A 57,671-nucleotide genomic window follows, 5' to 3' on the forward strand; every position below is an offset into this window, starting at 1 on the left:
ATCCAACCCGTAAACGAGCATGTTTTTCCAGTACGGATCAATCTCAAACGTGTGAATAGCCCCGCTCTCGTCGGTAACTGTTTGCTCTTGCAGGTTGACGTGTAATTGAAACGAGTGGCTTTGCCCTTTTTCCAGCCATGATTGCACGAGTGTCTCCGGCATGCGCAAGGGCAATAACCCGTTTTTAAAACTGTTGTTATAAAAAATGTCACCGAAACTGGGCGCGATGACCACCTGGAACCCGTAATCTTTCAAGGCCCAGGCTGCGTGCTCACGGGAAGAACCGCAGCCAAAGTTGTGGTCGCTGATTAAGATCGAGGCCCCCTTCATATGCGGTTGATTCAAGGGAAAATCGGGGTTTTCCCGATTATCATCCAGAAATCGCCAGTTAAAGAAAAGAAATTGCCCGAATCCGGTGCGTTCGACCCTTTTTAAAAATTGCTTCGGAATGATTTGATCGGTATCGACATTGACATAAGGGAGCGCGGCGACACTGCCCTGATGTTCGCGAAAAGCTTCCATAATCTCCCCTCCTAGGCGTGTTCTTGAGCCTCAACTTCCCGGACGTCTACGAATCGTCCGTGCACGGCAGCGGCAGCGGCCATAATCGGGCTCATCAAATGCGTGCGTGCGCCTTTGCCTTGCCTTCCTTCGAAATTTCGGTTCGAGGTGGACGCACACCGTTCTCCTTCCGGCACCTGATCGGGGTTCATACCCAGACACATGCTGCAACCGGCTGCCCGCCAATCGAAGCCGGCATCGATAAACACCTCGGCCAGACCTTCGTCTTCAGCTTGCCGCTTCACTTGCATCGAGCCCGGAACGACGAGGGCACGAACACCGGGAGCGACTTTTTTTCCTTTTAAATATTTGGCAGCTTCACGCAAGTCACTGATGCGCGCGTTCGTGCACGATCCGAGAAATACGTGCTCAATGCTGATATCGGTCATTTTCGTCCCCGGGGTTAAGGCCATATAGTCAAGAGACTGCTGTATACCTCTTTGTTCCGCTCCCGTTTTCCCGTCCTCGGGAGAGGGAACTTCACCGTCAATAGCAACCCCTTGCCCCGGATTGGTTCCCCAGGTGATCATCGGCTTTACGTCTGAAGCGTCTAAAACGAGGGTGCTGTCAAACGTAGCATCAGCGTCCGTGGCCAGTTCTTTCCACGCTTCCACCTGCTCCTGATAGGCTTCACCCTGCTCGACATTGGGGCGACCTTCCAAGTAGTCAAACGTCACCTGGTCCGGGCTGATCAAGCCGGCACGGGCACCGCCTTCAATCGACATGTTACAAATCGTCATCCGCTCTTCCATCGTTAAGCCGCGAATCGCTTCGCCGCGGTATTCAACGACATGACCGGAGCCGAAGTTCACACCGTATTTGGCGATGAGGGCGAGAATAATATCTTTCGCACTCACGCCAGGCGATAGCCGCCCGTCGATGCGCACTTCCATCGTTTGCGGGCGATTTTGCCATAAACTTTGCGCGGCCAGCACATGTTCCACTTCACTCGTGCCGATGCCAAACGCCAGGGCTCCGAAAGCGCCGTGGGTGGACGTGTGGCTGTCTCCGCACACGATCGTCTTCCCGGGCTGCGTAAGGCCAAGCTCGGGGCCGATGATATGGACGATGCCGTTATTCGGGCTGTCAAGGCCCGCGAGTTCCACGCCAAAATCCTTGCAATTATCGACGAGTACATCCATCTGTTTTTTGGCGATGATATCCGTGATCGATTCCCGGTCTTTGGTGGGCACATTATGATCCATCGTTGCGTACGTCAAATCCGGCCGCCGCACGTTCCGTCCCGCCAGCCTTAAGCCTTCAAAGGCCTGGGGGGACGTCACTTCGTGTACCAAGTGCAGGTCGATATACATTAAATCCGGTTTGCCCTCTTCCTGGTAAACCATATGACGATCCCAAATTTTTTCAATGATCGTTTTCCCCATCGCACTTCCCTCCTTATTCGAGTGCTTTCACGACGGCTTCTGTCATCTCCGTTGTCGTCACCGCTTGTGTCGACTCTGTGATATCCGCCGTGCGATAACCAGCTTCCAACACTTTTTCCAGCGCGTTCTCGATACGAGTGGCTTCTTCTTCCATTTGCAACCCGTACTTTAGCATCATTGCCGCTGAAGCAATCGCCGCTAACGGGTTCGCACGATTTTTGCCGGCGATATCCGGGGCTGAGCCGTGTACCGGCTCATAAAGACCGATGCCGGTCGCGCCGAGGCTTGCAGATGGCAATAGTCCAAGGGAACCTGTTAACATGGACGCTTCATCGCTAAGAATATCCCCGAACGTATTCTCCGTCACGATTACGTCAAAGGCCGTCGGTTGCGCGATCAGTTGCATCGCTGCGTTATCGACGAGCATATGCTCAAGCGTGATATCCGGATACGTTTCTGCGCATTCCGTGACCGTTTCTCTCCATAGTCGGCTCGATTCCAGCACGTTGGCCTTATCAACAGACAAAACCTTGCCCTCTCGTACACGCGCCGCTTCGAAGGCCCGCTCGGCAATGCGCTTGATTTCCGATTGTTTATAGGCAAGCGTATCAATGGCCTGCTCCTCTCCGTCGATCGTTTCGCGTTTTTTCGGCTCTCCGAAATAAAGTCCGCCCGTGAGCTCTCTTACGATCATAAAATCAACACCCGCCACGATGTCTGTTTTTAACGGAGAGGCGTCAATCAGCGCTTCATAAGCTTTAACAGGTCGCAAATTGGCATATAAATCAAGCATTTTCCTGATACCCAACAAGCCCTGTTCCGGTCGTTGGTCTCCCGGAAGATGGTCCCATTCCGGACCACCCACGGCACCGAGGAGGATCCCGTCACTTTCAGCACTGATCTCTCTTGTTTCCAAGGGGAGGGGGTCACCTTTTTCATCGATGGCACTGCCCCCGATCAAACCTTCCCTGAAAACAAATTCATGGTCATATAAACGCCCGATACTTTCCAGTACTTGTATAGCTGCCCTTGTCACCTCGGGGCCTATGCCATCCCCGGGGAGCACGGCAATTGTTTTTTTCGTCATAAAATCCGTCCTTTACGAATGCAGCGAAGGTTCCGGTTGCTCTGACGGCGCTTCGGCGAGAATGCGATTAACGGCGTTCACATACGCGTGAGCGGATGCTTCCAGTACATCGTGAGCGGTTCCCCGACCAATGGACGTTTGCCCCGCATATGTCACATGGACGACGACTTCCGCAAGGGCATCTTCGCCGCTGCTGACCGATTGAATCCGATAGTCATCCAGCTGGATCGGGGACCCTACGATGCGCTCAAGTGTATTGTATACGGCTTCCACACTGCCTGATCCGGTTGCAGCTTCCCGTGTTTCCTGCCCATCCGGCATTTTCATCGTAATCGTCGCTGTCGGAATGTTATGCGTCCCTACGTTCACCTGGAGGGCGAGCATTTCATACGCTTTTGTCTCTTCTTCGAATTTATCGGCGACAAGCAGTGCGAAAATATCATCATCCGAGATGTCTTTCTTTTTGTTCGCCAGCTGCTTGAATGATTTAAAAACGCGTTTCAACTCATCTTCCGGCGGGTCAAAGCCGAGCTCCAGCACTTTGTTCTTGAACGCGTGTTTGCCGGATAGTTTTCCAAGCACGAGCTTATTCGTATCGACTCCTACGAGTTCCGGTGTGATGATTTCGTAGGTCGTGCTTTCCTTGAGCACGCCATCCTGGTGAATGCCGGCTTCATGAGCGAATGCGTTGCTGCCGACGATCGCTTTGTTTCCGGGGACAACATTACCGGTTAATTTGCTTACAAGGCTGCTCGTGCGTTTGATTTCCTGAAGACTGAGACTCTGCTTGGCCTCGTAGTGATCCTGGCGAATGTGAAGGGCGACGGCGATTTCTTCGAGAGATGCGTTTCCGGCCCGTTCGCCGATACCATTAATGGTGCACTCCACTTGATCGGCGCCTCCCTCAACGGCAGCCAGAGAGTTGGCGACGGCCATGCCCAAATCATCATGACAGTGTGTGGATAGTGTGATGTCCTCAGCACCTTTCACATTTTCCTTGACATACTTGAACATGGCTCTAATTTCCTGAGGTGTCGTGTAGCCAACGGTGTCCGGCAAGTTAATGACGTCCACACCGGCTTTGATGACTTCTTCCATGATTTTCGTCAAAAAGGCCCAATCCGTGCGGCAGGCATCTTCCGCTGACCATTGCACGACGGAAAACCGTTCCTTCGCATAACGCACAGCTTCAACAGAGTCCCGGATCACTTCTTCGGGCGTCATCATTAATTTGTGGTCCATATGAACCGCAGAGGTAGCGATAAAAAGATGAATACGCGGGATGGGTGAGTCTTTTAATGCTTCCCATGCGGTATCGATATCGCTTTTCGCGAGTCTGGAAAGCCCGGTCACCGAACTGTTCTTGACGGCATTTGCGATTTGCTGGACCGAGTGGAAATCGCCATCATTGGAAGCGGGGAAGCCCGCCTCGATGATGTCCACGCCGAGACGGTCCAGTTGTTTGGCGATCTTGAGCTTTTCGTCCCGATTGAGGTTAAGCCCCGGTTGCTGTTCTCCGTCTCGCAACGTCGTGTCAAAAAAATCAATTCTCCGCACGTGAAACCACTCCTTTTTGATCGCCTTTGACGAAAGGCATCATCTCACGAAGCTTCTGACCGACGGCCGTAATTTCGTGTTCAAGCTCGCGCTGATTAATGGCATTGAATTCCGGACGGTTAGCCTGATTTTCCAAAATCCAGCCTTTCGCGAATTTACCCGACTGAATATCGTTCAGGATCTCGCGCATTTCCTCTTTCGTATCTTCGGTAATGATCCTTTTGCCTGACTGGAAATCGCCCCATTGCGCGGTGTCGGAGATTGAATAACGCATATACTCCAGTCCACCTTCGTACATGAGGTCAACGATCAACTTCATCTCGTGCAGACATTCAAAGTAAGCGATCTCCGGTTGATAGCCGGCTTCAACGAGTGTTTCAAATCCTGCTTTGACAAGTTCAGTCGTTCCTCCGCAAAGGACCGCCTGCTCCCCGAAAAGATCCGTTTCCGTTTCTTCCCGGAAGGTCGTCGCGATAATGCCCGCGCGACCGGCACCAATTTGTTTCGCGTAAGCAAGGGCGAGATCTTTCGCTTCTCCATGCGGATCTTGCTCGATCGCGTAAAGAGCCGGAACGCCCGCGCCGGATTCAAACGTGCGCCGAACGATATGGCCGGGGCCTTTCGGAGCAATCATGAAAACATTCACGTCGGACGGCGGCTGAATTTGGCTAAAGTGAATGTTAAAGCCATGGGCGAAAACCAATGACTTTCCGGCTGTCAGCTCAGGCTTGATTTGTTTTTCATAGATATCCGGCTGCGTTTCATCCGGGAGGGCGAGCATGAGAATGTCAGCCTTTTCCGTGGCTTCATTGACTTCGTAAACGCTAAATCCTTCCTGTTCGGCTTTCTCCCACGACTTTCCTCTTCGCAAGCCGACGATCACGTCCACGCCGCTTTCTTTTAAGTTAAGGGCATGGGCGTGCCCCTGGGAGCCAAAACCGATAATCGCGACTGTTTTTCCCTGTAGAACACCTTCATTGACATCGTTGTTGTAATAGACTGTTGCCATTTTTACATCGCTCCTTATTCTTGTATTATTGGATAAATGAATACTGCACATCTTGCGAGTGTTGTTTGGAACTTCTTTTTAAAGCGGTCGTGCCCGTTCGCGCCAATTCTTTCAACCCGTACGGTTTAATCAAATCGATGAAAGCTTCCACTTTTTGGTGATCACCGGTCACCTGCAGGGTCATGCTTTCGCGGCCGACATCGATGATGGTGGCCCGGAACGGGCTGGCAAGCGTTTCGATTTCCCCGCGCGTCTGCGGGGTTGCGACGACTTTAATCAATGCCAATTCCCGCGCTACAATCGTTTCATCCGATACGTCCCGGACCTTCAGGACATCGACTTGTTTGTTCAGCTGTTTGATCACTTGATCAAGGCCCCGGTGACTATCGACGTTGAGGACGAAGGTCATTCTGGAAACATCCGGGTTTTCCGTTACCCCAACGGTGATGCTTTCAATATTGAATTGCCGTCGTGAGAACAATCCGGTAATGCGGTTTAATACCCCTGACGAGTTATTGACGGTAGCCGAAATGGTGCGTTTCATGGCCGGATCCCCTCCATTTCATGATGTCCCTTGCCCGGAGCAATCATCGGATAACAATTCTCATCCGCGGTGACACGGAAATCGAATAGTACCGGGCCATCTTCGCGGAGGCCTTGTTTAAAGACTTCACGGGCGTCAGATGGTGTCTCAATTTTGTACCCCTTGATGTTATACGCTTCTGCCAATTTCAGAAAGTCCGGCTGAATCGGGAATAAAGAATGCGAATAACGTTCCTCATAGAAAAGCTCCTGCCATTGCCGCACCATTCCGAGCGACGCATTGTTGACGATCACAATTTTCACGGGAAGGTTCAATTCCTGTAAAATCGACATTTCCTGCAGCGTCATCTGAAAACCTGCATCGCCGATGACAGCAATCACATCGCGATTCGGTTCAGCGAACTGGGCGCCGATGGCTGCGGGAAAGCCAAAACCCATCGTGCCCAAGCCACCGGAAGTCACCCAGCGATGCGGATTCGCAAACCGATAATATTGCGCCGCCCACATTTGATGCTGGCCGACGTCGGTGGTGACGACAGCCTCCCCGTTCGTTTCCTCATACATCAATTCCATGAGCGCCTGGGGTTTCAACGTTTTCTCGTCCCCGTGATACCAGAGGGGATAATTTTTGCTGTACGCCTTAAGATGATCGTGCCAGTCATCATATTGACCGGGTTCGTTGTTAAAACTGAGCAAACTTTTTAACGCTTCTTTGGCATCTCCCACGACCGGAATCGCGGTCTCCACGTTCTTGCCGATCTCCGCCGGGTCGATATCAACATGAGCGATTTCGGCATCAGGGGCGAAATGTTGCAGGCTCCCGGTTAAGCGATCATCAAAACGCGCGCCGATGTTGATGAGCAAGTCGCATTCATGAAGCGCCATGTTGGCCGCGTATAAACCGTGCATGCCGGCCATGCCCAAAAACAATGAATGATCCCCGGGAAAGGAGCCTAATCCCAATAACGTATTGGTCACCGGCAGCTGCTGCTGCTCGGCAAATTCGCGCAGTTCCTCGGCTCCATCCGCGTGCAGGACGCCGGAACCGGCCAGGATCACCGGTTTTTTCGCTCGTTGTACTGCCTGGCTCAACTTTTTGATTTGCAGACGATTAGGCTGTACCGTAGGTTGATAGCCGGGCATATGGACACTCTCCGGATATTTAAATTCTCCTTCAGCCGTTGAAACATCTTTGGGCAGATCGATAAGAACCGGCCCCGGCCTGCCTGTCGTGGCGATATGGAAAGCTTCTTTCATCACGCGCGGGATGTCGTCAACATGCCGCAACTGGAAATTATGCTTCGTGATCGGCATCGTTACACCGACAACGTCCGCTTCCTGAAAAGCGTCTGTGCCGATGACGTTCGTAGCTACTTGACCCGAGATCACGATGAGCGGCAAGGAATCGATCATGGCATCCGCAATACCTGTAACCACGTTTGTCGCCCCCGGGCCCGAAGTGACGATACAGACACCCGGATTTCCCGACACACGCGCGTATCCTTCCGCGGCATGGATCGCCCCTTGCTCATGACGGGCCAGGATATGATGGATGCCCATTTTGTAGATTTCATCATACGTCGGCAGGATCGCCCCGCCCGGATAGCCAAAGATCATTTCCACTTTCTCTTCAGCGAGGGCGCGCAAGACAATCTGACTGCCGTTCATCCTTTTGGCGTCCGCGTGTTCTTTTGCCTTTTTCTCTGTTTGCACCTTAACGTTTGTGCCCATCTCCGTTCCTCCTTCATCGCGTTGGTTCTCCATCATCGGCGCTCGACTCCTTTATTGAAATAAAAAAACCTTTTCACCTCCATTGACCGAGTAGGTCAAAGGGGCGAAAAGGTTTCCGCGGTACCACCCTTTTTTCCGCGCAGTTTTCACTGGCAGACACTTGGCGCGAAGATCGCGCCTTTTTGGGTAACGACCTGGGTATAGTGAAGGCCCGGGCCGGCTGGAACTAGTAATCAATCCGTTCATCCCAGCACTCAGAGGGGAGTTCATCAGAAAGGGCACTACCGCTTCTCAGCTTTGGCGGCTCTCTGTAAAATGCCGGTTTTCTGACTACTTATCCTCATCAGCGTGTTCGCTTATGCTGTTTTTTCCGTTTACGTTTATCTTCTATTCTAACGTGTTATTTATGAATTGCAATAGGGGATTATGATTTTTTAGCCCACTTCGGCTTCCTGAATATATACTTGCATGCCATCCGTTTTTACTTTCTCCCGGAAACGCTCAGTGATATACTCCGTTTCCACTCCCGGTTTTCCATCATTGATGACGCGCCCGTCGACTTTCACGACCGCAATGACTTCAGCCGCCGTTCCCGTCAGAAAAACTTCATCGGCAACGTAAACATCATGACGGGTGAAGGGCTCCTCTTTGATCGTATAGCCTTCTTCTTCAGCTATCTCGATAATGGCTTTGCGTGTAATGCCTTCCAGCGCACCAACATAACCAGGCGGCGTATAGAGCACTTTATCCTTGACGAGGAAAATGTTGTCTCCCGAACCTTCCGCCACATAGCCTTCGTTGTTCATCATGAGTGCTTCGGATACATTCGCGAGATTGGCCTCGATTTTGACGAGAATATTGTTGAGATAATTGAGCGACTTCACCTTCGGGCTCAATACATCCGGCCGATTTCGTCTCGTCGCGACACTGACGATTTCAAGGCCGGTTTCATAAAGTTCCCGCGGGAAAAGCGCCAATTTTTCTGCGATCACGATGACCTGGGCCGTGCCGCAGCTTGCCGGGTCCAACCCCAGATTGCCGACACCCCTGGAGACGACGAGGCGTACATAAGCATCGCGCAGATCATTTTTGCGGACGGTTTCGGCGATGATTTCTCTCATTTCATCGAATTCATAAGGCATCTCGAGCATGATCGATTTCGCGGACTCATACAAACGGACGAGATGTTCATCTAATTTGTACACATTCCCATCGTAAGCGCGAATGCCTTCAAAAACGCCGTCGCCATACAGAAACCCGTGATCGTAAACGGAGATTTTCGCCTCTTCTTTGCGAACAAATTCCCCGTTCATAAAAATCCATTGCTCATCTGTCATTCCATTCTCACCCCGCCTCCTGACTGACCTTCGCTTTTTTTGCAGGTAAGAAAGTATAAACCACTTTCTTATCATGCATAAGTGCAACTAAGGCTTATCGCCTTAAAGGCTTGGCGCGATAAGCCAAGTTTTCTTTACTGTTGTTCGTGTGCAGTGGGCAACTGTATCTCCACAAGCGACAAAAATTATGTATTATTTATCTTACGCCGATTATGTATTAAGGTCAACCGTTTTTTTAAGATTGTATAACTTTTTTATTCGCATTTTAAAATAAGTCTCGGTAAATGACTAAACAAACCCGCGCTGATATGATAAGATGTTACAATATTAGGAGAGTACAGAGCCGTGGCAAATGACTATGTTAAAAGAATACTTTACAGAAGGGAGCATACAGGGGTTGACTTTAGAAACGACAAACCATCATACAGAGGAAACGGCCAAACAACATGTTAAAAATGTTTATGAGAAGGTTTGCGCCCGTGATCCTCACGAAGAAGAATTCCATCAAGCTGTCAAAGAAATTTTGGACTCGTTGGTTCCGGTGCTTGCCGCTCACCCTGAGTATATGAAGCAGGGGATTGTTGAGCGAGTCGTCGAACCGGAGCGTCTGATTTCATTTCGGGTGCCCTGGATAGACGACGACGGTGAGGTTCAAGTGAACCGGGGGTACCGTGTCCAGTTTAATAGTGCTATTGGTCCTTATAAAGGCGGTCTACGCTTTCACCCTTCTGTAAACTCGGGTATCATTAAATTTCTGGGGTTTGAACAAATTTTCAAAAATTCTCTCACCGGCCAACCGATCGGAGGCGGCAAAGGGGGAGCCGATTTTGATCCGAAGGGCAAGTCCGATGTGGAAATTATGCGCTTCTCGCAAAGCTTTATGAACGAACTGAACCAGCATATCGGACCTGACGTTGATGTCCCTGCCGGAGATATCGGCGTAGGCCCCCGTGAGATCGGTTATATGTTTGGTCAATACAAGAAAATGCAAGGCGGTTTTGAAGCGGGGACACTTACAGGAAAAGGGATGGAGTACGGAGGCAGCCTCGTCCGTAAAGAAGCTACAGGCTACGGGACGGTCTACTTCGTCGAAGAAATGCTTAAGGCGCAAGGCCTCAGCTTTAAAGATTGCACTGTGACCGTATCCGGGTCGGGAAACGTGTCCATTTACGCGATCGAAAAAGCGACGGCACTAGGAGCAAAAGTCGTCACATGCAGTGATTCAAATGGGTATATATATGATGAGAATGGCATTGACGTCGAAACCGTCAAACGTATCAAAGAAGTGGAAAGAGGACAGATTGAAGCGTATGTGGAGGAGCATCCACACGCAACATTCATCGATTCCCAGGAAGACATTTGGTCGGTGTCATGCGATATCGCCTTGCCATGTGCCACACAGCATGAAATTGATGAAACGGCCGCCGATCAATTAGTGAAAAATGGGGTTAAGGCCGTCGGTGAAGGGGCAAATATGCCGACGACGCTGGAAGCGGTCGACATCTTTTTGGACAATGAGGTGCAATTTGCTCCAGGGAAAGCCGCCAACGCCGGTGGTGTAGCTGTTTCTTCCCTTGAAATGGCGCAAAATAATATGGGACTAACGTGGTCATATGAAGAAGTTGAAGAACGGCTCCACGAGATTATGAAAACCATCTATGCCAATTGTGCAGATGCCGCAAAAACATATGGATATGCCGGCAATCTCGTGATCGGCGCCAACATTTCCGGCTTCATGAAAGTCGCCGATGCCATGATCGCGCAGGGTGTGGTTTAACGCAGACATTTAAACATTGAATTATGGCCGATGCGACGATCGCATCGGCCATTTTGCATGAAAAATAAAGAAATTATTTTTCCAAAAGCTTTAGAGATTCGCGATTGAATGCAGGAAGATCATCAGGTGTTCTGCTTGTTACGAGGTTCTCATCTACGATAACCTCTTCATCTTTTACAGTTGCTCCGGGCAAATCCACTGGATGATGGATGGAAACTTTGAGTTGCCTGACTTTTGACGAAATCGAGAGAAAGAGAGAAAAAGCCATTGACTCCTCTTTCACAATTCGCTACTATAGATGTTGTGTCATGATGTCCCAGTAGCTCAGCTGGATAGAGCAACAGCCTTCTAAGCTGTAGGCCGCAGGTTCGAGTCCTGCCTGGGACGCCATATATACATAAACGCTGGTGTACGAAGCTGCGAGACTTCATGCGCGCCTTTCTACGAGACGGCTTACCTCTGTGGAAAGGCGCGCATTTTTGTTGCGTCTTTCTTTCTCATTTTCGCTTGCTAAAATGAGAGTGACTTCATCTCCTCGCCGCTTTCTTTTTCGTAAAAACGTACGGCCTGGACCTCGCCATTTTCGACCGTTATGATGGCATAGGTCGCTTCCCGCGGTTTTTTTGGCAAAGTCAAGCTGCCGGGATTAACATAGATGATTCCGTCTTTTTCGTAAGCCCCTGCGAAATGGGAATGGCCGTGTAAAACGAGCTGGACGCCTTTGTCTACGGCTGTTTGTTGTAATAATTGATTGCTGTTTTTGACTTGATACAAATGCCCGTGGGTCATCCAGATGTTTATGCCAGCGATTTTCGGCTCTTCGTGTTCGGGGAAAGTCCCTCTTAAATCGGTATTGCCACTGACAACATATACGGATTGCAATAACGGATCATCGCTTGCCAGCTCCGAATCTCCACAGTGAAAAATCGCCTGAACGTCTTGTTCATGGCGCTCCCGAAGCATTTTCAATCCATCACGATCTCCATGTGTATCACTTACGACTAGCCATTGCATCAATTCATTCACGCTCCTCTAGTCAAATCCCAATTCTAGTTTCATTTTGTGCAAAGCTTCACTTCGATGGCTGATTTTATTTTTTTGCGCCGATGAAAGTTCGGCCAGCGTTTTCTCCAAATGGGGGATATACATGAGTGGATCATAGCCGAAACCATTCGTTCCTCTTGGCTTCGATGCGATTTTCCCTTCACATCTCCCTGTCACCTGTATAGACGTTCCTTTCGCGTCCATATACACGAGTGCGCAAATAAATCGGGCCGTTCGTTCCTGCCAAGGCACCCTCTCGAGCATTTGCAACAGCTTATCATTATTTTGCTGATCATCTTTGTCCTCGCCTGCGAATCGGGCTGAATATATTCCGGGTGCGCCATCGAGGGCATCGACGGCTAAACCGGAATCATCGGCGAGGGCGGGAAGGCCTGTGTATTCGGCGACAAATTCCGCCTTTATGCGGGCATTTTCAGCAAATGTCTCCCCTGTTTCCGCGATCGCCGGGCAGTCAGGATAATCGCGCAAGGAACGAACGGTTACCGTTCCTGCCAATAATGTTTCCAGTTCTTTTCTTTTGCCTTCGTTTGTCGTCGCGAGTACGATGATGTTCATGCGTGCTCGCCTCCCCCTGCCGATTTGGGGAGTGTACCCCCGCTTGTTTCCAGTACGTTTTTCTGAATCCCGATGAGTTGCTGAATGCCTTTTTCTGCCAAAATAAGCATCTCATCCAGTTGTCCCCGTGAAAACGTCGCTTCTTCACCGGTCCCCTGAATTTCCACGAATTGTCCGGCGTTCGTCATGACTACATTCAAGTCAACAGCCGCTGCCGCATCCTCCTCGTAACATAAATCAAGCATGACGCCTCCCTCGTTATCGATCCCAACGGATACAGCCGCCAAATAATCAACGATCGGAAAGGTCGGGAGGTCGACTTTCTGAGCCAACCGCGAAAATGCCATCGTACTGGCCACAAACGCCCCGGTGATGGCCGCCGTCCGTGTCCCCCCGTCAGCCTGGATCACGTCACAATCGACCCAAATCGTACGCTCTCCGAATGAATGCAAATCGATCACGGCCCGCAACGCGCGGCCGATCAACCGTTGAATTTCCATCGTTCGCCCGGACACTTTTCCTTTTGATGATTCCCGTATATTACGCTCCGCAGTCGCGCGCGGCAGCATCGCGTATTCCGCTGTCACCCATCCTTTGCCCTGGCCGCGTAGAAACGGGGGCACACGCTCCTCGATGCTTGCGGAACATATCACCTTTGTATCTCCGACCTGGATTAAGACCGAACCTTCGGGGTGCTTTAAATAATCCGTTTCGATCACTGTTTCGCGAAGCTCTTCTTTCTTGTCTCTGTCATCCGCGCGCATATGTATTTCCTCCTCGGCTGTTTAGATGTATATCAGAAAAAAGGCAGCATCGCAAACGTGCCACCTTTTCCCTCAAAGTATAGCATTTTTAAAGTCGCCTTGCATTGTGACTAAAACTTCCCTTGATTTAACATCGGAGGGCGTGAAACCGGTTCGGAAAAAGACTCCCCATCCACTTGTTCCAGTTCGGATTCGCCCTGCACATGATAATCGACCTCTTCAACGCCATCGATCTCCGTCAAGGAAAGCGTGAGCATCGTCAGTGCCTCTTCGGCTACGGCCGTTCCGTCATTTTCCGCCAACAAGGCTTCGTTGAAGTTAACCGTTAAAACCCCGTCTTCCAACTCGGGTTCGTCGAGCAACTCCACGTTTTGTCGCAATGCCGAGACTAAGTTTGTATCCATATTCGGGCCATCCAATAACGCTTCCACGACGGCCACCGCTTCATTTTCCTCGCCGTCGATCCGTCTCGTGACAGGAACATAATATTCATCATCTTCCTTAACACTGACAAAATAAATCGTTGCCCCTTCGCTGGAAGTCATATCCGCGGGTCCCTGGCCTTCAAGGTTAATGCCGAGCGCTTCAGCTGTCCCGTCCCCGACAGGCGTATCCGCTTGCGGGAGCGTTTCCTGTGTATGGCCATTGATCTGAATTTCTACTTGTTCAATCTCATCGAACTGCGTTAAGGTCCACGTAACCGCTTGTAATATTGAGTCTTCCTGTTCTGCAGGGTAGTCTTCAAACTCAGGAGAAAAGTCGACGACAGCCGTTCCGTCACTCGTTATATCGATGCCCTGAACTTCCGTGTCCGGCGGAAGCACCGCCTGCAAACCACTTGGCAATTGATTGGTTATAGGACCATCTACGACGAGGTGTTCCAGCGATTGTTTGAGGACTTCAGACTCATTTGAAAACTGAAACGTTCGGGGGACAACAAGACCTTCGTCGTCAAGCAAATAAAGCTCGCGCTCGATGCCTTCCCCTTCCTCTTCCCCTATGCCTTCTTCGGTTTCATCGCCGTCCTCCGGAGCTTCTTCTGTTTCGGCCGTTTCTTCGCCTCCACTCGTTGCCTCCTCTTGCTCCGGTTCATCATCACCTGAACTGCAGCCCACAGCGACCAGCAAGGTCAACACTAATACAGAAGACCCCTTCCATATTTTTCTCACACTCTTCCCTCCCTAGAAAGCTTATCTATAGAGAGTATACGAGCCTCTACCCTAAAATAGACCAGCCTTCTGCGAAGAAGAATGATGATCATTGTTCTTTTTCCATCTCTTCATGCAAAGTGGCAAGCATTTGTTGTAACTGATCGGTGTGTTTTTCGGAGAAATTGTCTAAAATGTCATTTAAATATTCCTGGCGCTTTTGAATGACTTCACGAATGATATCCTCACCGCGGCTTAATATATGAACACTCACAACTCTTCGGTCCCGTTGATCTTTCACCCGTTCCACGAGCCCATTTTTCTCCAGTCGGTCCACGAGATCCGTCGTTGTGCTGAAGGCCAGATACATGGTCGATGAAAGCTCACCGATGGTCAGGTCACCTTTTTCCTGTAAATATTGCAGGGCAATAAATTGCGGCAGAGTAATGGGAAAATGGTTTAAGATCTCACGGCCCTGCTGCTTTATTGTATATGATATTCGCCGAAGTGATTTTTCGATATCCTCCACCCGCGTCAGTTCCGTCATGTCATCTCCCCTTAATACCGTGCGACTTTGCTTTTATTTTCACCGTTTTTCCGTGGAATTGCAAGACAAAAAGGCGGGCCGTGTCCATGGGATCGCCAGCGCACCTGAAAAAATGTTACCTACTAATATGGGGGTCGAAGTAGCGTCCAGCGTCCGTGAAAATGGGGATATCTGCTAAATCAAGGGACACGAGAGCGGGCCATGCCCCTTATAATGGGCGTATCTACCAACTCGAGGGACGCGCGAGTAACCAGCGCCCTGTAAAAGGTAATAACTTCCATTTAGCAGGACGCGAGATGGATATATCACATCATACATGTTCATGCACGATTTTTTCTACTTCATCTGCCGTTCCGCACGTTAAAGCGCGCTCAGCCAATTCCCGTGCCACGGTTACATTTAATGTTGCCAGCTGGCTTCTTGCCGGCAAAATGGAGGAAGCACTCATGCTGAATTCATCCAGACCCAAACCTAATAATAAGGGGATAGCCGTTGTCTCTCCTGCCATTTCTCCGCACATGCCTGTCCATTTTCCTTCAGCATGGGAGGCGTCAATCACATTTTTGATCAATTGCAACACAGCGGGATGATACGGCTGGTATAAGTGGGCGACACGCTCGCTCATTCGATCAGCGGCTAATGTGTATTGCACCAAATCATTCGTACCGATGCTAAAGAAATCGACTTCCTTTGCAAACTGCGTGGCGGCGACGGCTGTTGACGGAATTTCCACCATAATACCGACTTCAACCGCTTCACCCACGGCAGCCCCTTCTTCGTGTAACCGTGACTTCTCCTCCTGTAAAAGCGCTTTGGCCGAACGTAATTCCTCCAAAGTAGCGACCATCGGAAACATGATTTTTAAATTTCCATAGTTGCTGGCACGAAGGAGGGCGCGTAACTGTGTCCGAAACATCTCTGTGTTTTCCAGGCATAGCCTGAGTGCCCGAAAGCCGAGGAATGGATTGAGCTCTTCCGGTAGATCGAGATAGGGAAGCTCCTTGTCTCCGCCAATATCAAGCGTACGGATGACCACGGGAGCTCCGTTCATTTTTTCAACGACCGAGCGATACGCTTCAAACTGCTCATCTTCTTCTGGAAGGCTGTCTCGGCCCATATAAAGAAACTCCGTCCGGTAGAGACCAATCCCTTCCGCTCCGTTCTCGAGTACGCCTTTCATGTCGTTCGGCGTTCCAATATTGGCGGCAAGCTCTACACGCTGTCCGTCCGCGCTTATCGACGGCTCGCCCACCAGCTTTTTCTGTGCTTCTTTCTTCGCTTCATGTTCTCGTTGCCGCTCGCGATACGTATCCATCGTGGCTTCATCAGGGTCGATAACCAACTCCCCGGTGCCGCCGTCCACGATCAATAAATCTCCGCTCTGCACACGTGAGGTCATGTCCTTCGTCCCCACGACAGCCGGAATTTCAAGTGAGCGGGCCATAATCGCCGAATGCGAGGTTCTCCCGCCGATATTCGTCACGAATCCGAGCGTATACTGCCGATCGAGTTGGGCTGTATCCGACGGCGTTAAATCGTGGGACAGAATGATCACCTCTTCGTCGGTCGCGGTCAGGCTTGTATTTTCCACTCCGGCAAGGTGCATAAGAATACGCTGGGAAACGTCTTTAATATCCGCTGCCCGTTCGCGCATATACTCGTTATCCATGTTTTCAAACATATCTATGTACATGGAAGAAACTTCATGTAGCGCATATGAGGCAGTGATATGCTCGTCTTTCACTTTCGTCTCTACGGCACCGAGCATTTCCGGGTCTTCGAGGACGAGTAAATGGGCGGAAAATATTTCTGCATTCTCTTCCCCTTGCTGTTCCAACGTCTTTGCCCTAATCGCTTCCAGTTCTTTGCCAGCGTTGGCGACCGCTGCCTGAAAGTTTTCGAGTTCATCTTCAGCGTTGGCCACGGTCTCTTTTTGAATATCAAGCTCCGGTTGTTCGAGAAGAAATGCCTTGCCGATGGCAACGCCATCGGAAGCGGCGATCCCCTGTATATGCTCCGCCATTATTCACCCAGCTCCTCTTGAATCTGATTCGTGATCGCTTCCATGGCTTCTTTTTCGTCATTGCCGTCTGCGGTAATAATGACCTCTCCGCCTTTGCCGACCCCGAGAGACATGACCCCCATAATGGATTTAAGGTTCACCGACTTTCCCCTGGATTCTATGTTGATTTCGGAAGAGAATTGCCCGGCCTTATTGACGAGCTGTGTTGCCGGTCGCGCGTGCAACCCTGTTTCGGCCGTAATCGTAAATGTTTTTTGTTCCATGTATGTCGACTCCTTTATATTTTATTTTATATCTTCCAACCTGCATATCTACACATTTTATTATACATGACTCGCCAAAACAAGGCGAATGCTGGTTGCTGCCGTCACCTCATCTTACTAGTCGTCCGCCGCTTTTCTTTCAAGTACTCACCGACGTCTTTTCTCGCACATACGATATGGTGACTAAATACTTTCTTCATTAGCGTCCAAAATTTAGACGGACACGCGACGAAGGTGGCCTGGATAGAAAGGGTGACACGATTGAAGGACTTGGAACGTGGTCCGCGCTCTCTTTTGACAAAAAGGGAAAAGGAAGTCTTTGACCTCCTGGTGCAGGACAAAACGACGAAGGAAATCGCCGGACAGCTTTACATTAGCGAAAAAACAGTCCGAAATCATATCTCGAATGCCATGCAGAAACTAGGCGTTAAAGGTCGTTCACAAGCCGTCATTGAATTGATACGTCTTGGCGAAATCCAAATCTAATGAACTCCGGCTTTCGGGTTGAAGGCCGGTTTTTCGTTAAAGAAAACCCGGCTTATCGCCAAGCAAGGCGAAAGCCTTAGCTAATAAATCCGGATGCCCAGTCATACATGGACATCCGGATATTTTTTACTGTCCACCACCGAAAAAGTTTTTAAAGGCCTGCAACGTTTGATCACGGTTTAATGCTGCGATCGACGTCGTGAGCGGGATCCCTTTGGGACAAGATTCCACACAGTTTTGTGAGTTTCCGCAGGCTTGCAAGCCGCCTTCACCCATCAATGCATTTAAGCGCTCAGGTTTATTCATTTCTCCTGTAGGGTGAGCATTGAACAGACGAACCTGGGACACGGCTGCGGGGCCGATAAATTCAGAATTGCTGTTGACGTTTGGACAAACTTCCAGACAAACTCCGCACGACATGCATTTCTGTAATTCGTAAGCCCATTGGCGGCGATTCTCCGGGATTCGCGGTCCCGGACCGAGATCATAAGTGCCGTCGATGGGAATCCACGCTTTCACTTTCTTCAGGGAGTCGAACATACGGCTACGATCGACAATCAGATCCCGGACGACCGGGAATGTTTTCATCGGCTCCAGGTGGATCGGTTGCTCGAAGTCATCGATCAGGGCTGTACAGGATTGTTGAGGCCAGCCATTAATGATCATGGAACAGGCGCCACACACTTCCTCCAGACAGTTCATATCCCAGACGACGGGCTTGGACTCTTTTCCATCAACCGTGACCGGATTGCGCCGAATTTCCATCAACGCCGTAATCACATTCATGTTCGGTCGATAGGCGACCTCGAAGTGTTCTTTATAGGACTCATCTTCAGGGCTGTCTTGACGTGTGATAACCAGTTGAATCGTTTGTTGATCGCTCATGATTTTCCAGCTCCTTGCTCCGCTGTCGTTTTATTCTTGGAGTAATCACGTTTTTTCGGGGTAATCAAGGATGTGTCCACGTCTTCATATTCAATCACCGGCGCTTTTTTCACCGGATCGTATTTAGCTTTTGTCGTTTTCAGGAAATCTTCATCATTTCGATCGGGGTATTCGGGCTTATAATGCGCCCCGCGACTTTCGTTGCGGTGATAAGCACCGAGAGTGATGACCCGCGAAAGGTCCAGCATCCCTTTCAGCTGACGGGCAAACGGCGCCGCCTGGTTACTCCAGCGCGCGGTGTCATGCATGTTGATATTCTCCCATCTTTCCAGAAGCTCCTGCAGCTTCTCATCCGTTTTCAGGAGATTTTCGTTATCACGCACAACGGTTACATTATCGGTCATCCATTGCCCGAGTTCATTATGAAGGTCATAGACGTTTTCATCGCCGTCTTTATTCAAAATCGCTTCGTACTCTTCGTTGACCTTTTTCTCCTCGTTTTCAAACAGCGAAGATGAAAGGTCTTCGGCGGACTTCTCCAGCCCCTGGATATATTCTACGGCTTTAGGTCCGGCGACCATTCCGCCAAATATCGCTGATAAAAGGGAATTGGCACCGAGACGGTTGGCCCCGTGTTGGGAAAAGTCGCATTCACCCGCTGCGAACAGGCCGGGGATATTGGTCATTTGGTCGTAGTCAACCCACAAACCGCCCATGGAATAATGAACAGCCGGGAAAATTTTCATCGGCACTTTCCGAGGGTCATCGCCCATAAATTTCTCGTATATCTCCATAATCCCGCCGAGTTTCACGTCAAGTTCATGAGGATCTTTATGGGAAAGGTCCAGATACACCATATTTTCGCCGTTAATGCCGAGTTTCTGCTCCACGCAGACGTCGAAAATTTCCCGTGATGCGATGTCCCGAGGGACAAGATTCCCATATGCGGGATACTTTTCTTCCAGGAAGTACCATGGCTTGTTATCTTTATACGTCCAGACGCGGCCGCCTTCCCCGCGGGCGGATTCACTCATGAGGCGTAATTTATCGTCACCGGGAATCGCGGTCGGGTGAATTTGGATAAACTCGCCATTGGCATAGTAAACCCCTTGCTCATACAACTTGGCGGCGGCAAAGCCTGTGTTGATCATGGAGTTCGTGGATTTGCCAAAAATAATCCCCGGGCCGCCCGTCGCTATGATCACCGCATCCGCCCGGAAACTTTGCGTTTCCATGGAGGTCAAGTTTTGACCGGTAATCCCTCGGCAGCGGCCATCATCGTCGATGACAGCTGAAGTGAACTCCCAGTCTTCATACTTCTGCACCATGCCATTGACTTCCTGCCGACGGACCTGTTCGTCGAGCGCATAGAGCAACTGCTGCCCGGTCGTCGCACCCGCATAAGCCGTACGGTGATACTGGGTTCCCCCAAATCGACGGAAATCGAGCAAACCTTCCGGACTGCGATTAAACATGACCCCCATGCGGTCGAGCAAATGGATAATGCTCGGCGCGGCATCGGTCATCGCTTTCACGGGAGGTTGATTGGCAAGGTAATCTCCCCCGTACAGCGTATCGTCAAAGTGCTCCCAGGGCGAGTCACCTTCCCCTTTCGTATTTACGGCGCCGTTTATGCCGCCCTGAGCACAGACGGAGTGCGACCGTTTCACCGGTACCAGTGAAAACAAGTCTACCTTCACCCCTGCCTCCGCGGCTTTAATCGTTGCCATTAAACCGGCGAGACCGCCGCCGACAACAATGATTCTTTCATTACTCACAAAAACCCACTCCTTACATTTGTGCTAAACCAGGGTCGATAAACGCCAAGATAGCCCGCACGCCCATGAATGATAAGACGAGAAACACACCGATACTGACGTACGTCATGATTTGCTGGGAACGGGGCGATACCGTAAGGCCCCATGTAACCGCAAACGACCAAAGTCCGTTCGAAAAATGGAAGGTAGCGGCGAGGACTCCCGCGATATAAAAGACGAGCATAAACGGATGGCTTAAAATATCCGCCATCATATCATAGTTGACCTCTTCTCTGCCCAGCGCCTCCTGGATTCTTGTCTCCCACACGTGCCAACTGATGAAAATGAGCAGGAATATCCCGCTGATCCGTTGCAGTAAAAACATCACATTACGGAAGAATCCGTAGCGGCGAGTGTTGTTCTTACCGGTAAACGTAATGTAAATGCCGTAAATCGCATGATAAAGAAGCGGTAAAAAAATCACAAAAACTTCTAAAGCATATCGAAATGGTAAACTGGCCATAAAATCCGCGGCTGCATTAAATGAACTGGCCCCGTAAGCCGCAAAATGATTGACGAACAAATGTTGAAGCAGAAAGGCCCCGACCGGGATCACGCCCAGCAACGAATGCAATCTTCGATTCATAAACTCCTGATTCTGAGGCATCGATAAGGCTCCCCTCTAGTGTGCTTGTCTTAAAGAAAACTTGGCTTATCGCCAAGCATGGCGAAAGCCTTAGTTGCACTTATGCAGGATAAGAAAGTTATACTTTCTTATCTTAGATATCTTTACTTTTAGTTTACAGCTCCTACCCGTCTCTATTTTCTTAAAAAACCTCCTTTTGACATTGAACAAACACGGCGCTATTACCCATTGCCCCGTGGATCTTCCCCTCGCTCATAAGGAGGGAGCGTATGGCCGAATATGTAATCTCCACGAAGATTCCTTTACTTTCACGTGAATGTTCATCATTCCGACAATTTTATTGTACTCGTGCCTACCCCTATCGTCAAGAAACCAAAACCACCAAGAAATTTCCCGATTTCCTATAGTCTTCTTTATCAGTAGCGCTTATAATAGAAAAAGAAAGTGGGGAGGTTCGTTTGTCACAAACAGATCGAAAATATAGTGATTATGGATACGAATTACTTAGAGAAACGTTATTGCCGGAACTACTTAATGACGAACATGATGACATTATGTACTGGGGCGGAAAATTACTGGCACGTAAAAAGTCCCTCACAGATATCGAAGAGATCCCCGCGTTTTTCGAACGCGCGGGATGGGGAGCCCTTCAAATGCAAAAAGCGGGCAAAAGACAATACGTTTATACGTTGCAGCTCAAGAACGGTGAAAAAAAGCCGCATTTTTCCAGACACCTGGAAGCAGGGTTTTTGGCCGGGCAGTTCGAATTACTTTACGAAACAACGGCGGAAACCCTGCTGGAAAAGAAACGCGGGGAAATGAGACTCCATGTGCACCTTGACTCTATACCATCAGCAGCGATTAAATAGAGCGTCTATTCGTCCTTAAGCTTTTCCATGACGGCTTCAGCCACGTGTTCGGGTATAGATGCCTGTCTGAAATCCTCCATCGTCGCTTCCTTCATCTTTTTCATGGAACCGAAATGGCTTAACAATTTTCGTTTTCGTTTTTCACCGATCCCGGGAACATCATCGAGCACAGAGCTGAAGGCACTCTTTCCACGTGTTTGCCGGTGAAAGGTAACGGCAAAGCGATGGACTTCGTCCTGGATTCTTTGCAACAGATAAAACGCGTGGCTATCCCTTGCGAGTTGCACATGCTCCGCACGTTCACCGATAAAGAGTTGTGACGTTTTATGCTTATCGTCTTTTGCCATCCCGGCAACGGGCAACGGCAAATTCAGTTCATCCTGCAAAACACTGATCGCAGCCGATAACTGCCCTTTCCCGCCGTCGACGAGAACCAAATCCGGAAGAGGCGCCTCTTCCCGTAACAGGCGCAAGTAGCGGCGGCGGATCACTTCTTTCATGGACGCATAGTCATCAGGACCCTGGACGTCCTTGACGCGATACTTGCGGTAATCCTTTTTATATGGTTTCCCGTCCACGAATACAACCATGGCCGCGACCGGATGAGTGCCCTGGGTATTCGAGTTGTCGAAAGCTTCGATCCGGTAGGGAGGGTCAATGTCAAGGGATTCACCGAGCCTTTCCACGGCCTGTACCGTTCGCTCCTGATCGCGTTCGATTAAGTCAAATCGTTCCTTAAGGGCAGCTTCCGCGTTTTGCGTGGCGAGATTCAACAGTTCTTTTTTCTGCCCGCGTTTCGGTTCCAACACTTTAATCCCGAGCATTTCCCGCATATAAGAAGCCGATTCATTCGGAGGGACGATGATTTCTTTCGGCTTGATATGGGTATCCTCCCAATAAAATTGCCCGACAAATGTCAGGAAATCCTCTTCCGGACTTTGGTAAAAGGGAAAAACCGATACATCCCGTTCGATCAGCTTTCCTTGCCGAATGAAAAAGACTTGCACACACATCCAGCCCTTATCGTAGGCATAGGCGAAAACATCCCGGTTCGTGCCGTCAGTCGCCATCATCTTCTGCTTTTGCATGACCGCATCAATGTGCTGAATTTGGTCCCGGAGCTCCTTGGCCCGTTCAAAATTGAGTTCCTCGGAGGCAGCCTGCATTTTTTCTTCAAGGTCGGCGCGCACTTCATGATGGCCGTTATTTAAAAAGCTTTGAATCTCGTTGACTATTGCTTCATTTCTCTCCTGGGAGACCGGAAATTCACAGGGGGCCATACACTGGCCGATGTGGTAATACAGACAGACCCGATCGGGGAGCGTGCGGCATTTGCGAAGCGGGTACAGGCGATCGAGCAGTTTTTTCGTCTCATTCGCCGCGGAGGCATTGGGATACGGGCCGAAATAGCGGCCGCCGTCTTTTTTGACCTGGCGCGTCTTAATGAGGCGAGGATGTTCTTCGTTCGTAATTTTCAAGTACGGGTACGATTTATCGTCTTTCAGGAGCACATTATATTTGGGCTCGTATTTCTTGATCAAATTCATTTCCAGTATTAACGCTTCGATGTTGGAGGAGGTAATGATGTATTCGAAATCGGCGATCTGGGCTACAAGCGTCTGTGTCTTCGTATCGTGACTGCCGGTAAAATAGGAGCGTACCCGATTGCGAAGCGTTTCCGCCTTGCCGACATAAATGACGACGTCATTTTTATCTTTCATTAAATAACAACCCGCTTTTTTCGGCAGCACATCACTTTTTTCTTTTAATGATTGGATCACGCGTCACCTCCAAAGTAAAGAAAACTTGGCTTATCGCCAAGCCGTTAAGGCGATAAGCCCTAGTTGCACTTATGCCAAGATAAAGTCAAAGTCCAACAATTTATTAAAAGAAATAACGTTCGTCTTTCCACTCTGTGAACCCGCAAGTGGAAGTATTGCCTCTTCGAGAGGGATCAGAAGCGCAATGTAATCCCTCTGACGGTGATCGCATTACCCCGAGAGGTACAAGAAGCGCATTGTAATCCCTCAAACGGCGTTCGCACTGCCCCGAAAGGTACAAGAAGCGCATTGTAATCCCTCAAACGGCGTTCGCACTGCCCCGAGAGGTACAAGAAACGCAATGTAATCCCTCTGACGGTGATCGCACTACCCCGAGAGGTACACGAAGCGCATTGTAATTTCAAGAAACTCCTCAAACGGAGGGAATTGCTATTTTCCGTGTCTACACTTCCGGACATAAGTGATTATATTGACTTTGACGATGCCCTTGCACTTATGAAGGATAAGAAAGTGGTTTATACTTTCTTACCCGCTGAAAAAAAGCCTGATGTTTCACCAGGCTTTTTTCTCGTATGGTCATTTTGATGACCATGACTACATATGCTTTTCCAGCAGTTCAACAAGCGCTTCTTTGGGCTGGAAGCCAACCACTTGCTCCACTTGTTCGCCGTCCTTGAACAGCATCAATGTCGGGATGCTCATCACGCCGTATTGACCTGCTGTTTCTTTATTTTCATCGACGTCCACTTTGGCAATGGTTATTTTATCGCCCATCTCGCTATCTATTTCCTCGAGCACAGGGGCGACCATTTTGCAGGGACCGCACCATGTCGCCCAGAAATCAGCGAGTACGACGCCTTCGGATGTTTCTTGTGCAAAATCCTGATCCGTTACATTTTTTATAGCCATCTTTTTTTGTCCCCTTTCATTTGTATCTTGTCACAAATGCATTATAGCATTCACCGAATATGGTGGCTAATAATTTGCTCGCTATATGAGAAGAGACAGCGAACGGCTGTCTCTTCTCATATTATGCTTCAGCTTTTACTTTTTTAAACTCTTCGGTGAGCAAGGGGACGATTTCAAAAAGATCCCCTGTCAGGCTGTAGTCGGCGATATCAAAGATCGGGGCTTCCGCGTCTTTATTGATCGCGACGATACATTTGGAGTTCGACATCCCGGCCAGGTGCTGGATCGCTCCGGAAATGCCAACGGCAATATAGAGATCAGGAGTCACCACTTTTCCGGTTTGCCCGATCTGCAGGGAATATTCGCAGTATTCGGCGTCACTGGCCCCGCGCGAAGCGCCGACAGCGCCGCCAAGGACGTCGGCGAGTTCGTATAATGGTTCAAAGCCTTCCGCGCTTTTCACTCCGCGCCCCCCGGCAACAATCACGCTTGCTTCCGACAGGTCTACGCCGCCGCTCGTCTTCTTGATGACGTCTTTAATCACCGTACGAAGATCCTTGATCTCCACCGCAACTTCACTCGTCTCTCCTGTCCGGCTGCTGTCCGCCTCCAAAGGCGGGATGTTATTCGGTCTAAACGTCGCGAAGATCGGACTGCCGGGAACGTTTTTCTTTTCAAAGGCTTTTCCGGAATAAATCGGGCGGGTGAAGACGACTTCATCACCGTCTACTTCCAGTTCCACGACATCGGAAACGAGGCCGCTGTCCAGCTTCGTCGCGATCCTCGGCGCTACGTCTTTGCCGGGCGACGTGTGCGGGAAGAGCAATGCATCCGGCGATTCTGCTTCGATCACTTGCTCGATCGCCTGTTTGTACGCGTCGGTCGTATAATTTTGCAAGTCTTCATGTTCGGCGAGAATGACGCGGTCGGCACCGTGATGAATGAGCGTCTCGCTAAAGGCGCTTACATCATCGCCACATAACAGGGCAACGACTTCATTGTCCCCGACGACCTTGCGACCGGCGGCAATGACTTCGAAACTGACATTTCTTAATTCCCCTTCGCTAACTTCCGCTAATACTAATGCCTTTTCAGCCATGGTTTCCTCCTTTATATCACTTTAGCTTCATTTCTGAGCAAGTTGACGAGTTCTTCCACTTGTTCTGCCGGTTCGCCTTCCAGTTTCTTGCCGGCTTCTTTTTCCGGTGGCAAAAAGCGATCGACCGTTTTTGTTTTCGCTTCCAAATCATCTTCATCGAGGTCAAGATCATCGAGGTCAAGCGTATCCAACGGTTTCTTCTTCGCTTTCATAATACCCGGCAATGACGGGTAACGAGGTTCGTTCAATCCTTGCTGGCACGTGACGAGTAACGGCAGTTCCGCTTCGACGATTTCCTGGTCTCCTTCGATATCCCGTTCGATGGTTGCTGTTGTACCTTCAATATCCAGTTTTGTGATCGTCGTCAATTGATTGATGCCGAGCTTTTCCGCCAAGCGGGGAGCTGTTTGGCCCGCGCCGTCATCAACAGCCACATTTCCGCCGAGGATAATATCGTACGCCTTATCCTGGAAATAAGCTCCGAGCATCTCTGAAATCGTATAGTGATCCATTTCGCCGTCAAGGTCTTCGGTGTCTAGCAACACGGCTTTGTCAGCCCCCATCGCCAGGGCTGTGCGCAGTTCTTTTTCAGCTTCTTCATCCCCGACTGTGACGACGGTAACTTCACCGCCATGGGTTTCCTTGAGGACGATGGCTTCTTCGATGGCATATTCATCATAAGGATTAATGACAAATTCTGCCCCTTCTTCATCGATGACGCCATCGTTGATTTCGACTTTTTCCTCTGTGTCAAAGGTTCTTTTCATAACGACATAGATATTCATCTGTTCCTCTCCTCCTCGCACTTTTTAGTGAAATTATGAACCATCATCTTTAAAAGCAGCAAGCAACATATTGAATGTCGGGTTTGAAAGCGTACGCAAATCATATTTTCGGTCTTTCATCACCCAGTTGGTCACCATTTCATCCAGCGTCCCAAAGAGCATTTGCCGTCCGAGTTTTTCATCCAGATGGGGACTGAAAATCCCTTCTTCCTTTCCTGTTTCAATCACATCTTCCATCAAGTGCACATACATTTTCAGGACTTCGTTGATTTGCAGCCGCAAATCACGAGCTGACTGGCGCATTTCCAGTTGCATGACAACGCTTAAATCCGGTTGCGCCGAAAATTGTGTAAAATGCATATCCACAATCTGCTGAAGTTTCTCTTCCGCGTTGGCGCATGTTGTCATCCGCTTTTCAATCGCTGAAATAAATGCCCCCATCTTCATGCGAAATAAAGACACGAGAATATCTTCTTTATTCTTAAAATAGAGATAGATCGTGCCATCAGCGACACCCGCCTCCTTGGCAATTTTGGAAACCTGGGCGTAATGATACCCATTGCGGGCAATGACGCGAACGGCGGCGTCGATAATCAATTGATACTTTTGCGAGTTTTTCTTATCTAGGGCCATTATGGCTTCTCCTTATACATACATCTTCAGCATCATTGTGAATGATTCTTCATTCATTCTACTTAAATCAAATTCAACTGTCAACTCGAAGGACCGGCATTATCCCGACGCCTTCCCCGTGTTTCCATGCTCGCTTTTTTCCGCTTCCTCTTCTGCCAATACACGTCTTAATACTTTCCCGACCATGGTTTTCGGCAATTCCTCTCTTCTCTCAAACAAGCGGGGAATTTTATAGGCAGCCAACTTAGTCCGGCAAAACGTTTCCAGCTCGTTATCACTAAGCTCTTGCCCTTCCTTGCAAACGACAAAGGCTTTTACCGTCTCGCCACGATATGGATCGGGCACGCCGATGACCGCCGCTTCAAGAATCGCCTCGTGCTCGTAGAGGACTTCTTCCACTTCCCGCGGATAAACGTTGAATCCGCCGGCGATGATCATGTCTTTTTTACGGTCAACGATATAGAAAAATCCTTCTTCATCCCGATACCCCATATCGCCGGTTTTAAACCACTCACCGCTGAAAACCGCGTTCGTTTCTTCTTCCTTGTTCCAGTATCCTTGCATGACTTGCGGCCCACGAACGGCAATCTCGCCGACTTCACCGCTGTCCACAAGTGATCCGTCCTCCTGATTCAATACGGCCATCTCTGTGTCCGGCCACGGCAAACCAATGCTTCCGAGTTTACCACCTTCCCAGATGGGATTGGCGGCGGCCACCGGTGACGTTTCGGTCAATCCATAGCCTTCGACCAGCTTGCCTCCGGTTTTCCTTTCAAATGAATGTTGCACTTCCTGCGGCAGAGGGGCTGCCCCGCTCAAACATGCCTTGATCGAAGTCAGGTCGTGCTTTTCGATATCCTCATGGTTCGTCAACGCGATGTACATCGTCGGCGCGCCCGGGAACATCGTAATTTTTTTCTTTTCGATCGTTTTCAATACTTGCTTGGGGTCGAATCTCGGGACAATCACCAATTCAGCGACGTGCATGACGCCCAGGTTCATCGCCGTTGTCATCCCGTACACATGGAAAAACGGAAGGGCGGCTAGAATACGTTCCCGGCCTTTCTCTGTCTTATACATCCACTGCACACATTGCTCGGTATTAACGACGAGGTTATAGTGCGTGAGCATGACGCCCTTGGGAGCGCCCGTCGTTCCGCCTGTGTATTGTATTAACGCCAAATCTTTCCTTGGATCAATCGCTACCTCTTCGCGTTGTTTACTCGCTTTGGTGACGGATTCTTTCCAATTATGTGTCGTTCGATCATAATTGACTTCAATTTTCATGCCCATGTCTTTCTTTTGTTTCAAAGGGTAAAGCTTGTTTTTAGGGAAGGGTAAAAAATCTTTAATACTGGTCACGAGTACATGCTCAAGGTTGGTATGATCACGAATCTTTTGCACCCGGGGATAGCCCATGTCCAGACAGACGAGCACTTTCGCGCCTGAGTCCACGAGATGCTGCTCTATTTCCCTTTCCACGAACAGGGGATTCATCTGCACGACGATCCCGCCCGCAAACAGCGTTCCGTAATAGCTGATCACCGCTTGCGGTGTGTTCGCAAGCATCACTGCCACGCGGTCGCCTTTTTCCACGCCCAGCGATTTGAGCACATTCGCAAACTGAACAGCGTACTCATACACCTCCTGATAGGTCAAGTCTTTGCCCATGTAGTGAATGGCCGTTTTCTGCGGATATTCTTCAGCAGCCCTTAGCAGAAAATGCTGCAATGGCTCTTCGGAATACGAATAGGAAGGTAAAACTTCCGCGGGGTAGTTTTGCAGCCAAGTATGGCTTTCTTTAGTTGCCAAGAAAAATCGCCTCCTCCTGATGTTTGTAATTCTTCCCTCCTTCTATCATAATGGAAACGCTGTCAATATTAAATATTTATAAAAGATTTTATTAAAAAAATTACTGGCATTCCCTTTATAAAGCGATAGCTAAATAGATGATACCGACGACGATAAAACCGATGCAGCACGTGATTAGTATTTTCATCAGCGTTTCCATTCAACGACCCCCCCATTGGTAAAGAGCGGCAACAGCTGATTTTTCGCCGTTGCCTGCCTGTCGTTATTTCAAATCGACGACGGTATTGCCAATTCCGCCTTCATTCTGGCCGCCATCCCGCGTTCCCTTAACACTCGGATGACTGGCCAATAATTCTTTTACGCCTTTGCGCAGGGCACCGGTTCCTTTTCCATGGATAATATGGACGCGAGCATAACCGGCGAGCACGGCTTCGTCAAGATACTTCTCCACCCGTGTCATCGCGTTATCATAGCGTTCACCGCGCAAATCCAATTCGGGCTTGACATGGGATTGCGTCCCGGACACGCGCGTCACGGTTTTCGAAGCCTTTTGTGCTGCCGGCTGCTCCGTTTTTTCCAGGTCCCGGGCATTTAATGTCATTTTCATAATACCGAGCTGGACCGTGTACTCGTCTTTACCGGACGCTTCCACGACTTGCCCGTTTTGATTAAAACGAGGGACAAAAACTTCTTCACCGGGCTCATAACTGGCCATTTTTTTCGCTTTTCGTTTGGCTTGCTGTTGTTTTTCCGTCAATTGCGGCGTAGCCTCTTCGAGATTTTTGCGCGCCTCGATGAGTTCATGGTCTTTCACCGCGTGACCCTCTTGCTGCAGCCGCCGTAAATCGGCAACGATTTCTTCCGCTTCTTTTCTCGCTTTTTCCACTTCAGCTTCCGCGTTGGCTTCGGCCTGCTCGTAAATCGTTTGTTTTTCCCTTTGCCATTCATTGAAAGCCCGCTCAAGATCACGGTGGAGTTTTTCCGCTTGTTGACGTGTTTCGATCGCCTCTTCCCAGGCCTGGTCTGCCTGTTGGCGGCGCTCCTCCAGCGACGTAATCATCTGTTCGGCCTGCTTTGTATCAGCCGCCATTTCGCCTTCGGCCGCTGCAATAATTTTTTCGGACAGGCCGAGGCGGCGAGAAATGGCGAAGGCATTACTGCGCCCCGGCATCCCTGTGAGCAAGCGGTACGTCGGGCGTAAGGTTTCGACATCGAACTCAACACTCGCATTCATGACCCCTTCGCGGTTATAAGCGTAACCTTTCAGCTCTGTGTAATGGGTCGTAGCCACCGTCCGAGCGCCCCGTTCGTGGACTTCATCGAGGATAGAGACGGCAAGGGCCGCGCCTTCGGCAGGATCGGTCCCCGCGCCCAGCTCATCGAATAAAACAAGGCTTTGCTCGTCCACCTGTTCTAATATCGAAACGATCGTCGTCATATGCGAGGAAAACGTGCTCAAATTCTGTTCGATCGATTGTTCATCGCCAATATCCGCGAATACATGCTTAAAGACGGTCGCTTCCGCTTTTTCCGCCGTCGGTAAAAATAAACCGGATTGCGCCATGAGTGTGAACAAGCCCACGGTTTTCAATGCTACCGTTTTTCCGCCGGTATTGGGACCGGTAATGACGAGGGATTGATAATCATCCCCGATCTCCAAATCGATGGGAACGACTTCTTCAGCGTTCAACAGCGGGTGCCTGGCGCGTGGAAAGTAGACGTAGCGCCGATCATTCAAGCGCGGCTGCACGCCGTTCATTTTCTGTGCATACCGCGCCTTTGCGAAGATAAAATCCAGCTGGGCAAGGATGTCTGTATTGCCTGATAACGCGTCAGCTTCAGCGGCCACTTCCTCTGTTAACGAGCGTAGGATCCTTTCGATTTCCTGTTTTTCTTTTCCCCGTGCCTCGCGAAGTTGGTTATTGGCGGTGACGACCGCTTGCGGTTCAATAAAAAGCGTTTGGCCCGATGAGGATTGATCGTGGACGATACCGCCGAATGCGTCGCGATAGGAGTGCTTAACGGGGAGAACGTAACGTTCATTGCGAATCGTCACCACGCGGTCGGAGAGCTTTGTTTCCGCATCTTTCGAACGGAGAATTCGATCCAGCTGCGACCGGATCGACGATTCAAACGTGCGGATTTGTTGCCGGGTCGTGCGCAGCGTGGCACTCGCCCCGTCAAGCACATAGCCATCTTCACTGATAGCTTGGCGGATAACCCTTTCCAGCTGGTTCAACGGGGAAATTTCCGTCACATACGTGTGTAAGCGAGGGACGGAAACTTCCTCCTCCTCTTCCAGTAATTGCTCGATAAAGGCATGCAGTTGGTTACCGGCACGAATCGTCTCGCTGATGCTTGTAAAATCCTCGGGGTCAAGCACACTTCCAAGCTGAGCACGGTTGATTTCCGGGCGGATATCATGGACACCGCCAAGAGGCGCATGGCCCCGAAAGCGGAGGACCTGTTCACCCTCTGCCGTTTCTTCCTGGGCCTGACGGACCGTAGCCATGTCCGTGTGGGGGAGAAGGGCTCGTACCCTGGCTTTCCCTAAATCCGAAGCCACGTGTGCGAGCAGCTGATCTTTCATTTTTTCGTATTCCAATGTGCGAAGCATATCATCTTTCATAGCTGCACCTCATTTTTCCGTTGACATACGTTTTTGCTGGAGATAGCTCACCAATTTTTCGCGCGACCACGTATTCATCACTTGATCGGCGAGGAGAAAAGCCTTCTTCGCCGTTCCTATGCCATACAACATCTGCGACAAAGTGTCTACGCGATGGGCATCCGTGTTAATGGCGACGATGACGCCCTGATCAATCGCGCGTTTGAGCACGTCTGCCGATAAATCCAAACGGTTGGGGTTGGCGTTTAACTCCAGCGCCGTTCGTGTTTCTGCCGCCCGCTCGATAAGCCAGTTCATATCAACAGCATACCCTTGCCGTCGGCCGATAAGCCGCCCCGTCGGATGGGCGATAAGATCTACATGGGGATGATTGAGGGCGGTATTTAAACGCATACGTATGTGCGCTTCCGATTGTGAAAAAGCCGAATGAATCGAGGCGATGACAAAATCAAGCTGCGAAAGCGTTTCGTCGGAATAATCAAGCGCACCATCCGGGCGGATGTCCATTTCAATCCCCGAGAACAGTTGGATGCCCTCGAGCCTTTCATTGACGTCGCGAATGTCCTTTTGCTGCAAAAGCACCCGTTCTTCACTCAAACCGTTCGCCACTTGCAAAAAGCGGGAATGATCGGTAATCGCCAGGTATTCGTAGCCGCGGTCCCTGGCTGCTTTGGCCATCTCCTGAATCGAATTCGCGCCATCGCTCCAGACGGTATGCATATGGAGGTCCCCGTGAATGTGTTTCTCTTCAATATTGGCACGTTTTTCCTGGAACCAATCCGTTTCGATCGTCCCTTCCCTTGACTCGGGCGGGATATATCCCAAACCGAAATGGGCAAAAAAATCCTTTTCATCCCTGAATGTGATCAGTTTTCCTGTTTCAGCATCCTCGACCCCATACTCATTAATCTTCTCACCTTGCGTTTTCGCGATTCTTCTCATGAGCAGATGGTGATCCCTGGAGCCGGTAAAATGATGAAGAGCCGTCGCAAAAGCGTCGTCCTCGACGATTCTCACATCAACACTGACATGATAACCTTTATCCAACACGAGGGATACTTTCTTTTCCCCATCGGCGACGACTTCATATATATCTGCCAAACCCTTGACCTGTTCTCTCACAGCCTCCGGAGTATCGCTTGCAATCACATAATCAAGATCACGCACGGTCTCCTTTAAGCGTCGCAGACTTCCGGCGCGGGCGAAGCGAATCTTATCGGTAAACTGCTCGAGTTCGTCTTCGATCTCTTCAGCCACCTGTAACATAAAAGCAACCGGCAAGCGATCCGGGCGCTCGTGGGTTGCGGTTAAGGCAGCTAGAATATTCTCTTCGGTCTTCACGCCGAATCCGGCTAACGTTTGCACCTGTTTCTGTTCACACGCGTGTTGTAATGAGGCGGCATCTGTAACACCGAGCTCCTTATAAAGCTTTCCTACCTTTTTTCCGCCCAACCCGGGCAGTTGCAAGAGCGTGGGTAAACCGGCAGGGACTTTTTCTTTTAAATCTTCCAGAACATCGGTTTTCCCGGTGTCCCTGAGGGATTCGATCACAGTAGCCGTTCCCTTACCAATGCCATTCAAATCGCCGGGATTGTCAATCTCATCCAGCGTACGTGCTTCACGTTCCAGTGCCTGTGCCGCCTTGCGGTAAGCGGCAATTTTATACGGATTCTCCCCGGCGATTTCCTGATAAATGGCGATCGTCTCCAATGTTTGCATCACTTCTTTTTTATCCAAACGGCTCCAGCCTCCTCACGTCCATAATTCCGGCAACCATTGTGATAAAAACGGGGTGTTCTCAATCATTAATCGCGCAATCATCGAATGGGCAATCGTATCCTGAACAGCCTCCACCGGGATTAACGCGGCCACGATCAACAACACAAAAACGACGAGATAAGCCTCAATGAAGCCGAGGACACCCCCAAGCAAACGATTCACCGAACGGATAAAGGGTACGTAGCTGACGAAATCCAGCATCGAAGCGATCACGCGTAATAAAATACGCGTAGCGAAAAAAAGAATCGCAAAGGCAATGCCGTTATAATACACACTTTCAAAACTAAACGCAGAGATTAACATCCCGTCGTTTCCGTCTAAAAACTGGGGATATGGCAGCCACAAACGCAAATAATCAGCAAGGGGACTGAAGAATAAAAAGGCAACGATCAGCGACCCAAAGAAACTGACGAGGTGAAAAAATTGCCGGACGAGCCCCCGTCGCAGCCCTATGAAAAACTTGGCAAAGAAAATCAGCAGTATAAACAGGCTTAACATGTGTATTTAGTCCTCTTCTTCCGGGATCGTTCCATGTTGCTTCTCCAGTTTCAGATATTCATCGGCGATATTGATCGCGGTAAGTACCGCCAGACGTCTCGTATCAAGGTAAGGATTGACCCGTTTCATTTCCCTCATTTTAGCATCAACATGATCCGACACATCATTGACGTGCGTCCTTGACTCATCACTGATCACCGTGTATTGATCTCCATATATCGTAACCGTCGTTCTTCTTTTATCCGGATGATTCGCGTGATTCCCAGTCACCTGCAAGCGCCTCCCTTTCACACTCTACAACGCACATGCGTGTATAGTTTCCTCTCCCTATGTAAAACGAACATACCAACCCTAGATTAACTATAATCATAACAGATTCTGAAGACATTGAAAATCAGCAAGGTCGAAGCGGAGAAAGCTGTTGTCGAAAACTGTGGACTAAAGATGGGTTTACTTTTTCAAAAGGAGGCTTGTACGATATAAAGGCTGGAAGGAAAGGTGAATACCATTGATAGTCAGAAAAGGCTGTTTTCCTTTTTTACTTTTATGCCTGGGACTGCTTTTACTCATATACATAATCCGATATTTCACCGTCGCGCAACTCATTTACAGTGCATTTATTGGGCTGTTTTTACTCTTCTTTATCGTTAGTGTCTTTATCGTGATCAGTTTGATCATCGCCCACATAAAAGAGATTAAAGCGAGAAACACGGGAAAGTCCGTCAATCTTCTTTTAATCGGGATTTGGTTATTGATAAAAGTGGTGAGTGTATGGCTGGCTATTTTTATGTTTTACAATCCTCCCGCTTTTTAGAGAAAGTGCCCATTCCAGAATGAAATGGGCACTCTTTTTATTCACGGAGCGTCGCGCCTAACCGGGTTCGGAGTGACGTTACGATGTCTTCGTGTATACTTGCAATATCTTCATCTGTAAGGGTCCGTTCACGGTTGAGAAATAGAAGCGAATACGCGAGTGACTTTTTGTCGCTTTCGACTTTTTCTCCTTCGTAAACGTCAAAAAGGTAGATATCTTCCAACCATTTCCCCGCCGCTTCCACGATAACGGCTTCCACTTCCGCAGAAACGATATTAACATCAACGACGACAGCCAGATCCCTTCGTATGGTGGGGAAACGCGGCAACGGCTGATACCGCAGCACCTCATCGTCCACGGTCAGGAGCGATTCTGCGTCCAGTTCAAACACGTAGGTGGGCGACAATCCTTGAGCTTCCTGGTCAAGGGGATGAATTTGGCCGAGAAAACCAACGACTTCACCATTGATAATGACATCCGCTGAACGTCCCGGGTGCATCCCCTCGCGTTTACGCGCCCGAAACTTCGCTTCCCCTTCTTTGCCCACTTGTTGCAGCAACCCTTCGACAATGCCCTTTACAACATAAAAATCAGCTGCCACTTCTTCACTGTTCCAGGTGGGATTAAACCATTGACCACTCAACACCCCCGCAACGTGCAAATGCTCTTCAGGTTGTTTCCTGTGATCACTGTCAGGTTCGAATATAGCCCCCAGTTCAAACAGGGAGATATTCGGTATTTGCCGGTTGACATTATGATGGGCAGCATCAAGAAGGTGAGGGATTAAACTCCTGCGCAGCACGGCTCGCTCCTCACTCATAGGCATAAGCATGCGCATATTTTCTTCTCCTTGATGAAGCACAAATTTTTCCGCATACTGGGCGCTTGTCAGTGAATACGTGATCGCCTCCTGCAAGCCGGCACTTTCCAGAAAGCGTCGGATCTTGCGACGGCGCTTCTGCTCATTCGTTAGCGCCCCTGCCGAACGGGCACCGACGGGTAGTGTGGTCGGTATACGGTCATAGCCATACAGGCGGGCCACCTCTTCAATCAAATCTTCTTCGATCGTAATATCGAGCCGCCGGGACGGAATTCGTACACGCCACTCGTCACCGATATCCGTCACTATCAGACCGAGACGTTGTAAAATATCCTCTACTTCGTCTACCCCAAGAGCAGTGCCGAGGCGCATGTTGAGCCTGCCCAGATTTAAATGGACTTCCTGCTCAAACTCCGGCAAGGCCCCTTCTTCGACAGTCCCTTTCAACACGACGCCTCCCGCGATTTCCTCGAGCAAAGCTGCTGCCCGTTCCGCGGCCTCCGGCGTACGCTCGAAATCGAGCCCTTTTTCAAAGCGCTGGGAAGATTCGCTGCTTAAGCCGAGCCTTCTGGATGTCTGCCTGACACGCAAGGCATCAAACTGCGCCGTTTCCAACAACACACTCGTGGTGCCTGCATGCACTTCCGCCGAGGCACCGCCCATGACGCCCGCGAGGGCTACGGGGTCTTCCCCATTTGTAATCAGCACATCCTCGTTGGAAAGGGTTCTTTCCTGACCATCCAATGTCTGGATTTTTTCTTCCTGTTTGGCCCGTCTTGTCACGATCCTGTCTGAACCGAAGCGATCATAATCGAAAGCGTGCAACGGTTGGCCATACTCCAACAAGACGAAATTCGTAATGTCTACGATATTGTTAATGGGGCGAATGCCCGCAGCCATCAAACGGGTTTGCAACCAGAGCGGTGACGCTGCCACCGTTACCTTGTCGATCACTTTGGCCCCGTAATAAGGCACATCCTCGCCATTGATGACTTCAACGGAAACGCGGCTGGCAGCATTTTTTCTAATAACGCCGTGAGTACTATCAGGATAATGAATGGGACGGTCCAGTAAAGCTGACAATTCGTAGGCGATCCCAATCATGTTCAGGCAGTCGGGACGATTAGGGGTTAAATCCAGTTCCATCATGACGTCATTAAGGCCAAGAATCTCGAGAGCATCAAGGCCCGGAGCCGTATCAGACGGTAATTCCACGATCTGATCCTGTTCTGTTTTAGCCAATAAATGATCACTGAACCCTAGTTCATCCAGGGCACATATCATGCCGGCAGAGCTCTCCCCGCGGATGACAGTTTCTTCGATTTTTTTATCCCCCGGAAGCGTTGTCCCCGGCAAAGCGACGGCCACCTTCTGTCCTTGTTTAACATTATCGGCGCCACAGATGATTTGCTGCGTTTCATCTCCCGTATCCACCTGACAAACGGTTAATTTTTTTGCTTCCGGATGAGGGACGACTTCCAGTACTTCTCCGACAACGACACCATCTATGCCATCATGATAACGATGCAGCCGATCGACCTCTACGCCTGCCCGGGTGAGCCGTTCAGCAACATCCTCCGGTGTCACATCCGATAAATCAATATAATCAGCGAGCCACTGATAGGAAACGAGCATAACATTTCACCTTCCTTATTTTGGGATTCATTTATAAATGTTGGAATTGCGATAAAAAGCGCTTGTCATTCGTGTAAAAATGACGGATATCATCGATGCCGTATTTCAGCATGGCGAAACGCTCTACTCCCATGCCGAACGCGAAACCGCTATACACCTCCGGGTCAAAGCCATTCAACTCCAGCACGCGCGGGTGGACCATGCCTGACCCCAACACTTCGATCCAGCCACTTTGCTTGCAAATTCTGCACCCGTCTCCGGCACAAATGCCACAAGTTACGTCGATTTCTGCAGACGGTTCGGTAAACGGAAAAAAACTCGGGCGCAAGCGAATCTGGCGGTCCTGACCGAAATAATGTTTGACAAACGTATCAAATATCCCTTTCAGATCGCTCATGCGCACATTTTCATCGACATAGAGCCCTTCGATCTGCATGAATTGATGGGAGTGGGTGGCATCATCTTCATCGCGGCGATAGACTTTGCCGGGACAGATAATTCTTACCGGACCTTCCCCTTCATGTTTTTGCAACGTCCGCGCCTGTACCGGAGACGTTTGCGTCCGCAAAAGCGTATCTTCACTGATGTAAAAAGAATCCTGCATGTCCCGGGCCGGATGGTTCGGGGGCAAGTTGATCATTTCAAAATTAAAATAATCCGTCTCCACTTCCGGTCCTTCGGTGACGTCAAAGCCAAGCCCGATAAAAATATCCTCGATTTCTTCGACGACAGCTGTAAGCGGGTGGGTGGACCCTTGTTTAACCGGTCTGCCCGGCAAGGTGACGTCGATTTCTTCTTGTTCGAGTCTCTGTTCCCATTCGGCTTTTTCAAAAGCTTCGGACTTCCCGGTTATCGCTTCCTGAATGTTTTCACGGACCTCATTCGCTTTCTGGCCAACGACAGGCCGCTCATCTTCCGGTAGCTGCCCCATCCCCCGGAGAACTTCCGTGATCGCTCCTTTTTTCCCGAGGTATTGAATCCGTGCCTGCTCCAATTCTTTTTTGTCGGCGCTTGCCTGCACGGCAGCGAGCGCTTCTGATTCAATCTCCTGCAATCGCTCAATCATCGCGGTGCGATGCCTCCTTTTTCGTGCAAAATAAAAAACCCCCGCCCCTCAAAAGGGACGAAGGTTTCGCGGTACCACCCTTGTTAACGACCTATGACGGTCGCTCACTTGGACAAATAACGGTTTGCAGCCGGTACACCTTTCCCGGTAGTAAGCGCCCGTAAAACTCCCGCTTCAACCCCATAAGCGGGAGTTAACGGGCGGCTAATACTCCGATAAGTTCAACTAATTTTCAGTGCCAACTCCAGAGTGAATTCCAGGGATCCTTGACGCGGGGCAGCTTCCAATCCATGACTCCCCCTTCCTGGCCGCCGGTGTTCCAAGTACTACGCTCTATCATGGTTTTTCACGTTTATGATTTTGATAAATATAGTATAAGACGTTTTTGCGTCTGTTGCAAGGCATTACGATTAATGTACAGGGTAAATCAACTGGACTTTGCAAATCGTTTTAGTCAACAAACCGCATGACAAACTTTTGTATGGTTGTTGCACTTTTTAAAGCCGAATTCATATCTTCTTCATTGATTTGCAACTCAAAGGGATATCTTGTCTGAATCCCATAATCAGTAAGATGAATGCACTCATCTGTCAATTCCTTAAAACGTTGATGATAGCGTGTACATATTTTGTTGAGGATGTTCAGGTCATGAGTTCGGTGAATTTCTCCACCATTATAAGCAATATAGCCTTTTAAATGTTTCTCCGCACTCTGTTGACAATGGTAGCAAATAATTTCCAATGGTATGGGACGCATATTTTTTAAAAATTTTGCTACCTCAAGGTCTGAACGGGCATAAGAAAACCACTCTTCAGCAACCGATTTATGATTCATAAACGAGAACTCCTTCGTTCATAATCTTATGTTCGAAGGTTGAGGATAGCCTGGCTCTTTCGTTGAATTCTTGGGTGGTATACAATAATAAGTCAATGGGAACAGATATATCTTCGGCAATAGAATATCTTATACTGCGAAGCGTTTCTATTTTTCTCTCCTGCAATTGGTCGATTATAATACAAAGGTCTAAATCACTTTCTTTATCTGCATGACCATGAACAAAGGACCCAAACAAAAAAATTCTATCGGGACTTACCCTTTCGTTCACCGCCTCAATCGCTTTTTCCAACTCATTTAGTTCTAACTTTTCTTTATTCCGTTCGATCATTTTTATCACCGTTTGGGAATATGTTTTGCGATAACCATTCATTGCCATTATAGCACATTATATGTTAATTGTGCGTCTCCTTTTAATGTTCAAACTGGCCCAAATCTCGGTATGTCGCTTGGTCTTCTTTACAGGTGTGATCATTTCATTCGTGCTATACTACTATCATGGTGATTTAAACCATAATTGAGGACTTAACGACCCTCGTTCCCACCCACACAAAGCTGCATTCGGCTATGTTTATCGTGAACCGAATGCAGCCATTTTCTCTCAGCCAGTCGCTCTAGTATCCACCCCTATCGCCCATAAAGCTTTCGATCATTTTGTACTCTTCTTTTTGTAACGGCTTTTCTGCAGGGCCTTCGATCACCTCACCGGTGTAGGAAAATCTCGATCCGTGACAAGGGCAGTCCCATGTTCGATCTCCATCATTCCAGTTCACCTCACACCCGACATGCGTACAGGTCGTATCGACGACGTGCAGGTCTCCGTCTTTATCCCGGTAAGCCCCTTTGCGCTTCCCGTCAACCCTCACGACAGCCCCTTCATCCTTGGCCAGACTGTTCATTTCCTTGTTTGATGTCTCGGATTTTCCGGAGACCAGGTGCTTGGCGACATCATAGTTTTCCTTGAGAAAATGTTTCAGGCTTGGATCCGCGTAAAACCGCGAGGGCGCAAACAATGACTCGTAACGATTTTCATTCCCAAGCACCATATCCTTGAGCAACAGCGCGGCAGCCGTGCCGTTGGTCATCCCCCATTTTCGATACCCGGACGCGACGAGAATGTTTTGCTCAGAAGAGCCGGAAGTCAAATGCCCGATATAGGGGAGTTTATCAATGGTCGTAAGATCCTGTGTCGACCAGCGGGACATGATCCGGTCAATACCGAGGACATCCTCACCAAAAGATTCCAGTGCCTGGTAGTGCTCAAGCGTGTTGACGCCTTGTCCCGTTTTGTGACCTTCGCCACCGATCAGAATCATGTTTTCGCCATTAATGACCGTCGAACGCAATGAACGGGTCGGCTCGTCAACACTAATATACATTCCGCCCGGATATGGCTCCTTCGGCTTTGCTGCTACCACATAGGAACGTTCCGCATGCATTCTTGTAAAATAAAAGCCCGTCCCTTCATAAAAAGGAAAATGCGAACAGGAAAGAATATGATTTGCGATGACGCGAGGGCCATCGCGGGTGATGACTTCCGGTTTCTCGCCCTTTTCCACATGGACAGCCGTCGTATTCTCGAAAATAAGACCGCCTTTATCGACGATGGCGTCGACGAGCGGCGCCAGATATTTGAGCGGATGGAACTGCGCCTGATTTTTCATCATAAGCGCATTTTTAATATCGATATTAAAAGGGATTTCATCAGTAAGCTCCCCATCAATGCTTAATTTTTCATAAGCTTCTGCTTCCTTCTCCAGTTTCCGTTTGTATTTATGGGTGGTGGCAAAAATATACGCATCTTGCTGCTGGAAACCACAGTCGATGTCATGTTTGTCGATGGTATTGCGGATAAAATCCATCGCTTCCATATTCGCTTCATAGTAAAGCCGTGCGTTCGTTTGCCCCAAATGTTGGATAAACTCGTCATAAATCAGTCCATGCTGAGCCGTCACTTTTGCCGTCGTATGACCCGTTGTGCCCCCGAGCAATTTCCCTGCTTCCACTAACGCGACTTTGACCCCTTCCTGAACGAGGAGATAAGCAGCCGTAATGCCGGTGATCCCCCCGCCGACAATGACAACGTCTGTTTGCAAGTCGTCTTCCAAAGGCTTGAAATCGGGTAAATCCACGGATTGTTGCCAGGCGGTTTCCGCGAATTTATCTTCCGTATGCTGATCTGCCATTTTAGACCGCTCCTTCATTAACGTATGATTGTATCAGTATTTGCAATCTACATTAATGTATACGGTTATGTAGTCGATCCAAAAAAATAGACGAACGGACATCGTACCCGTTCGCCTTCCGCGCCTAGTTTTTAAACTTGTCGACGCGAGCTTTTTTCTCTTCCATCGTATGGCCTTCGCCATCCCGTCGGTCATCGATGCGAATATCAGTGGAAATTCTTGTCCAGCCGCGCTCCACGGGTACTTTGTGAAGCGCTTGAATGACGCTAAATAAATCATCAATGTCGCCTTCGATGACTGTGCTCATCGGGGTTAGCTCGTAACGCACTTTATCCTTGTGCTTCTCCAGCTCTTCGTGTATGGCTGCGACTTCTTCGCCTAAGCTTTGATTTTTTTCTTCCACGATGGGAACGATCGATATATCGGCCATAGCCATAATCGGAAACCTCCTTTGTTATTTCTTGTGCTATAGATTGCGTTTCCCTTTCAATCATGAATGCAAACATATAAAAGAATCATCTCATCACACTCCCGCCGGAGATTTTCACGCTTTCGCCGACGATATTCCTCGCGGCATCCGTAAGCAAAAAGGCAATGGTGTTCGCCACTTCTTCAGGCTCCGTAATGCGCCCGGAAGGTAATCCTGCTTTCACATCCTCCATTTGCTCATCAAAGGGGCGATTATTCCGGGAGGCTTTTCGTTGAATCGCCTGCCTGCCCATCTCTGTGTTTACAAATCCGGGAGAAACCGCGTTAACGCGAATGCCTTGCTCGATTGCTTCAACTGCGAACGACTGGGTGAAGCCAATCAGCGCAAATTTACTGCCCGCGTATGACGTATTGGCAAATGTTCCCCGCAACCCTGACAGGGAAGAAACATTCACGATCGCTCCCCGCTCGTTTTCGATCATCTTTTTGTATACCTGTTTACTCAGCATCACCGCCGAATAATAATTTAAATCCATAAGTTCCTCGAGAAAGCTCTCGTCCATCTCTTCTACTTTCATATTTCCAGCAACCCCTGCCGAATTAACCAGTCCGGAGATAAAGCCGAGCTTGTCCGTCGCCGCTTCCACAAGCGCGCGACGAGCCTCATCTGAAGTGATATCCGTAGGGTGCACGCAGATTTTATCTGTGACTTCTTCCATTTCTTTGCGTAAATCAGCGAGCTTGTTCTCATTTCTTCCCGTAATCGTTACTGAAGCTCCCATCGACGCGATTACTTTTGCCGTTTCGTAACCGATCCCGCCGGTGGCACCTGTAATGAGCACATGTTCATTTTGCAAAGCTGTTTCTGAAAAAATCATCTTTGTTCCTCCCTCTGATTCAGCCATCCGTACATCAATACGCCCGCGGCGACCGCCACGTTTAACGATTCTGTTTTACCGAAAATGGGGATCGAGACGGTTTGGTCGGTTATATTCGCTAACTCCGAGGAGAGGCCTTGCGCCTCATTGCCGAGCAGCAAAGCGTATGCCTGCCGGGGCTGAACGTCCTGATAAGAACATTCAGCATGGGCAGCAGTGCTATAGACTGGTATTCCTTTTTCCTGCAAGGAAAAAACGATCGTTTTCAAGTTACCCGCTACAACCGGAATATGAAACAGGGCGCCTTGCGTAGCCCGTATCACCTTGTCGTTGTAAAGGTCCACAGTATCTTCACTCACATAGATCCCGGCCATGCCAGCCGCTTCCGCAGTGCGAATGATCGTACCGACATTGCCGGGATCGCTTAATCCATCGAGCAGTAAAACGTCCCCCTCTATCATCGGCGTATCCGTCGGCATCTTACAAACGGCTAACCACCCTTGTGGCGTTTGCGTCTCGGAGAGTGTCGTGAACACCGAGGCCTCTACTTCCACGACACGGTGCTCCCCGATGTCAAAAGGAAGTAGCGGAGCCTCTTCACTTTTGACGAGCATGTCAATGCCGACATCGGCGGCTAGCGCCTCTTCGATTAAGTGAACACCTTCGATCAGAAAGCGGCTTTCCCTGAGCCGGTATTTCTTTTGCTGCAGTTTTTTTATGTTTTTTATCAAGGCATTATTTCTCGAAGTAATCACGTCACTGATCCCTCATTTAAATGGTATGTATAAAAGAGAATAGCATTTCTCAACCTAAAAAAGCGAATGTCATCCATAGGAGGAGTTCATATGAATTTTAACCTGAGAAATGCGATTCTGGACAACGTATCCGGAAGCGATTCTTCCCAAATCGAGGCAACGATCGTCGATGCCGTGAATAGCGGCGAGGAAAAAATGTTACCCGGCCTGGGCGTCTTGTTCGAGGTATACTGGAACGAAGTTGACCAGGAGGAAAAGCAAGAAATCATCGATCAAATTGCACACGGCGTTCAGTGAAGTAAAACTTCCATCAGAGGGCGTCTTTTTCTCCCTCTGATGGTTTGTTGAATTTATCGGGTTGTTAGAGAGCCGGTACTTTTGAAGATGAGAGGTTGCATCAGCGTATCGTCTGCGGGACAATGTATAAACCCTCTTTCGGACATTTTTTTGCCAATCGATCCTGGTTGTGTCCGAATGATCTTCCCATTTGGACAATGTTTGCTGGTCAGCCCCTTCTTTTTGTCCGAATGAGAGTTCTATTCGGACAGTTTTCACCGATCATCCAGTGGATTTGTCCGTAACACTTAATCGACTCAGTACATTCGTGATTTTCATCTCCACTTTCATCAATTTCCACGGAGTACAATACCATATCTGAATCCTGGCATCTCAATTTTAAATGGAATCTTCTTCATCAAAGAGTTCAGTGGACTTGATGGAGTAACCATACATAGCCGAAGGGGTCGATAAAAATGGCATTTGAAACACCGTAATCTGGCAAGTCAGTCACCCCTTGCATCTCAATGCAACCGAGGGAGATCGCTTTTGAAAATGTTTCTTTAATGTCAGTAACCATAACATTAAACGAAATTGTTTTAGGGTCATCTACACTGGGTGCTTTCAACCCAAATTCCGGGTTTTCATCCAACATGTGAAAACGCACGCCGTATAGGGTGAAAATAACTTCATTTTCCCCTTTCGGAAAATCTGTAACCTCAACACGCTCGATCTCAAATATCTTTTCGTATAACTCCAACGCTCGCAAGCTGTCTGTTGCAATCATATTAATTTCTACTCCAACCATTATTAAACACCTTCCACCTTAACTTTTGTAATTGTAACATAGTCACCATCGACGGATTAATTTTCTCGAGCACTTCGCGCCCCGATCGAACAGCTTCATCCATGTTTGCAGTGAAGGCAGCAATGAGCACATCGTCTTCTAAATGAGGGAAAGCGATGTGTCCAAAATTTTACGAAATATTTCGCCGTGCGCCACTCGTAATCGGAACAACTCTTTTTTACTTGGTTAAATTAAAGCTTTGCTCAATTAAGTTATAAATTTCTTCTTCTGGCTCGGTGCGATCTAAAACAAGTGAAAGCCAATGTTCCTTGTCCATATGATACCCAGGTAGAATATTTTTTCCGTTTCTTAAGCCTCCGATTAATTCTGGAGGACATTTTAAATTCAGAATATCTATTTCTTCATTCCCATCCAATCCTAACTTTTCTGGGAGTACATTCATCACAAGACCATACCATTTTCGGTTGGATGTATGTCTCAAAGCAGCAAAGTTTGGAAATTGCTTAAACGGATAATCAGGTAATGTGCCGTAAGTTTCTTTGACGTGCTTGAAGATGTCTTCTCTAGTTAACATACTGAATAATTCCTCCGCACAGGCCGCATTTGCAGTCGAAAACGTCCCCGCTGCCAGGCATTCGGGGACGTTTTGCAAGTCTATTATTGCTCAATGATTTTTTCCACCGTGTCGGCATCCAGCTTTTCAATAACCGCCACGATCAAATCGACGGCATGCTCGAAATCATCGCGATGTAAAATACCGGCACTCGTATGAATGTAACGAGTTGCTATATTAATTGAAAGAGCAGGGACACCATCCGCGGTTAATTGAATGGCGCCTCCGTCTGTCCCGCCGGCAGCCATCGCGTCAAACTGATACGGAATGCCAATCTCCTCGGCTGTGTTCACGACGAAATCGCGCAACCCTTTGTGGGAAATCAGCGAAGCATCATAAACGAGGATTTGCGGGCCATGGCCGGCGTCCGCCCTAGCCTCGTCTTTGCTAATCCCGGGTGTATCACCGGCAATGCCAACGTCAACAGAGAGGCCAATATCCGGTTTTATCGCGTGCGCTGATGTGCGCGCCCCTCTTAAACCAACTTCTTCCTGCACCGTCCCTACACCGTAAACGACATTCGGATGGTCTTTTCCCTCCAACTTTCTCAACACTTCGATGGCTATCGCGCACCCGATCCGATTATCCCAGGCTTTCGCCATCATAAACTTTTCATTTTTCATGACGTCAAAATCACACACGGGCACGATGGAATCCCCCGGACGAACGCCAAAGCTTTCTGCCTCTTCTTTGTCGTTTGCCCCGATGTCGATGAACATCTCTTTCTTTTCAACCAGCTTTTTACGCTGCTCGGCAGAGAGGACATGGGGCGGTTTGGAACCGATCACGCCAATGATGTTGCCCTCTTTAGTGAGCACATTCACGCGTTGCGCGAGCATGACTTGTTCCCACCAGCCACCAAGTGTTTGAAACTTCAAAAAACCTTCGTCATCGATTTGTGTTACCATAAACCCTACTTCATCAAGGTGGCCGGCGACCATGACTTTCGGCCCACCCTCTTTACCGGTTTTTTTCGCAATGAGGCTACCAAGATTGTCGGTGGAGACTTCGGTTGCGAACGGGGAGATGTACTTTTCCATCACCTCGCGCGGTTCCCGTTCATTCCCGGGCACACCGTTCGCGTCTGTCAATGCCTTTAACATCGTTTGTGTTGGATCCAATTGTGTCACTTTTTTCCTCCTGACCTATGTAGTCTCAGTTGCAGTATACGCTCATTTTCGCCATTTCACAAACAAGACAGCCTGTTTCCATTGCCGTAAAAGCGGGTAAAGCGCTATAATGAAGTTAAGGATAAATGTTAAAATGATCGGTCACTCGTCTACGTATAGAAAATGAGGGGGGATGGGAAAATGGCTGCCCTGTTGCTGCAATTGCTCGTGCTGGTCGCCCTTTTGATTCTTGTATATACAGGCATTCGTTATGTACGTGATCCACTACGAAAGCTGGAAAGCGCGCACCGAAATAATGAATTTTTCATGCATGACGATATGGAAAACACCCGCAAAAATTTTTTTCTCACTTATAAAGGCGCGATGTTTGAAGGGGAAAAACACGTCGGATCCACGGAAAACGCATTTGAAGTCATAAAAATCTCCATGAGCCCAAAACGAACGGAAAAGCTCGAGGGATTACAATACAATGACTTCATGTTTATCGAAAAAGAAATCAACGACCGCTACCCCCACGCTGAGGTGGAATGGCAAAGTCCCATCAGGGAACTGATCAAAAAACGAAAGTGAACACCAGCACCCGCACGGGTGCTGGCTTTTAATTTACCGATCGGATTGTTTCGCTTTTGCTTCCTGGCGGCGGCGATGCAGAATCGGTTCGGTATAGCCGCTCGGTTGTTCTTTTCCCTTGAACACGAGGTCACATCCTGCCTGAAAAGCGACGGAGTTGTCATAATCAGGGGCCATCGGTCGATAGTCCGGGTCACCGGCGTTTTGCCCGTCAACGACTTTGGCCATGCGCTTCAGGGTGTCGAGCACTTGTTGTTCGCTCACAATCCCGTGATGAAGCCAATTGGTTATGTGCTGGCTTGATATTCTTAAGGTCGCACGATCTTCCATCAATCCGACATCGTTAATATCGGGAACTGTCGAACTGCCTACGCCCTGTTCCACCCAGCGAACGACATAGCCGAGCATGCCCTGGGCGTTGTTGTCCAGTTCCACCTGGATTTCCTCTTCGCTCCAATTCTGCACGTGATCCACCGGAATCTCCAACATCTTTGCGCGATAGTTTCCATGCGTGATTTCCTCCTGAACGCGGGAGACATTGATGTCATGATAATGGAGAGCGTGGAGCGTGGCCGCGGTCGGAGACGGTACCCAGGCCGTGTTCGCGCCCGCTTTTAGTTGCCCGTCTTTTTGCTCCATCATTGCTTTCATCAAGTTCGGCATCGCCCACATGCCTTTGCCGATTTGCGCCCGGTCGCGAAACCCTTGCTTCACACCGATGCTTACGTTGGCATCTTCATACGCCTGCAACCAACGAGACGTTTTCATCTCATTTTTGCGGATCATCGGACCGAGTTCCATGGACGTATGAATTTCATCCCCGGTACGATCCAAAAACCCTGTATTAATGAAAATAATCCGTTCCCTGGCTTCATAAATACAGTTTTTCAGGTTAAGCGATGTGCGCCGCTCTTCATCCATGACCCCGACTTTAATAGCGTGGCGTTGCAATCCGAGCATATCTTCCACGCGGTTGAACAAATCATTCGTAAACGCCACTTCTTCCGAACCGTGCATTTTCGGCTTAACGATGTAAATCGACCCTTCCGCGGAATTCCGGTATTTCCCGTTTCCGAGCACGTCCTGCTTGGCAATCAAACTCGTAACCACCGCATCGAGGATCCCTTCGGGGATCGGTTGGCCGTTCTGATCCAAAATCGCTTCACTCGTCATTAAATGGCCGACGTTCCGGATGAACATGAGAGAACGGCCGTGCAGGGTGAGCGTTTCTCCCGAAGGCGCTGTATACGCGCGATCCGGGTTCAGCTTTCTCGTCACAGTTTTGCCCTCTTTTTCGAACGTCTTCGTTAATGTACCGTTCATAAGGCCGAGCCAATTGCGGTATACGTCCACCTTATCTTCAGCATCCACCGCCGCGACCGAGTCTTCACAATCAATGATCGTCGTGATCGCGGACTCCACGAGCACATCCTTGACACCGGCCGCGTCCCTATGCCCAATCGGATGACCGGGGTCGATCTGAATCTCAAAGTGCAAGCCGTTATTTTCGAACAGAATCGCTTCCGGTTTTTCCGCGTCTCCCTGATAGCCGATGAGCTTGTCACCAAAGTGAAGGCTGGCGGTTTTGCCACCTAAATCTACCTGGAGCGCTCCGGCAACGACTTTGTACTGCTTGACCTCTTTATGTGAGCCTTCCGTCAACGTGAGGACGTCATCCAGCCATGTCTTCGCGTACGCAACGACTTTTTCACCCCGAACAGGGTTATAGGAATCTCCCTGCTCCGCACCGTTTTCTTCCGAAATCACATCACTGCCGTAAAGCGCGTCATACAAACTACCCCAACGGGCATTAGCCGCGTTTAAAGCATAGCGGGCATTTTTAACCGGCACGACAAGTTGTGGCCCGGGTTGCCGGGCAACTTCAGGGTCCACATGCTCGGTTGTAATTTTAAAATCATCCACTTCTGTTTCCAAATACCCGATCTCGTGTAGAAAAGATTGATATTCCGTTGCATCATGCGTTTGCTTATTCTTATGCCACTGATCCAATTTTTCCTGTATGTCCTCGCGTTTTTGTAAGAGGGCAGCGTTTCGTCCCGAAAAATCGTGAATCAGCTGTTCAAAGTCTGCCCAAAATTGCTCTGCTGTCAAGCCGCTATCGACAAGGGCTTCCTGATTAATAAATTCATAGAGCGATGCGTCCACGGTAAGATTTCCGATTTTTTTACTCATTATTGCTCCAGCACCTCCATATAGATAAATTCCGCTTGTATCTATTATATAACAGGAGTACAATAGATAAAAATACATATTTGGAATGTATAATATGCCATTTAGTTATAAGGTGGGTGATCTTATGGACATCCGACAGTTACAATATTTTACCGAAGTCGCCAAACGCCACAGTTTTACAAAAGCAGCTGCCGCTTTGCACGTCTCCCAACCATCCTTGAGCAAAGCGATCAAAAACCTGGAAGATGAACTGGACGTGCCTTTATTTCACCGCTCCTCGAAACAATTACAATTAACGGATGCCGGAAAAGCCGTGCTCATAAATACGAAGCACGTGCTGGATTCTTTTCAGCATTTAACCTCAGAACTTTCAGACGTCATGGAATTGAAAAAAGGAGAGGTAAAAATCGGGATCCCGCCGATTATCGGCGCGGCTTTTATCGCCAGGCTCATCAGCGAATTCAAGGAACAATACCCCGCTGTTGACTTGAGCTTAACGGAAGTCGGCAGTAAACGCATCAAGCAGGGCATCGACGACGGCTCCCTGGACATCGGTTTTATCTGTAATATTCCGTATCAAAAAGACAGTTTTGAAGTGACGCAAATTTTGCAGGATCCGCTCGTGCTCGTTGCCCACCGTAATCATCCGCTGAGCGGCCATACAAACATACCGGTCTCGATGTTGGAAAATGAACCCATGGTTTTATATCACAGTGATTTTTCCCTGCATGATGCGATCATGGAGGAATGCCTCAAAAATGGTTTCTACCCGCAAGTCGTGTGCGAAAGCACCCAAAAAGATTTCATGCTGGAAATGGTCGCTGCTAATCTTGGTGTCGCCTTACTTCCCCGCCAAATCGCGAGTGAGATTACGGCATCGACATTAACGACCGTGCCGTTACATGATGCGCCGATTAACCTGGAGTTGGGAGTGATTTGGAAGAAAAATACGTACATGTCACGCGCCGCGCGTGCTTTCGCACAGACGTCGGAAAACTATTTCCGTGAACAACATACAAGGTAAAGTCAAAGTAAAACGATTTTTAAGGGAAATAAAAATCGCCTTTCTAAGACGAGCCCGAGGGAGATCACATCGCCCTCTCGGATTGGTTCGATCCCCGTCGTTCGAAGGATGACAACGTGCTTCTTGGTCCCTCTCGGAGTGAGATGCCCTGCCTTTGGGGTATAACAACGCGCTTCTGGTCCCTCTCGGAGTGAGATACCCTGCTTTTGGGGTATAACAACACGATTCTGGTCCCTCTCGGAGTGAGATACCCTGCCTTTAAGGTATAACAACACGCTTCTGGTCCCTCTCGGAGTGAGATACCCTGCCTTTGGGGTATAACAACACGCTTCTTGGCCCTCTCGGAGTGAGATGCCCTGCCTTTGAGGTATGGCAACGCGCTTCAAGTGTCATAAAGGTCGGGGCGATCTCCGTTCCCTCGGATATCCGCGAATATATTTGGACTTTGACGGAACCGTGGTAAACAACATACAGAGGGTTGACAATTTTCAGGCAATAATGCATTAATAGAGTAACTCTGTTTTGTAAGCGCTGTTAAAGGGGGTGAACAATGAGCGCGTTGCATGAAAACATAAAAACGAGGAGGTTTTTCACCGATGGACTTATGGGTGATGACTCTTTTAGCATTGTTCCCAATTATATTAATATTTTTCCTGATCGTATTGTTAAGGTGGTCTGCTAAAGCAGCGATGCCGATCGCTCTCGTCTTAACGGCTTTAATTGCTATCGTCATCTGGGGGGCGGAAGTCGCGCAAGTAAGCGCGGCCGTTATCCATGGCATTGTCCTCGCGTTGGAAATCTTATTTATCGTGTTTGGAGCGCTTCTCCTCCTGAATACGCTTAAAGAAAGCGGCGCCCTGCAAACGATCCGCGCCAGTTTTACGAGTATTTCTCCGGACCGGAGAATTCAGGCGATTATTATCGCCTGGCTGTTCGGTTGTTTTATCGAAGGAGCCTCCGGATTCGGAACCCCTGCGGTCGTAGCCGCTCCCTTGCTCGTTGCGATTGGATTCCCTGCCATGGCCGCTGTTATGGTTGCCCTCGTGATCCAAAGCAGCCCTGTTTCGTTCGGTGCCGTCGGGACACCGATTCTAGTCGGCGTCGGTTCTGGTTTAGAAGGACAGGAAAGCGTTATGGCCGCTTTGGGAAGCATGCCGTTTGATGAATTCATTCACTCTGTCGGAGCTCAAGTCGCTCTTACACATGGCCTGGCCGGTATCCTCGTTCCGTTATTAATGGCTGGGCTTTTAACGCGTTTTTTCGGTAAATCAAGATCTTTTTTGGAAGGTTTCAAAGTCTGGAAATTTGCTGGGGCCGGATCAAAAACCGACGGTGCGGAATTAATAGCCATTAATGAAGAGTGTCTTCCGTCGGAGACACTCTTTGCGTTTACTTCTTTAGTGTAACGCTTCTGGCATAGGTTCCCATCCGCCAAAGCCATTCAAACGGACCATAATAGAACTTTTGCAACCATAGATAGCTAACGATGATCTGTAAGATAAAGAAAAGGATACCTATACTCAGAGCAAAAAGATAGCTGGGTTCCGTCCATATGCCGAGTCCATCAAAAATCGTACTTCCGCTAAGCGTAAACAGACTTACGAACACAAGCGACTGCATAAGATAATGGGTAAACGTCATTTTACCGATGGCGTCAAAGGGCACGAGGGCATGTGCTATCACCGTTTTGCTCGTCCCCGCCAGGATAATGCCAAGAGCCGCCCCCAGCGCCACAACAAACGGATAAAAATTATCCAGATGATTCAGGAAAAGGGCGTCGACGTCATAATGAAGACCTGTTTTTCCTGCCAATCCGACCACAAGAAAAATGAATGACATGACCCAAAGGGGTTTTCTCCGTTTCACTGCCATTGAAAATAGGCCCACGCGATAGGCGTACATGCCGAACAGAAAATAACCCAAATGATCCAGCATGGAATCAAATTCTCCAAGCATATACTCCAGGCCCGTTAGATATTCAAAGGGGCCAAACAGATCTATGAACCAATCTCCCGGCTCAAGGTTATACCCTGTATAGGCGCTGAGAAAATCCATCCCTACCGCGTATCCCAACCAAAAAAAGAGTGCCGTTGCCAACAACCATCTCACCGGCCATTTTACAAATAATAACAGCACAAAACCGGCCGCGGCATACATCATCAAGATGTCTCCCGCCCAGATGAAATACCCATGAATGACGCCCACCATAAATAGGATAAACATTCTACGTAATAACGTGGGATAGGGATTCATGTCCTTTTCCCGTAATTTGTCATAAATGAGGATCAGACTAATGCCAAACATGAACGCGAACAACGGTCGCGCGCTATCCTGGAGTAAAATGGAAATAAATTTCTGTAAATTTTCATTGATAGCCGCTTGGCCTTCGACGGCTGTCCCGGCAAGTCCGGGTATATTTACTAAAAATATGGTTAATAAAGCAAATCCGCGCATTTGATCCAAAATCTTGATTCTCTGACCTTGCTGTTCTTTCTCTTTCGCTGCCATATGAATACCAGCTTCCTGACAAATGTCGTACCGTCTAGTGAAGTATAGACTCGCTTCGACCGCCTCGAGGACTTTTTCCTAAATCTGTGGTCGATGTTTGTGTAACCTGTAACGATTCTAGACGAAAACACATTAAAAGCGCAATGGCCCCACGCTAAGACTGGGGCCATTGCGCTTTTTTATTACCGCTGTTCGGCCACTTGATGGGCTTCTCCGCTGCCCACCGCCTGCTTCACTTCTCCGCAACGCGCGGGTTTTGGAAATTGTTTATCCAGGTTCAACAAATTGTGCGGGTTAAACACCGATCGCACCGTGATTTGCCGCTCGATTTCTTCGTCGCTGAACACCAGGCGCATATCCTCTTTTTTTTCAATGCCGACGCCGTGCTCACCAGTAATCGAGCCGCCGACGGCTGTACAGGCTTCAAGCGTTCGCGACCCTACGTCCAAGGCAAGGTCTGTTTCTCCTTCGTTGCGGGCGTCGAACAAGATGAGCGGATGAAGATTACCATCGCCGGCATGAAAAACATTGGCTATTCTTAATCCCGACTCCGCACTGATATCAGCAATGTGCGCCAACACCTCCGACAGACGACTGCGTGGGATCACCCCGTCCTGCACGAGATAAGCCGGGGAAATCGCACCCATGGCTCCGAAAGCCGTCTTGCGATTCGCCCACCAGCGCCCGCGTTCGCGATCGTTTTTGGCTACTTTTATATCGACGACATTGTGCCGCTCGCAGACGCTCACCATCTCCTCGATTTGCTCTTCAATACCGGTGGCGATTCCATCTACTTCCATGATGAGCACCGCTTTGGACCCTTCCGGGTGGCCGACCGGATTGGTTGCTCGCTCCACCCCTTGTATCGCGATTTCATCCATCATTTCAATCGCTGCCGGAACAATACCGGCTGCGATAATACCCGACACCGCGTAACTGGCATCTTCCACGGAATCAAAATACGCCATCGCCGTTTCTTCCGCTTCCGGATTTTTGAGAATACGAACGGTAATGGAGGTGACAATGCCGAGCGTGCCTTCGGAACCGGTTACAAGCCCCATTAAATCGTATCCGGGTGCATCCGGGACTCCGCCAATTTCTACGATTTCACCATTATGCAAGACCACTTCCAAACCAAGAACGTGATTCGTCGTCACGCCGTACTTTAAACAATGGGCGCCACCCGCATTTTCGGCTACGTTTCCGCCAATCGTGCAACAGGCCTGGCTGGAAGGATCAGGCGCATAATAGAACCCTTTATGCGTGATCGAGTTGGTGAGTGTAAGATTAATATAGCCGGGTTGCACGACCGCTTCCCGGTTGTCGTAATCGACGTCGAGCAACCGCTTCATGCGCACGAGGCTAATGATGACTTCACCGCCGAATGGTGTTGCCCCACCACTTAGCCCGGTACCGGCCCCGCGGGGGATAAAAGGAATTTCATGTTCATGCAGCCATTTTACCACGCCGGACACTTCTTCGGTCGATGACGGAAAAACCACCGCGAGCGGCATCCCACGATAGACGGTCAGACCGTCACATTCATACGTCAGCAAATCTTCCTTACGGTGAAGCACCGCATCGTCTCCAAGTTGGCGGATCATTTCCTCAACCATTTCCGCTTTCTCAGTCATCAGTCTCGCCCCCTTCCAATTGATAAGCCCAATCGAGCAGTTGCATCGTATGGACAATCGCCTCATCACGGCCGTGATTCATGACGCCCATTGCCATTTGCAACATACAGCCGGGGTTCCCCATCGAAATCATTTCCACATCGTCCGGTACTTCCTCAATTTTGCGATCCAGGAGACGACCGGCCATATCAGGATGGGTAATGTTATAAATACCCGCGCTCCCGCAACAACGGTCCGCATTTGGCAAGGGAACCATCTCTACGCCCGGAATGTCCTCCAACAAGTCCCGCGGTTCATCCCAAACCCCCTGGCCGTGCGCGAGGTGGCACGCATCGTGATACGTCACCCGTTTTCGCAGCTCCGCTTCTGGCGCTCTGTAGCCATAATCATATAAATATTTGGATACATCCAGGACTTTCTCGGCAAACCGTTCGGCTTTTTCGCGGTATTCATCATCATTTTGCAAAAGCTCCGGATACTCCCGCAAGGCACAGCCGCACCCGGCCGCATTCACCACAACATGATCGGCATCCGCCTCGAGAAACGTATCGATATTTTCACGTGCGAGCTTTTTGCCCATCTCCCGATCGCCGGCATGCACGTGGAGAGCACCACAACATTGTTGCTGCTTCGGCATCTCAACGCTGTGGCCATTCTTCGTTAACACCCGCACCGTCGCCTCGTTAACATCGCTGTACATAACATCCATGATGCAGCCCGTAAACATCGATACGCTGCCCTTTTGCTCGCCTTCGGCTGGAATTCGTTCCGGATGGGTTTTCAAAACCGGGCGTCCAACGTCCGGCATAATCGCTTCCATCGCTCCGAGGTGATCAGGCAAAACTTTCTTCGCTCCACTCTTGCGAACGACCGTCTGCGCGCCACTTTTTTGGTAGATTTTCGTCAACATCCCTAACGTGTGTAAGCGCTTCGTATGCGGAAACACCCCGCGCAGGAAAAAGCGGCTCACCAAGCCTTGCCAGCCTTTCAAGGGCCTCGCTTGCCGGACTTGCCCACGGGCCTCTTCAATCAAAGCGCCCACTTGCACCCCCGCCGGACACGCTGTTTCACAAGCGCGGCAATCCAGGCACGTAAACATCGGATCCTCAAACGCTTCGTTAATGTCGATCTTCCCTTCCGCAACAGCCACAATCGAGTGAATGCGCCCGCGGGGAGACTGATGTTCATGTCCGAGCTCCTGATAAGTCGGACACGCCTCCAGACACAAACCGCAATGCACACACGCCGAGAACTTATCTTCGTCAGGCGGATCTTCCCACAAATAATTGCCCACCGGCGGTTCATTTTTTTTCACAACCAAATTTGCCAGACTCGGTTCCGTCGTCATCTTATATCCCTCCCACAAATCTTCTTGGATTTAAAATCGCCTGCGGATCCAGCTGCTTTTTGATCCCTTCAAGCAGGGAAAAATAAGACGGTTTCGTCCCCCAGACACCGATGGTCTTTCTAAAAGCAAGCGGCGCGTGGGTAAGGATCGCATAGCCCCCGTCTTCCTCACACACCTTTCGCAAGTCTTGCACGAAAGATTGCACGGCGCCTTCTTCTCCTTTGACATAGGCTCTGCTAATGCCATGGCCTGCGCCACCGTGGGCAAAGACTTGCAGATCCCGCCATTGTTGTAACCGGCTGCAATTTTCCACACGTTCAAGCACTTGCAAATTTTTACTGCCCATTTTTACATGCACGACAGTCTCATCGTCATCTATGGAAAAATGGGCAAACGTTCGCCAAAAATCATCGACCTCTTCTTCCCGGAAAACCGTAAGTTCCGCCCCCACCGGCACATGGTCATATACCCATTTTTCCTGATACTGCACCGCTTTTTGCACGTCTTCAAAAGTAATCAGCAAGCTGTATCCCTCTTTATTCAAGAGGGCATTTGTGAGGCTTGGATTCATATATTCCAAAGTAACCGGTTCAAGATGAGTATCGAGCAATTCCGTTATAAAAGGTTTAACAGCAGATTCAACCCCTTCCGGAAATGTCAATACACACATGCTTTGATCCTTCGGAAGCGGGCGTAACTTCAACGTGACTTCCGTTATAACGCCGAGCGTTCCCATCGACCCAATGAACAATTTATTCATGTCATAGCCGGCGACGTTTTTGACGACTTTCCCGCCCGAACGCAGGATCTCTCCATTCGAATGCGCGACATGAAGACCGATGACATGATCACGCGCGGAGCCGTATAACATCCGTTTCGGACCGCTGTCATTGGCCGCGATCACCCCGCCGATCGTCGCCTGGGCGGGAAAAGAGGGATCGAGTGGTACCATCTGATTATGTTCGCGAACGGCATCGATAATCGTTTGTATTGTCGCCCCCGCCTGAACGGTAATGGTCATGTCTCCGGGTGAGTACTCGATTACTTCCGCAAGGTTTGCGGTTGATAATAAAAGGTCAGCCTCACCCCCTTCTCCGCCAAATCCTTGTTTAGTCCCCCCGCCGACCGGAATAACCGTTTGCCCTGTTTCGTTCGCTTGCCGTAAAGTTTCAGCAACTTCTTCAGGCGATTCAGGAGATACATAGTCTCGAGCTCGATTACCAAGTGTCTGATTGTGCACGAATGTCACCCCTTTGCAAAAGCTCTTCCACAAACTGGAGATGTTCTTTCATCGCTGCGCTCGCCCCGTCTACATGCTGGTTTTTGACCGTTTCATAAATGGCGCGATGTTGATTTTGAATGGCTACGGCAGCTTCCATATCCGCAGCGATCATGCGATGACAGTCCATGAGCGCATCCTTCATATTTTTTGAAACGCTTTCCATTAATTGCACAAGTATGTCATTATCCGTCGCTCGCGCGAGTGCCATATGAAACTGGTAATCCGCTTCCCTGCCTTTTTCAAAAGCAAGCATTGCATCCTCCATCTCGGCCAGTTGTTCTTGTTCCCGTTTTAATGCTGCTTGTTCCGCGATGCCGATTTCCATCATTTTGCGGACCATATACAAGTCCTGAATCGATTTGGCATCAGTCAACGGAAAAGCGCCAAACGTCTCCCAGTGACGGGAATCACAAACATACGTCCCTTCTCCCTGCACGACTTTCACCATGCCTTTTCCCTTTAAAACTGCGATCGCATCACGCACCGCGGAACGACCGACCTCGAATTGCTCGGTAAGCTCCCGTACCGATTGCAGTTTTTCCCCCGCGGAAAGACGACCGTTCATAATCGATTGCTCCAGTTGTTCGGCGACCTGTTCCGAAATCTTGCGCGTGGGAATCTTTTGAATGTTCATCGCCTGCCCCTCTCACTTGTCAGTTATCTGATATGTGATCTCCATTCTATTACAAATTATTCGAAAAATGAAGGGAAAAATGATAAAATAAAAAAATAATGACAAAAAGGCAGGGATTTGTACATGAGTGAAAGCTTATTCGAACGCTCCTATTTTTCCAGACTCAACGAGTTTTCCGACTTGGCTCCGGATATGTTCAGGGAGTTTATGACCTTTAACGAGGGTGTTATGAAACATGGCTCCCTTTCCCTTAAGGTTAAAGAGCTGGCAGCCGTGGCCGTTGCCCACGTTACCGGATGTCCCTATTGCATCGA

The 57,671-nt window shown here is 49.3% G+C and carries 54 protein-coding genes, 1 tRNA gene and 1 other annotated feature (2 of these 56 running past the window's edge); of the genes, 9 read left to right on the plus strand and 46 right to left on the minus strand.

The genetic code is table 11. From position 1 onward, the window contains the following. The 8 genes from leuD to ilvE all read right to left on the minus strand — a co-directional run. Positions 1 to 522: the 5' portion of a 3-isopropylmalate dehydratase small subunit gene (leuD, locus tag BLS58_RS05655; RefSeq protein ID WP_090396861.1), read on the minus strand. The gene continues 60 nt to the left of window position 1, outside the view; 522 of the gene's 582 nt are visible here — the first part of the coding sequence; its start codon is at positions 520 to 522; the stop codon falls past the left edge of the window. Between the two features lie 11 nt (positions 523 to 533). After that, complete coding sequence (gene leuC / locus BLS58_RS05660; protein WP_090396864.1) at positions 534 to 1,946, minus strand: 3-isopropylmalate dehydratase large subunit; 1,413 nt, start codon at positions 1,944 to 1,946, stop codon at positions 534 to 536. 13 nt (positions 1,947 to 1,959) lie between these two features. Further along, positions 1,960 to 3,033: a 3-isopropylmalate dehydrogenase gene (gene leuB, locus BLS58_RS05665; protein WP_090396866.1), complete on the minus strand. Its 1,074-nt coding sequence runs from the start codon at positions 3,031 to 3,033 to the stop codon at positions 1,960 to 1,962. Positions 3,034 to 3,045: 12 nt separating this feature from the next. After that, positions 3,046 to 4,590, minus strand: coding sequence for a 2-isopropylmalate synthase (locus BLS58_RS05670; protein ID WP_090396870.1), 1,545 nt, complete (start codon positions 4,588 to 4,590; stop codon positions 3,046 to 3,048). Next, entirely contained in the window at positions 4,577 to 5,599 is a 1,023-nt protein-coding gene (gene ilvC / locus BLS58_RS05675; protein ID WP_090396872.1) for a ketol-acid reductoisomerase, read from the minus strand. Before ilvC ends, BLS58_RS05670 begins: the two co-directional genes overlap by 14 nt. A gap of 25 nt (positions 5,600 to 5,624) precedes the next feature. Beyond that, positions 5,625 to 6,143: an acetolactate synthase small subunit gene (gene ilvN / locus BLS58_RS05680; protein WP_090396873.1), complete on the minus strand. Its 519-nt coding sequence runs from the start codon at positions 6,141 to 6,143 to the stop codon at positions 5,625 to 5,627. Beyond that, a complete protein-coding gene (gene ilvB / locus BLS58_RS05685; RefSeq protein ID WP_090397058.1) occupies positions 6,140 to 7,873 on the minus strand; it encodes an acetolactate synthase large subunit in 1,734 nt (577 codons plus the stop codon). Before ilvB ends, ilvN begins: the two co-directional genes overlap by 4 nt. A 96-nt stretch (positions 7,874 to 7,969) precedes the next feature. After that, positions 7,970 to 8,229: a binding site (T-box leader), on the minus strand. A 78-nt stretch (positions 8,230 to 8,307) separates the two neighbouring features. Next, positions 8,308 to 9,210: a branched-chain-amino-acid transaminase gene (gene ilvE, locus BLS58_RS05690; RefSeq protein ID WP_090396874.1), complete on the minus strand. Its 903-nt coding sequence runs from the start codon at positions 9,208 to 9,210 to the stop codon at positions 8,308 to 8,310. A 388-nt stretch (positions 9,211 to 9,598) separates the two neighbouring features. Here ilvE and gdhA point away from each other — a divergent pair, with 388 nt between their 5' ends. Next, on the plus strand, positions 9,599 to 10,987 hold the full coding sequence (gdhA, locus tag BLS58_RS05695; RefSeq protein ID WP_245723074.1) for an NADP-specific glutamate dehydrogenase: 1,389 nt from the start codon (positions 9,599 to 9,601) through the stop codon (positions 10,985 to 10,987). A gap of 73 nt (positions 10,988 to 11,060) precedes the next feature. Here the strand turns inward: gdhA and BLS58_RS18330 are convergent, their stop codons facing one another. Further along, positions 11,061 to 11,255 (minus strand): DJ-1/PfpI family protein, encoded by a 195-nt coding sequence (locus BLS58_RS18330; protein ID WP_425433669.1) that lies wholly within the window; start codon positions 11,253 to 11,255, stop codon positions 11,061 to 11,063. A 45-nt stretch (positions 11,256 to 11,300) separates the two neighbouring features. Between BLS58_RS18330 and BLS58_RS05705 the strand changes: the two genes are divergently transcribed. Continuing rightward, positions 11,301 to 11,377: transfer RNA gene (locus tag BLS58_RS05705), tRNA-Arg, on the plus strand. Positions 11,378 to 11,497: 120 nt separating this feature from the next. On the opposite strand, the gene BLS58_RS05710 is transcribed toward BLS58_RS05705, so the two are convergent. The 7 genes from BLS58_RS05710 to BLS58_RS05740 all read right to left on the minus strand — a co-directional run bounded on the left by BLS58_RS05710 (position 11,498) and on the right by BLS58_RS05740 (position 17,352). Then, positions 11,498 to 12,001 (minus strand): metallophosphoesterase, encoded by a 504-nt coding sequence (locus tag BLS58_RS05710; protein ID WP_245723075.1) that lies wholly within the window; start codon positions 11,999 to 12,001, stop codon positions 11,498 to 11,500. 18 nt (positions 12,002 to 12,019) lie between these two features. Beyond that, positions 12,020 to 12,607 (minus strand): XTP/dITP diphosphatase, encoded by a 588-nt coding sequence (locus BLS58_RS05715; protein WP_090396879.1) that lies wholly within the window; start codon positions 12,605 to 12,607, stop codon positions 12,020 to 12,022. Beyond that, positions 12,604 to 13,371: a ribonuclease PH gene (rph, locus tag BLS58_RS05720; RefSeq protein WP_090396881.1), complete on the minus strand. Its 768-nt coding sequence runs from the start codon at positions 13,369 to 13,371 to the stop codon at positions 12,604 to 12,606. The genes BLS58_RS05715 and rph overlap by 4 nt, the downstream gene beginning before the upstream one ends. A gap of 110 nt (positions 13,372 to 13,481) precedes the next feature. Further along, on the minus strand, positions 13,482 to 14,540 hold the full coding sequence (locus tag BLS58_RS05725; RefSeq protein ID WP_090396883.1) for a GerMN domain-containing protein: 1,059 nt from the start codon (positions 14,538 to 14,540) through the stop codon (positions 13,482 to 13,484). Between the two features lie 88 nt (positions 14,541 to 14,628). Beyond that, the gene (locus BLS58_RS05730) at positions 14,629 to 15,066 is read right to left on the minus strand and encodes a MarR family winged helix-turn-helix transcriptional regulator (protein WP_090396887.1); all 438 of its coding nucleotides are present in this window, start codon (positions 15,064 to 15,066) and stop codon (positions 14,629 to 14,631) included. A gap of 310 nt (positions 15,067 to 15,376) precedes the next feature. Continuing rightward, positions 15,377 to 17,089, minus strand: coding sequence for a phosphoenolpyruvate--protein phosphotransferase (ptsP, locus tag BLS58_RS05735; RefSeq protein WP_090396889.1), 1,713 nt, complete (start codon positions 17,087 to 17,089; stop codon positions 15,377 to 15,379). Then, entirely contained in the window at positions 17,089 to 17,352 is a 264-nt protein-coding gene (locus tag BLS58_RS05740; RefSeq protein ID WP_090396892.1) for a phosphocarrier protein HPr, read from the minus strand. Before BLS58_RS05740 ends, ptsP begins: the two co-directional genes overlap by 1 nt. Positions 17,353 to 17,613: 261 nt before the next feature. Between BLS58_RS05740 and BLS58_RS05745 the strand changes: the two genes are divergently transcribed. Next, complete coding sequence (locus tag BLS58_RS05745; RefSeq protein ID WP_042359623.1) at positions 17,614 to 17,838, plus strand: helix-turn-helix domain-containing protein; 225 nt, start codon at positions 17,614 to 17,616, stop codon at positions 17,836 to 17,838. Positions 17,839 to 17,964: 126 nt separating this feature from the next. Here the strand turns inward: BLS58_RS05745 and sdhB are convergent, their stop codons facing one another. Genes sdhB through BLS58_RS05760 form a run of 3 tightly spaced genes read right to left on the minus strand, consistent with a single transcriptional unit; the run spans position 17,965 to position 21,147 of the window. Further along, a complete protein-coding gene (gene sdhB / locus BLS58_RS05750) occupies positions 17,965 to 18,723 on the minus strand; it encodes a succinate dehydrogenase iron-sulfur subunit (protein WP_090396894.1) in 759 nt (252 codons plus the stop codon). After that, entirely contained in the window at positions 18,720 to 20,501 is a 1,782-nt protein-coding gene (gene sdhA / locus BLS58_RS05755) for a succinate dehydrogenase flavoprotein subunit (RefSeq protein ID WP_090396896.1), read from the minus strand. The genes sdhB and sdhA overlap by 4 nt, the downstream gene beginning before the upstream one ends. A 13-nt stretch (positions 20,502 to 20,514) precedes the next feature. Continuing rightward, positions 20,515 to 21,147: a succinate dehydrogenase cytochrome b558 subunit gene (locus tag BLS58_RS05760; protein WP_090396898.1), complete on the minus strand. Its 633-nt coding sequence runs from the start codon at positions 21,145 to 21,147 to the stop codon at positions 20,515 to 20,517. Between the two features lie 437 nt (positions 21,148 to 21,584). On the opposite strand from BLS58_RS05760, the gene BLS58_RS05765 reads away from it, so the two are divergent. After that, positions 21,585 to 21,995: a DUF2507 domain-containing protein gene (locus tag BLS58_RS05765; protein WP_176764632.1), complete on the plus strand. Its 411-nt coding sequence runs from the start codon at positions 21,585 to 21,587 to the stop codon at positions 21,993 to 21,995. A gap of 5 nt (positions 21,996 to 22,000) precedes the next feature. On the opposite strand, the gene uvrC is transcribed toward BLS58_RS05765, so the two are convergent. The 18 genes from uvrC to BLS58_RS05865 all read right to left on the minus strand — a co-directional run bounded on the left by uvrC (position 22,001) and on the right by BLS58_RS05865 (position 43,313). Further along, positions 22,001 to 23,776, minus strand: a complete 1,776-nt coding sequence (uvrC, locus tag BLS58_RS05770; protein WP_090396901.1) for an excinuclease ABC subunit UvrC — start codon at positions 23,774 to 23,776, stop codon at positions 22,001 to 22,003. A 594-nt stretch (positions 23,777 to 24,370) separates the two neighbouring features. Next, positions 24,371 to 24,685, minus strand: a complete 315-nt coding sequence (gene trxA, locus BLS58_RS05780; protein WP_090396904.1) for a thioredoxin — start codon at positions 24,683 to 24,685, stop codon at positions 24,371 to 24,373. A 121-nt stretch (positions 24,686 to 24,806) separates the two neighbouring features. Beyond that, the gene (locus BLS58_RS05785; protein ID WP_090396906.1) at positions 24,807 to 25,784 is read right to left on the minus strand and encodes an electron transfer flavoprotein subunit alpha/FixB family protein; all 978 of its coding nucleotides are present in this window, start codon (positions 25,782 to 25,784) and stop codon (positions 24,807 to 24,809) included. An 11-nt stretch (positions 25,785 to 25,795) separates the two neighbouring features. Further along, positions 25,796 to 26,569 (minus strand): electron transfer flavoprotein subunit beta/FixA family protein, encoded by a 774-nt coding sequence (locus tag BLS58_RS05790; RefSeq protein ID WP_090396908.1) that lies wholly within the window; start codon positions 26,567 to 26,569, stop codon positions 25,796 to 25,798. Between the two features lie 33 nt (positions 26,570 to 26,602). Further along, positions 26,603 to 27,202 (minus strand): fatty acid metabolism transcriptional regulator FadR, encoded by a 600-nt coding sequence (locus BLS58_RS05795; RefSeq protein WP_090396910.1) that lies wholly within the window; start codon positions 27,200 to 27,202, stop codon positions 26,603 to 26,605. Positions 27,203 to 27,301: 99 nt separating this feature from the next. Then, a complete protein-coding gene (locus BLS58_RS05800; RefSeq protein ID WP_090396912.1) occupies positions 27,302 to 29,014 on the minus strand; it encodes a long-chain-fatty-acid--CoA ligase in 1,713 nt (570 codons plus the stop codon). 262 nt (positions 29,015 to 29,276) lie between these two features. Beyond that, complete coding sequence (locus BLS58_RS05805) at positions 29,277 to 31,643, minus strand: endonuclease MutS2 (RefSeq protein WP_090396914.1); 2,367 nt, start codon at positions 31,641 to 31,643, stop codon at positions 29,277 to 29,279. 9 nt (positions 31,644 to 31,652) lie between these two features. Then, positions 31,653 to 33,380, minus strand: coding sequence for a DNA polymerase/3'-5' exonuclease PolX (gene polX / locus BLS58_RS05810; RefSeq protein WP_090396916.1), 1,728 nt, complete (start codon positions 33,378 to 33,380; stop codon positions 31,653 to 31,655). 15 nt (positions 33,381 to 33,395) lie between these two features. Continuing rightward, complete coding sequence (locus tag BLS58_RS05815; protein ID WP_090396918.1) at positions 33,396 to 33,920, minus strand: CvpA family protein; 525 nt, start codon at positions 33,918 to 33,920, stop codon at positions 33,396 to 33,398. 6 nt (positions 33,921 to 33,926) lie between these two features. Next, complete coding sequence (gene zapA, locus BLS58_RS05820) at positions 33,927 to 34,190, minus strand: cell division protein ZapA (protein ID WP_090396920.1); 264 nt, start codon at positions 34,188 to 34,190, stop codon at positions 33,927 to 33,929. Between the two features lie 581 nt (positions 34,191 to 34,771). Further along, the gene (gene pheT / locus BLS58_RS05830) at positions 34,772 to 37,189 is read right to left on the minus strand and encodes a phenylalanine--tRNA ligase subunit beta (protein WP_090396924.1); all 2,418 of its coding nucleotides are present in this window, start codon (positions 37,187 to 37,189) and stop codon (positions 34,772 to 34,774) included. Positions 37,190 to 37,220: 31 nt separating this feature from the next. Continuing rightward, positions 37,221 to 38,255 carry a phenylalanine--tRNA ligase subunit alpha gene (gene pheS, locus BLS58_RS05835; protein ID WP_090396926.1) on the minus strand — a complete coding sequence of 345 codons (1,035 nt, stop codon included), beginning with the start codon at positions 38,253 to 38,255 and terminating at the stop codon, positions 37,221 to 37,223. Between the two features lie 450 nt (positions 38,256 to 38,705). Continuing rightward, a complete protein-coding gene (locus BLS58_RS05840; protein WP_090396930.1) occupies positions 38,706 to 39,089 on the minus strand; it encodes a HEPN domain-containing protein in 384 nt (127 codons plus the stop codon). Next, positions 39,079 to 39,468 (minus strand): nucleotidyltransferase domain-containing protein, encoded by a 390-nt coding sequence (locus BLS58_RS05845; protein ID WP_090396932.1) that lies wholly within the window; start codon positions 39,466 to 39,468, stop codon positions 39,079 to 39,081. The genes BLS58_RS05840 and BLS58_RS05845 overlap by 11 nt, the downstream gene beginning before the upstream one ends. Positions 39,469 to 39,703: 235 nt before the next feature. Then, positions 39,704 to 41,275 (minus strand): FAD-dependent oxidoreductase, encoded by a 1,572-nt coding sequence (locus tag BLS58_RS05850; RefSeq protein WP_090396934.1) that lies wholly within the window; start codon positions 41,273 to 41,275, stop codon positions 39,704 to 39,706. A gap of 124 nt (positions 41,276 to 41,399) precedes the next feature. Continuing rightward, positions 41,400 to 41,711, minus strand: coding sequence for an MTH1187 family thiamine-binding protein (locus tag BLS58_RS05855; RefSeq protein WP_090396936.1), 312 nt, complete (start codon positions 41,709 to 41,711; stop codon positions 41,400 to 41,402). 79 nt (positions 41,712 to 41,790) lie between these two features. Next, positions 41,791 to 42,582 carry an SDR family NAD(P)-dependent oxidoreductase gene (locus BLS58_RS05860; RefSeq protein ID WP_090396938.1) on the minus strand — a complete coding sequence of 264 codons (792 nt, stop codon included), beginning with the start codon at positions 42,580 to 42,582 and terminating at the stop codon, positions 41,791 to 41,793. Further along, a complete protein-coding gene (locus BLS58_RS05865) occupies positions 42,579 to 43,313 on the minus strand; it encodes a TrmH family RNA methyltransferase (protein ID WP_143018871.1) in 735 nt (244 codons plus the stop codon). The genes BLS58_RS05860 and BLS58_RS05865 overlap by 4 nt, the downstream gene beginning before the upstream one ends. Before the next feature lie 114 nt (positions 43,314 to 43,427). Here BLS58_RS05865 and sspI point away from each other — a divergent pair, with 114 nt between their 5' ends. Beyond that, positions 43,428 to 43,634: a small acid-soluble spore protein SspI gene (sspI, locus tag BLS58_RS05870; RefSeq protein WP_090396942.1), complete on the plus strand. Its 207-nt coding sequence runs from the start codon at positions 43,428 to 43,430 to the stop codon at positions 43,632 to 43,634. 406 nt (positions 43,635 to 44,040) lie between these two features. Here sspI and BLS58_RS05875 read toward each other — a convergent pair whose 3' ends face one another. The 3 genes from BLS58_RS05875 to BLS58_RS05885 all read right to left on the minus strand — a co-directional run bounded on the left by BLS58_RS05875 (position 44,041) and on the right by BLS58_RS05885 (position 46,164). Then, positions 44,041 to 44,421, minus strand: a complete 381-nt coding sequence (locus BLS58_RS05875) for a VOC family protein (protein ID WP_090396944.1) — start codon at positions 44,419 to 44,421, stop codon at positions 44,041 to 44,043. Between the two features lie 217 nt (positions 44,422 to 44,638). Further along, positions 44,639 to 44,995 (minus strand): MmcQ/YjbR family DNA-binding protein, encoded by a 357-nt coding sequence (locus tag BLS58_RS05880; RefSeq protein WP_090396946.1) that lies wholly within the window; start codon positions 44,993 to 44,995, stop codon positions 44,639 to 44,641. A gap of 83 nt (positions 44,996 to 45,078) precedes the next feature. Then, positions 45,079 to 46,164, minus strand: coding sequence for a M42 family metallopeptidase (locus BLS58_RS05885; protein ID WP_090396949.1), 1,086 nt, complete (start codon positions 46,162 to 46,164; stop codon positions 45,079 to 45,081). A 180-nt stretch (positions 46,165 to 46,344) separates the two neighbouring features. Here BLS58_RS05885 and BLS58_RS05890 point away from each other — a divergent pair, with 180 nt between their 5' ends. Beyond that, entirely contained in the window at positions 46,345 to 46,734 is a 390-nt protein-coding gene (locus tag BLS58_RS05890; protein WP_090396952.1) for a sigma-w pathway protein ysdB, read from the plus strand. A 33-nt stretch (positions 46,735 to 46,767) separates the two neighbouring features. On the opposite strand, the gene BLS58_RS05895 is transcribed toward BLS58_RS05890, so the two are convergent. Continuing rightward, positions 46,768 to 48,927 carry a malate synthase G gene (locus BLS58_RS05895; RefSeq protein WP_090396954.1) on the minus strand — a complete coding sequence of 720 codons (2,160 nt, stop codon included), beginning with the start codon at positions 48,925 to 48,927 and terminating at the stop codon, positions 46,768 to 46,770. Positions 48,928 to 49,051: 124 nt separating this feature from the next. On the opposite strand from BLS58_RS05895, the gene BLS58_RS05900 reads away from it, so the two are divergent. Both BLS58_RS05900 and BLS58_RS05910 read left to right on the plus strand, forming a co-directional pair. Next, a complete protein-coding gene (locus tag BLS58_RS05900) occupies positions 49,052 to 49,951 on the plus strand; it encodes a LysR family transcriptional regulator (RefSeq protein ID WP_090396956.1) in 900 nt (299 codons plus the stop codon). Positions 49,952 to 50,547: 596 nt separating this feature from the next. Further along, complete coding sequence (locus BLS58_RS05910) at positions 50,548 to 51,357, plus strand: L-lactate permease (protein ID WP_090396961.1); 810 nt, start codon at positions 50,548 to 50,550, stop codon at positions 51,355 to 51,357. On the opposite strand, the gene BLS58_RS05915 is transcribed toward BLS58_RS05910, so the two are convergent. The 5 genes from BLS58_RS05915 to BLS58_RS05935 all read right to left on the minus strand — a co-directional run bounded on the left by BLS58_RS05915 (position 51,341) and on the right by BLS58_RS05935 (position 57,357). Continuing rightward, a complete protein-coding gene (locus tag BLS58_RS05915) occupies positions 51,341 to 52,459 on the minus strand; it encodes a DUF418 domain-containing protein (RefSeq protein WP_090396963.1) in 1,119 nt (372 codons plus the stop codon). The genes BLS58_RS05910 and BLS58_RS05915 overlap by 17 nt on opposite strands. A 182-nt stretch (positions 52,460 to 52,641) precedes the next feature. Beyond that, positions 52,642 to 54,093 (minus strand): FAD-linked oxidase C-terminal domain-containing protein, encoded by a 1,452-nt coding sequence (locus tag BLS58_RS05920; protein ID WP_090396965.1) that lies wholly within the window; start codon positions 54,091 to 54,093, stop codon positions 52,642 to 52,644. Then, positions 54,086 to 55,441, minus strand: a complete 1,356-nt coding sequence (locus BLS58_RS05925) for a (Fe-S)-binding protein (RefSeq protein WP_090396967.1) — start codon at positions 55,439 to 55,441, stop codon at positions 54,086 to 54,088. Before BLS58_RS05925 ends, BLS58_RS05920 begins: the two co-directional genes overlap by 8 nt. Before the next feature lies 1 nt (position 55,442). Continuing rightward, positions 55,443 to 56,681 carry an FAD-binding oxidoreductase gene (locus tag BLS58_RS05930; protein WP_176764633.1) on the minus strand — a complete coding sequence of 413 codons (1,239 nt, stop codon included), beginning with the start codon at positions 56,679 to 56,681 and terminating at the stop codon, positions 55,443 to 55,445. Further along, positions 56,659 to 57,357, minus strand: a complete 699-nt coding sequence (locus BLS58_RS05935; RefSeq protein WP_090396971.1) for a FadR/GntR family transcriptional regulator — start codon at positions 57,355 to 57,357, stop codon at positions 56,659 to 56,661. The genes BLS58_RS05930 and BLS58_RS05935 overlap by 23 nt, the downstream gene beginning before the upstream one ends. A gap of 123 nt (positions 57,358 to 57,480) precedes the next feature. On the opposite strand from BLS58_RS05935, the gene BLS58_RS05940 reads away from it, so the two are divergent. Beyond that, positions 57,481 to 57,671, plus strand: partial view of a carboxymuconolactone decarboxylase family protein gene (locus BLS58_RS05940; RefSeq protein WP_090396973.1) — the beginning only. 463 nt of this gene lie beyond the right edge of the window; 191 of the gene's 654 nt are visible here — the first part of the coding sequence; the start codon lies at positions 57,481 to 57,483; its stop codon lies off the right edge, out of view.

This window comes from Natribacillus halophilus, from assembly GCF_900100185.1.
Classification (GTDB): Bacteria; Bacillota; Bacilli; order Bacillales; family Marinococcaceae; genus Natribacillus; species Natribacillus halophilus.

Excerpts from the sequence above, each read along its gene's own strand:
- leuC (WP_090396864.1), bottom strand. The coding sequence starts at position 1,946 with ATGGGGAAAACGATCATTGAAAAAATTTGGGATCGTCATATGGTTTAC.
- leuB (WP_090396866.1), bottom strand. The coding sequence starts at position 3,033 with ATGACGAAAAAAACAATTGCCGTGCTCCCCGGGGATGGCATAGGCCCC.
- ilvC (WP_090396872.1), bottom strand. The coding sequence starts at position 5,599 with ATGGCAACAGTCTATTACAACAACGATGTCAATGAAGGTGTTCTACAG.
- ilvN (WP_090396873.1), bottom strand. The coding sequence starts at position 6,143 with ATGAAACGCACCATTTCGGCTACCGTCAATAACTCGTCAGGGGTATTA.
- ilvB (WP_090397058.1), bottom strand. The coding sequence starts at position 7,873 with ATGGGCACAAACGTTAAGGTGCAAACAGAGAAAAAGGCAAAAGAACAC.
- ilvE (WP_090396874.1), bottom strand. The coding sequence starts at position 9,210 with ATGACAGATGAGCAATGGATTTTTATGAACGGGGAATTTGTTCGCAAA.
- BLS58_RS18330 (WP_425433669.1), bottom strand. The coding sequence starts at position 11,255 with ATGGCTTTTTCTCTCTTTCTCTCGATTTCGTCAAAAGTCAGGCAACTC.
- BLS58_RS05710 (WP_245723075.1), bottom strand. The coding sequence starts at position 12,001 with ATGCAATGGCTAGTCGTAAGTGATACACATGGAGATCGTGATGGATTG.
- BLS58_RS05715 (WP_090396879.1), bottom strand. The coding sequence starts at position 12,607 with ATGAACATCATCGTACTCGCGACGACAAACGAAGGCAAAAGAAAAGAA.
- rph (WP_090396881.1), bottom strand. The coding sequence starts at position 13,371 with ATGCGCGCGGATGACAGAGACAAGAAAGAAGAGCTTCGCGAAACAGTG.
- BLS58_RS05730 (WP_090396887.1), bottom strand. The coding sequence starts at position 15,066 with ATGACGGAACTGACGCGGGTGGAGGATATCGAAAAATCACTTCGGCGA.
- ptsP (WP_090396889.1), bottom strand. The coding sequence starts at position 17,089 with ATGGCGGAGCATATACAGGGGATCGCCGCTTCCGATGGCGTTGCCATC.
- BLS58_RS05740 (WP_090396892.1), bottom strand. The coding sequence starts at position 17,352 with ATGGAACAAAAAACATTTACGATTACGGCCGAAACAGGGTTGCACGCG.
- sdhB (WP_090396894.1), bottom strand. The coding sequence starts at position 18,723 with ATGAGCGATCAACAAACGATTCAACTGGTTATCACACGTCAAGACAGC.
- BLS58_RS05760 (WP_090396898.1), bottom strand. The coding sequence starts at position 21,147 with ATGCCTCAGAATCAGGAGTTTATGAATCGAAGATTGCATTCGTTGCTG.
- trxA (WP_090396904.1), bottom strand. The coding sequence starts at position 24,685 with ATGGCTATAAAAAATGTAACGGATCAGGATTTTGCACAAGAAACATCC.
- BLS58_RS05785 (WP_090396906.1), bottom strand. The coding sequence starts at position 25,784 with ATGGCTGAAAAGGCATTAGTATTAGCGGAAGTTAGCGAAGGGGAATTA.
- BLS58_RS05790 (WP_090396908.1), bottom strand. The coding sequence starts at position 26,569 with ATGAATATCTATGTCGTTATGAAAAGAACCTTTGACACAGAGGAAAAA.
- BLS58_RS05795 (WP_090396910.1), bottom strand. The coding sequence starts at position 27,202 with ATGGCCCTAGATAAGAAAAACTCGCAAAAGTATCAATTGATTATCGAC.
- BLS58_RS05805 (WP_090396914.1), bottom strand. The coding sequence starts at position 31,643 with ATGAAAGATGATATGCTTCGCACATTGGAATACGAAAAAATGAAAGAT.
- BLS58_RS05815 (WP_090396918.1), bottom strand. The coding sequence starts at position 33,920 with ATGTTAAGCCTGTTTATACTGCTGATTTTCTTTGCCAAGTTTTTCATA.
- pheT (WP_090396924.1), bottom strand. The coding sequence starts at position 37,189 with ATGCTCGTTTCCTATCAGTGGCTCGCTGATTATATTGATTTATCGGAT.
- pheS (WP_090396926.1), bottom strand. The coding sequence starts at position 38,255 with ATGATTGAGCGATTGCAGGAGATTGAATCAGAAGCGCTCGCTGCCGTG.
- BLS58_RS05840 (WP_090396930.1), bottom strand. The coding sequence starts at position 39,089 with ATGAATCATAAATCGGTTGCTGAAGAGTGGTTTTCTTATGCCCGTTCA.
- BLS58_RS05845 (WP_090396932.1), bottom strand. The coding sequence starts at position 39,468 with ATGGCAATGAATGGTTATCGCAAAACATATTCCCAAACGGTGATAAAA.
- BLS58_RS05850 (WP_090396934.1), bottom strand. The coding sequence starts at position 41,275 with ATGGCAGATCAGCATACGGAAGATAAATTCGCGGAAACCGCCTGGCAA.
- BLS58_RS05855 (WP_090396936.1), bottom strand. The coding sequence starts at position 41,711 with ATGGCTATGGCCGATATATCGATCGTTCCCATCGTGGAAGAAAAAAAT.
- BLS58_RS05860 (WP_090396938.1), bottom strand. The coding sequence starts at position 42,582 with ATGATTTTTTCAGAAACAGCTTTGCAAAATGAACATGTGCTCATTACA.
- sspI (WP_090396942.1), top strand. The coding sequence starts at position 43,428 with ATGAATTTTAACCTGAGAAATGCGATTCTGGACAACGTATCCGGAAGC.
- BLS58_RS05875 (WP_090396944.1), bottom strand. The coding sequence starts at position 44,421 with ATGGTTGGAGTAGAAATTAATATGATTGCAACAGACAGCTTGCGAGCG.
- BLS58_RS05880 (WP_090396946.1), bottom strand. The coding sequence starts at position 44,995 with ATGTTAACTAGAGAAGACATCTTCAAGCACGTCAAAGAAACTTACGGC.
- BLS58_RS05890 (WP_090396952.1), top strand. The coding sequence starts at position 46,345 with ATGGCTGCCCTGTTGCTGCAATTGCTCGTGCTGGTCGCCCTTTTGATT.
- BLS58_RS05895 (WP_090396954.1), bottom strand. The coding sequence starts at position 48,927 with ATGAGTAAAAAAATCGGAAATCTTACCGTGGACGCATCGCTCTATGAA.
- BLS58_RS05900 (WP_090396956.1), top strand. The coding sequence starts at position 49,052 with ATGGACATCCGACAGTTACAATATTTTACCGAAGTCGCCAAACGCCAC.
- BLS58_RS05910 (WP_090396961.1), top strand. The coding sequence starts at position 50,548 with ATGGACTTATGGGTGATGACTCTTTTAGCATTGTTCCCAATTATATTA.
- BLS58_RS05915 (WP_090396963.1), bottom strand. The coding sequence starts at position 52,459 with ATGGCAGCGAAAGAGAAAGAACAGCAAGGTCAGAGAATCAAGATTTTG.
- BLS58_RS05920 (WP_090396965.1), bottom strand. The coding sequence starts at position 54,093 with ATGACTGAGAAAGCGGAAATGGTTGAGGAAATGATCCGCCAACTTGGA.
- BLS58_RS05925 (WP_090396967.1), bottom strand. The coding sequence starts at position 55,441 with ATGACGACGGAACCGAGTCTGGCAAATTTGGTTGTGAAAAAAAATGAA.
- BLS58_RS05935 (WP_090396971.1), bottom strand. The coding sequence starts at position 57,357 with ATGAACATTCAAAAGATTCCCACGCGCAAGATTTCGGAACAGGTCGCC.